Annotated in this window: 41 protein-coding genes and 1 tRNA gene (1 of these 42 running past the window's edge); 31 read left to right on the top strand and 11 right to left on the bottom strand. The window is 40.7% G+C overall.

Annotated features, from left to right (window positions below):
* The coding region (locus EKM81_RS11305; protein ID WP_225420144.1) for a hypothetical protein at nucleotides 1–212 on the bottom strand (212 nt) is incomplete at its 3' end.
* A gap of 348 nt (nucleotides 213–560) precedes the next feature.
* Between EKM81_RS11305 and EKM81_RS01850 the strand changes: the two genes are divergently transcribed.
* From EKM81_RS01850 to EKM81_RS01825, 6 genes are all read left to right on the top strand, one after another.
* Nucleotides 561–1,100 carry an HdeD family acid-resistance protein gene (locus EKM81_RS01850; RefSeq protein ID WP_125647575.1) on the top strand — a complete coding sequence of 180 codons (540 nt, stop codon included), beginning with the start codon at nucleotides 561–563 and terminating at the stop codon, nucleotides 1,098–1,100.
* A gap of 59 nt (nucleotides 1,101–1,159) precedes the next feature.
* On the top strand, nucleotides 1,160–2,053 hold the full coding sequence (rapZ, locus tag EKM81_RS01845; protein ID WP_125647572.1) for an RNase adapter RapZ: 894 nt from the start codon (nucleotides 1,160–1,162) through the stop codon (nucleotides 2,051–2,053).
* The gene (locus EKM81_RS01840; protein WP_125647569.1) at nucleotides 2,050–3,066 is read left to right on the top strand and encodes a gluconeogenesis factor YvcK family protein; all 1,017 of its coding nucleotides are present in this window, start codon (nucleotides 2,050–2,052) and stop codon (nucleotides 3,064–3,066) included. The genes rapZ and EKM81_RS01840 overlap by 4 nt, the downstream gene beginning before the upstream one ends.
* Before the next feature lie 20 nt (nucleotides 3,067–3,086).
* Entirely contained in the window at nucleotides 3,087–4,034 is a 948-nt protein-coding gene (gene whiA, locus EKM81_RS01835) for a DNA-binding protein WhiA (RefSeq protein WP_125647566.1), read from the top strand.
* A 12-nt stretch (nucleotides 4,035–4,046) separates the two neighbouring features.
* Complete coding sequence (locus EKM81_RS01830) at nucleotides 4,047–4,493, top strand: MarR family winged helix-turn-helix transcriptional regulator (RefSeq protein WP_125647563.1); 447 nt, start codon at nucleotides 4,047–4,049, stop codon at nucleotides 4,491–4,493.
* A gap of 68 nt (nucleotides 4,494–4,561) precedes the next feature.
* Nucleotides 4,562–4,633: transfer RNA gene (locus EKM81_RS01825), tRNA-Arg, on the top strand.
* A gap of 221 nt (nucleotides 4,634–4,854) precedes the next feature.
* Here the strand turns inward: EKM81_RS01825 and EKM81_RS01820 are convergent.
* Nucleotides 4,855–5,634, bottom strand: a complete 780-nt coding sequence (locus EKM81_RS01820) for a sulfite exporter TauE/SafE family protein (RefSeq protein ID WP_125647560.1) — start codon at nucleotides 5,632–5,634, stop codon at nucleotides 4,855–4,857.
* 163 nt (nucleotides 5,635–5,797) lie between these two features.
* On the opposite strand from EKM81_RS01820, the gene EKM81_RS01815 reads away from it, so the two are divergent.
* From EKM81_RS01815 to EKM81_RS01745, 15 genes are all read left to right on the top strand, one after another.
* Nucleotides 5,798–6,643, top strand: coding sequence for a glycosyltransferase family 8 protein (locus tag EKM81_RS01815; RefSeq protein WP_225420143.1), 846 nt, complete (start codon nucleotides 5,798–5,800; stop codon nucleotides 6,641–6,643).
* Nucleotides 6,644–6,770: 127 nt separating this feature from the next.
* Nucleotides 6,771–7,367, top strand: coding sequence for an ATP-dependent Clp endopeptidase proteolytic subunit ClpP (clpP, locus tag EKM81_RS01810; protein ID WP_125647557.1), 597 nt, complete (start codon nucleotides 6,771–6,773; stop codon nucleotides 7,365–7,367).
* Between the two features lie 804 nt (nucleotides 7,368–8,171).
* The gene (locus EKM81_RS01805; RefSeq protein WP_125647584.1) at nucleotides 8,172–9,209 is read left to right on the top strand and encodes a sugar-binding transcriptional regulator; all 1,038 of its coding nucleotides are present in this window, start codon (nucleotides 8,172–8,174) and stop codon (nucleotides 9,207–9,209) included.
* Between the two features lie 34 nt (nucleotides 9,210–9,243).
* Nucleotides 9,244–10,269, top strand: coding sequence for a type I glyceraldehyde-3-phosphate dehydrogenase (gene gap, locus EKM81_RS01800; RefSeq protein WP_125647554.1), 1,026 nt, complete (start codon nucleotides 9,244–9,246; stop codon nucleotides 10,267–10,269).
* 111 nt (nucleotides 10,270–10,380) lie between these two features.
* The gene (locus tag EKM81_RS01795; RefSeq protein WP_125647550.1) at nucleotides 10,381–11,592 is read left to right on the top strand and encodes a phosphoglycerate kinase; all 1,212 of its coding nucleotides are present in this window, start codon (nucleotides 10,381–10,383) and stop codon (nucleotides 11,590–11,592) included.
* Between the two features lie 17 nt (nucleotides 11,593–11,609).
* Nucleotides 11,610–12,365, top strand: a complete 756-nt coding sequence (gene tpiA / locus EKM81_RS01790; RefSeq protein WP_125647547.1) for a triose-phosphate isomerase — start codon at nucleotides 11,610–11,612, stop codon at nucleotides 12,363–12,365.
* An 89-nt stretch (nucleotides 12,366–12,454) separates the two neighbouring features.
* The gene (gene eno, locus EKM81_RS01785) at nucleotides 12,455–13,783 is read left to right on the top strand and encodes a phosphopyruvate hydratase (RefSeq protein ID WP_125647543.1); all 1,329 of its coding nucleotides are present in this window, start codon (nucleotides 12,455–12,457) and stop codon (nucleotides 13,781–13,783) included.
* 922 nt (nucleotides 13,784–14,705) lie between these two features.
* Nucleotides 14,706–14,942, top strand: coding sequence for a preprotein translocase subunit SecG (gene secG / locus EKM81_RS01780; protein ID WP_125647540.1), 237 nt, complete (start codon nucleotides 14,706–14,708; stop codon nucleotides 14,940–14,942).
* Between the two features lie 61 nt (nucleotides 14,943–15,003).
* The gene (locus EKM81_RS01775; protein WP_125647537.1) at nucleotides 15,004–15,753 is read left to right on the top strand and encodes an alpha/beta hydrolase; all 750 of its coding nucleotides are present in this window, start codon (nucleotides 15,004–15,006) and stop codon (nucleotides 15,751–15,753) included.
* An 8-nt stretch (nucleotides 15,754–15,761) separates the two neighbouring features.
* A complete protein-coding gene (gene rnr / locus EKM81_RS01770; RefSeq protein ID WP_125647534.1) occupies nucleotides 15,762–18,089 on the top strand; it encodes a ribonuclease R in 2,328 nt (775 codons plus the stop codon).
* A 24-nt stretch (nucleotides 18,090–18,113) separates the two neighbouring features.
* Nucleotides 18,114–18,584, top strand: a complete 471-nt coding sequence (smpB, locus tag EKM81_RS01765) for an SsrA-binding protein SmpB (protein ID WP_125647531.1) — start codon at nucleotides 18,114–18,116, stop codon at nucleotides 18,582–18,584.
* 265 nt (nucleotides 18,585–18,849) lie between these two features.
* Nucleotides 18,850–19,935: an LCP family glycopolymer transferase gene (locus EKM81_RS01760; protein WP_379880626.1), complete on the top strand. Its 1,086-nt coding sequence runs from the start codon at nucleotides 18,850–18,852 to the stop codon at nucleotides 19,933–19,935.
* A gap of 315 nt (nucleotides 19,936–20,250) precedes the next feature.
* Entirely contained in the window at nucleotides 20,251–20,703 is a 453-nt protein-coding gene (locus EKM81_RS01755) for a hypothetical protein (protein ID WP_125647525.1), read from the top strand.
* A gap of 101 nt (nucleotides 20,704–20,804) precedes the next feature.
* Nucleotides 20,805–21,590 (top strand): hypothetical protein, encoded by a 786-nt coding sequence (locus EKM81_RS01750; RefSeq protein ID WP_225420145.1) that lies wholly within the window; start codon nucleotides 20,805–20,807, stop codon nucleotides 21,588–21,590.
* An 85-nt stretch (nucleotides 21,591–21,675) separates the two neighbouring features.
* Complete coding sequence (locus EKM81_RS01745; RefSeq protein ID WP_164509160.1) at nucleotides 21,676–22,278, top strand: TetR/AcrR family transcriptional regulator; 603 nt, start codon at nucleotides 21,676–21,678, stop codon at nucleotides 22,276–22,278.
* Nucleotides 22,279–22,618: 340 nt separating this feature from the next.
* Here EKM81_RS01745 and EKM81_RS01740 read toward each other — a convergent pair whose 3' ends face one another.
* The 4 genes from EKM81_RS01740 to EKM81_RS11070 all read right to left on the bottom strand — a co-directional run bounded on the left by EKM81_RS01740 (nucleotide 22,619) and on the right by EKM81_RS11070 (nucleotide 26,388).
* Nucleotides 22,619–23,395: an ABC transporter permease gene (locus tag EKM81_RS01740; protein WP_125647516.1), complete on the bottom strand. Its 777-nt coding sequence runs from the start codon at nucleotides 23,393–23,395 to the stop codon at nucleotides 22,619–22,621.
* Entirely contained in the window at nucleotides 23,392–24,030 is a 639-nt protein-coding gene (locus EKM81_RS01735; RefSeq protein WP_125647513.1) for an ABC transporter ATP-binding protein, read from the bottom strand. Before EKM81_RS01735 ends, EKM81_RS01740 begins: the two co-directional genes overlap by 4 nt.
* A 152-nt stretch (nucleotides 24,031–24,182) precedes the next feature.
* Nucleotides 24,183–25,970 carry a glycerophosphodiester phosphodiesterase gene (locus EKM81_RS01730; protein WP_125647510.1) on the bottom strand — a complete coding sequence of 596 codons (1,788 nt, stop codon included), beginning with the start codon at nucleotides 25,968–25,970 and terminating at the stop codon, nucleotides 24,183–24,185.
* A gap of 133 nt (nucleotides 25,971–26,103) precedes the next feature.
* Entirely contained in the window at nucleotides 26,104–26,388 is a 285-nt protein-coding gene (locus EKM81_RS11070) for a hypothetical protein (protein WP_164509159.1), read from the bottom strand.
* A 273-nt stretch (nucleotides 26,389–26,661) separates the two neighbouring features.
* On the opposite strand from EKM81_RS11070, the gene EKM81_RS01725 reads away from it, so the two are divergent.
* The 3 genes from EKM81_RS01725 to EKM81_RS01715 all read left to right on the top strand — a co-directional run bounded on the left by EKM81_RS01725 (nucleotide 26,662) and on the right by EKM81_RS01715 (nucleotide 30,482).
* On the top strand, nucleotides 26,662–28,425 hold the full coding sequence (locus tag EKM81_RS01725; RefSeq protein WP_125647507.1) for an ABC transporter ATP-binding protein: 1,764 nt from the start codon (nucleotides 26,662–26,664) through the stop codon (nucleotides 28,423–28,425).
* On the top strand, nucleotides 28,412–30,139 hold the full coding sequence (locus EKM81_RS01720) for an ABC transporter ATP-binding protein (protein ID WP_125647504.1): 1,728 nt from the start codon (nucleotides 28,412–28,414) through the stop codon (nucleotides 30,137–30,139). Before EKM81_RS01725 ends, EKM81_RS01720 begins: the two co-directional genes overlap by 14 nt.
* 64 nt (nucleotides 30,140–30,203) lie before the next feature.
* Complete coding sequence (locus tag EKM81_RS01715; protein ID WP_164509158.1) at nucleotides 30,204–30,482, top strand: hypothetical protein; 279 nt, start codon at nucleotides 30,204–30,206, stop codon at nucleotides 30,480–30,482.
* Nucleotides 30,483–31,314: 832 nt separating this feature from the next.
* Here EKM81_RS01715 and EKM81_RS01710 read toward each other — a convergent pair.
* The 4 genes from EKM81_RS01710 to EKM81_RS01695 all read right to left on the bottom strand — a co-directional run bounded on the left by EKM81_RS01710 (nucleotide 31,315) and on the right by EKM81_RS01695 (nucleotide 36,633).
* Nucleotides 31,315–32,850 carry a multicopper oxidase family protein gene (locus EKM81_RS01710; RefSeq protein WP_125647498.1) on the bottom strand — a complete coding sequence of 512 codons (1,536 nt, stop codon included), beginning with the start codon at nucleotides 32,848–32,850 and terminating at the stop codon, nucleotides 31,315–31,317.
* Between the two features lie 401 nt (nucleotides 32,851–33,251).
* Entirely contained in the window at nucleotides 33,252–34,988 is a 1,737-nt protein-coding gene (spxB, locus tag EKM81_RS01705) for a pyruvate oxidase (RefSeq protein ID WP_125647495.1), read from the bottom strand.
* Between the two features lie 336 nt (nucleotides 34,989–35,324).
* A complete protein-coding gene (locus tag EKM81_RS01700) occupies nucleotides 35,325–35,858 on the bottom strand; it encodes a 3'-5' exonuclease (RefSeq protein WP_125647492.1) in 534 nt (177 codons plus the stop codon).
* Between the two features lies 1 nt (nucleotide 35,859).
* On the bottom strand, nucleotides 35,860–36,633 hold the full coding sequence (locus EKM81_RS01695; protein WP_125647488.1) for an exodeoxyribonuclease III: 774 nt from the start codon (nucleotides 36,631–36,633) through the stop codon (nucleotides 35,860–35,862).
* 273 nt (nucleotides 36,634–36,906) lie between these two features.
* Here EKM81_RS01695 and murB point away from each other — a divergent pair, with 273 nt between their 5' ends.
* Complete coding sequence (gene murB, locus EKM81_RS01690; protein WP_125647485.1) at nucleotides 36,907–37,812, top strand: UDP-N-acetylmuramate dehydrogenase; 906 nt, start codon at nucleotides 36,907–36,909, stop codon at nucleotides 37,810–37,812.
* Between the two features lie 167 nt (nucleotides 37,813–37,979).
* On the opposite strand, the gene EKM81_RS01685 is transcribed toward murB, so the two are convergent.
* The gene (locus EKM81_RS01685) at nucleotides 37,980–38,993 is read right to left on the bottom strand and encodes an acrylyl-CoA reductase family protein (RefSeq protein ID WP_125647482.1); all 1,014 of its coding nucleotides are present in this window, start codon (nucleotides 38,991–38,993) and stop codon (nucleotides 37,980–37,982) included.
* 296 nt (nucleotides 38,994–39,289) lie between these two features.
* Between EKM81_RS01685 and EKM81_RS01680 the strand changes: the two genes are divergently transcribed.
* The 6 genes from EKM81_RS01680 to cdaA form a co-directional block, all read left to right on the top strand.
* Complete coding sequence (locus tag EKM81_RS01680; protein WP_125647479.1) at nucleotides 39,290–39,832, top strand: helix-turn-helix domain-containing protein; 543 nt, start codon at nucleotides 39,290–39,292, stop codon at nucleotides 39,830–39,832.
* 18 nt (nucleotides 39,833–39,850) lie between these two features.
* A complete protein-coding gene (locus EKM81_RS01675; protein WP_125647476.1) occupies nucleotides 39,851–40,942 on the top strand; it encodes an ABC transporter ATP-binding protein in 1,092 nt (363 codons plus the stop codon).
* A 6-nt stretch (nucleotides 40,943–40,948) separates the two neighbouring features.
* On the top strand, nucleotides 40,949–41,776 hold the full coding sequence (locus EKM81_RS01670) for an ABC transporter permease (protein ID WP_125647472.1): 828 nt from the start codon (nucleotides 40,949–40,951) through the stop codon (nucleotides 41,774–41,776).
* On the top strand, nucleotides 41,763–42,587 hold the full coding sequence (locus tag EKM81_RS01665; RefSeq protein WP_164509157.1) for an ABC transporter permease: 825 nt from the start codon (nucleotides 41,763–41,765) through the stop codon (nucleotides 42,585–42,587). The genes EKM81_RS01670 and EKM81_RS01665 overlap by 14 nt, the downstream gene beginning before the upstream one ends.
* Complete coding sequence (locus tag EKM81_RS01660) at nucleotides 42,584–43,660, top strand: ABC transporter substrate-binding protein (RefSeq protein WP_125647467.1); 1,077 nt, start codon at nucleotides 42,584–42,586, stop codon at nucleotides 43,658–43,660. Before EKM81_RS01665 ends, EKM81_RS01660 begins: the two co-directional genes overlap by 4 nt.
* Before the next feature lie 480 nt (nucleotides 43,661–44,140).
* Nucleotides 44,141–44,683 carry the 5' portion of a diadenylate cyclase CdaA gene (cdaA, locus tag EKM81_RS01655; protein WP_125647464.1) on the top strand. The gene runs 300 nt beyond the window's last position, so 543 of the gene's 843 nt are visible here — the first part of the coding sequence; the start codon lies at nucleotides 44,141–44,143; its stop codon lies beyond the right edge, outside the window.

The following is a 44,683-nucleotide window of genomic DNA, read 5'->3' as shown; positions in this document are numbered from 1 at the left end:
TCCGGCCCATACAAAAACTCCTTCCTAGGAAGACAAGCTTTAATTATTTGCTTGTCTACCCAAGAAGGAGTATAGCCGACGCATACTAGCTTTTTTGTGTTACGAAAGTTGCCATAGCCGATTGCTTTACAATCAGCCAGAATCCAGTTAGGTTTTAAACAGTATAAAGTCAAAATTTGGTTGGCTATTAGTTCTTCTTTAGGTCTTAGCAATTTTTACTTGGAACTAGTTGGATTGTCTGAAACGTGTTCGGGGCAACAAATGGCTAGGCCTAATTTAATTATTTGCTCGGTCACTTGCAGTGCCCAATCAAATAATTGAAATTACGCTACGCCAAAAAACCGTCGCACCTCACACTCTGGTTGAAACGTGTTCGGGGCAACAAATGGCTAGGCCTAACTTGATTATTTGCCCGATCTGGTTGCACCAGCTCAATCAAATAATCGAAGTTAGGCTACGCCAAAAGTACGTTGCCCCTCACACTTTGTCAATAGTTGACATGTCAGTTCAAACTGATATTCTAAATCTAGTTAATTTATTTTTTTGAGGAGGAATTGTTCATGTTTTGGCGACAAAAATCTTGGGGGTTTGATTGGCCCTTATTCTTATCTGGTATTATTTTCTTGATTGCAGGTCTTTTTTTGGTGGCACAGCCATCGGCTTCTTTAGTTAGTATTGTTTTAATTTTCGGGATTATGGCGATTGTCCAAGGGATTTCTTGGTTAGGTAATTTCTTCCATTACCGAGATTATGTTAATGGCATTAGTTTTTTCGTCATTATTGCCGGTGTTTTGGATATTTTAATTGGGATTATTTTCATTACTAAAATTTATGTGGGTGCCATTGTGATTGCCTATGTATTTGCGACTTGGTTCTTAATTGATTCGATCATTGGTATTGTGGTTGCTAGCCATTTACGTAATTTTGGTAAGGGTTATTTCTGGGTTTCACTGATTTTAGATATTTTAGGGGTAGTGGTTGCGATTATGATGCTCTTTAATCCCTTGTCTTCGTTGCTGACAATGACGATGCTACTGTCAATTTATTTTATTATTTTTGGTGTTAATAATGTCATTATGGCGATTGCTCACCGCGGTTAAGCGAAAATAGCAAACAAGAAACGCCCGGTGTGTTATAATTCTTCAGAGGACGTGTTGAAATGGTGAAACCTGATACTTTAAATCTAGTCATTATTACCGGAATGAGTGGCGCCGGTAAAACTGTGGCAATTCAGTCGTTTGAAGACTTAGGCTACTTTTGTATTGATAATATGCCACCAAGTTTACTACCGAAATTCTGGGAGTTGGTTAAAGAGTCTGGCAAAATAACTAAAATTGCCTTAGTGATCGACTTAAGATCGCGGGCGTTTTATGATGAAATCATCTCAATGTTGTCAGGGTTAGACAATACCAACTTTGTCACTACCAAAATTTTGTTCTTGGATGCTTCTGACGAGGAGTTAGTTAGCCGCTATAAGGAAACTCGGCGCTCGCATCCTTTGGCCATGGAAGGCCGTTTGTTAGATGGTATTAAAAAAGAGCGAGAATTACTGGGCGAGATGCGAAATCGAGCGCAGTTGATCATTGATACGACTAATTTGTCGCCGCGTCAGCTGCGTGAAGAGATTTTTGATAACTTTAAGAGTTCTGATAATCCCGTCTTTCATATTGAAGTGATGTCCTTTGGCTTTAAGTATGGGTTACCAATTGATGCTGATATTGTCATGGACGTACGTTTTTTGCCTAATCCATACTATGTGCCAGCTTTCAAGAATAAAACTGGTTTGGATCAACCAGTGGCTGATTACGTTAATCAACAGCCAGCAACAGAACAGTTTTATCAACAATTCATGGCTTTGCTGAAGACAGCCTTGCCCGGCTACAAAAATGAAGGCAAGACAAGTTTGACTATTGCGATTGGTTGTACTGGTGGCCAGCATCGTTCGGTGGCTTTAGCTGAACGTGTAGGTCATGCTTTACAAGCGGAAAACTATCCGGTGGACATTACTCATCGAGATTTGACAAAACGCAAAGAAACGGTGAATCGCTCATGAGTCGCACAAATCGTATTGTTAGAGTAATCAAAGGCCGTCGTCCTAAAATTGTCGTAATTGGCGGTGGGACAGGCTTACCAGTTATTTTGAAAAGTTTGCATCAGCAAAATGCCGATATTACTGCAATTGTCACAGTTGCCGATGATGGTGGGTCGTCAGGTATCATCCGCGACTATATTAACGTGGTCCCGCCTGGTGATATTCGTAATGTCTTGGTGTCGTTGTCAGATATGTCACCTTCTTATTTGGATATTTTCCAATACCGCTTCGAAAGTAAAGACTCTTTCTTTGCCGGGCATGCTATTGGTAATTTAATCATTGCTGCATTGACGGAAATGGATAATAATATTTTTGATGCTGTCCAGACTTTGTCACAAATGATGGCCGTTGATGGTCATGTTTATCCAGTTGCTAATGAACCTTTAACGTTGAACGCAGAATTTGAAGATGGGACCACTGCTGCTGGTGAAACTGAAATTTCCGGCGCGCGCAAGCAAATTAAACGAGTTTGGGTTACTAATACCAATAATCCTAATGAACAACCAGTTGCAGTTGCACCGGTTATTCAGGCAATTATGGACGCTGATGTGATTGTGTTAGGACCTGGTAGTTTGTTTACCAGCATTTTGCCAAACTTAATGGTCAAGAATTTACAGGCGGCGTTACTTAAGAGTTCTGCTGAAGTAATTTATATTTGCAATATCATGACGCAGAAAGGTGAAACTGAACACTTCAGTGATGCCGATCACGTTAAAATCATTAATGATCATCTAGGCGCAAAACGAGTGGATACAATTCTTGTCAATGCTGAACACGTCCCAGACAATTATTTAGATTATCAAAAATATAACGAATATCTGACACCAGTTAGTCATGATTTTACCGCGTTGCAACAACAATGTACGCGGATTATTTCTAATGATTTCTTATCACTGCATGATCACGGCGTTTTCCATGACGGTACTAAAGTGGCTCGAGAGATTCTTAACCGCGCTTTTCAACCCAACCATTAATTAGAGTAGGAGGTGGGCCAATGGCATCTTATGCAAGTGAAGTCAAAAAAGAGTTGACCCAACTCGAAGTTCATCCTAAACACGCACGCGCAGAGTTAGCAGCTTTGTTGCGGATGAATGGTACTTTAGCAATTGCCCATCATCAATTTGTTTTAAATGTCCAAACAGAAAATCCAGCGACTGCTCGCCGAATTTATTCACTATTGAAACAAACTTATGCAATTGAAGCGGAATTATTAGTTCGCCGTAAAATGAAATTAAAAAAAAACAATCAGTATATTGTTCGCGTGGGCAATAATGCTCAGAAGATTCTTGCCGATTTAGATATTGTTGGTGCTGACCAATTAACGATTTTGACTCGGGTACCAGAATGGGTCTTGCATGATGAACAGTTAAGTCGATCATATTTACGTGGGGCTTTTCTAGCTGGTGGTAGTGTGAATAATCCAGAGACAAGTCGTTATCACTTGGAAATCTATTCCTTGTATGATGATCATAATCAGGATATTCTTGCGCTAATGAATCAATTTCAGCTTCATGCCAAAACTACAGAACGGCGGAGTGGCTACATCAGTTACCTGAAAGAGGCGGAACGGATTGCTGATTTCTTGCGGGTCATCGGTGCAACTAACGCGATGCTGAAATTTGAAGATATTCGGATTGTTCGCGATATGCGCAATTCTGTAAATCGCTTAGTCAATTGCGAAACAGCTAATTTGAATAAAACAATTGATGCGGCCACACGTCAAATCGAAAATATCAAATATTTACAACGAACTGTTGGTTTAGATTCGTTGCCAGATAAGCTTCAAGAAATTGCCGAATTACGTCTAACTTATCCTGAAACAACCTTAGGTGAGTTAGGTCAATTAGTGCCAAGTGGTGCTATTTCTAAGTCAGGCATCAATCATCGCCTTCGCAAATTAAATGAGTTGGCCGAGAAGATGCAGAACCGAATGGTCGGGTAAGGAGAAAGTACGATGACAGAACCAATTCTATTAGATGAACAGCTTTGCTTTGAAGTCTATCAGGCTCATAAGGCTTTTAATCATTTTTACGCGCAAGCCTTAGCGCCATTTCATCTAACCTATGCACAGTATATTGTTTTATTAGTGCTCTTTCAGGAAGAAAAGATTTCTGTGAAAGAGTTAGGCCAACACGTTGGTTTAGATTCTGGCACGTTAACGCCACTTTTAAAGCGTTTAGAGAAGGATGGCTGGATTAAGCGCGAGCGTAGCCAAGCTGATGAACGTCGCCTGGAAATAGGTTTAACAACGATGGCGCAACGCAAGAAGGAAAGTATCTTCGAGCACGTTCGCGGTTGTGTAAGTGTTTTGGAATTACCAGAAGAGAGCTATCGTCGCATGATGACTGATGTGGCTTTTCTAACCAATCAAATCGACCACGCAACTGAAAAACTATCTTAATATTAGAATATCTGTGGAAAGCTATTGCTATTTGTTTGAATTTTAGGTAAAATAGCTTTTGTTGCATTGGGTCCTTAGTGTAATGGATCGCACGTAAGATTCCGGTTCTTGAAATCTGGGTTCGACTCCCAGGGGACCCATAAAAGGGTATTTGCCAGTAATCATTGAGCGTTATAAACGCAGTGGTTACTGGCTTTTTTGTATCTTGGCTAAGTTTCATCAGTTGGTTGCCCTTATGTTAGTGCTTAATAAACGGAAGGAATTAAAAGAACTATTGAGAAAGTGTTACGGGATGAATCAATATTAGAAAAGAGTTTGATGAATAATAATTTATTTATTCAAATTGTATTTGCGATTAGTTTTATAAATAAGCCTTAACAAACAGGCTTCCCGCTAAAATAAAAGCACCAATTCCAATCACAATTTTAATCGTACGTTCAGAAATCAGGCGCACAATTTTTAGGCCAATGAAGCCGCCAATTAGAAAACCAATTGCTAAGGGAATAATAGCGGTCCATTGGATTGTGGTTTTAGTGGCGTAGACAATAGCTGAAACTAAATTTGCTAGACCTAACGTAATATTCTTCTCAGCGTTATATTGGGCAAACGGCAGAGGACTGATGACTGCCAATAGAGATAGCATCAAGACGCCACTTGCTGCGCCAAAGTAGCCACTATAAACACCAACTAGAAAAATTCCCAGCCAAGTGAGCAATTTAACCAATTTAGCAGGACTTGTTTCGCTTTGACCACTAATTGTCGCTATTGGGTCAGTTCGGCGGGGGAGTAGCACCACAATTGCGGCTAGGAAAATAAAAAAGGGGACGACCTTCTGGAATGTGCTAGCAGGGATGGCAAAAAGAATTAAAGCACCAGTCACACAGCCAATCAATGTTAGCGGTAGAATCACTAATAAGTCTTTACCATGACCTCGGAGTTCTTTTTGCGACGAGACTGTTGCGCCAACACCAGTGAAGAATAATGCGTAAGTGTTCGTGACATTGGCAGCTACTGGTGGTAAGCCAACTGCTAATAAAATAGGATATGATACTAGCGATGCTAAACCTGTAGCTGTACTAACAATGCCGGCAACAATTCCCGTGGGTAGTAAAATCAACCATAATTGCCAAATTCCTGTCATCTTCATCATCCCTCTGATTTTTGTTGACTTTAACTTGATCATAACTCTTTTAGGTACAATCGGATAAAATTTTTTGTAAAAGCACACTTTTCTAATTGGTAGCTTGTTATAATTAAATTAGCCAAATAAAAATTCGCTTGCAGGCGTAGATTGCGAGGTTCTTATGACACAAATGGTGGTACCAATTGATATTCTCGTGACTTTAAATCAACATTATCTTAAACCAGTCTCAGTTATGTTGGTTTCATTGTTCGAGCATAATCCACAACAACGCTTTCGAATTTGGTTGATTCATGAAGCTATCCCGAAGCCAGATCTGCAGCAGTTACAAGCGTTAATTGCTCATTACCAGCAAGAATTTACGGCCATCAAGGTTGATGGTGAACAGTGGCGCCAGGCGCCAACTGAGGGACGTTATCCAATAGAGATGTACTTCCGTTTACTCTGTGGAGAATTGTTACCGCAAAGTCTGTCACGAGTACTATATTTAGATCCAGATATTTTAGTGTTGAACTCAGTGTTACCCTTGTGGCAGTTAGATTTGGAAACGAGCACTTTTGCTGCAGCCACTCATACAGGCATGACGAATCTAGTGACCGATTTGAACAAACTTCGTCTGGGAACCGATCATGCCTATTTTAATTCTGGGGTAATGTTGATTGATTTAGCACGAGCGCGACAACTGGTTCATTTTGCAGATATTCAGCAGGTACTTGAAACCAAAAGTGACTATTTATTATTACCAGATCAAGATTTGTTGAATTATTTATACGGTCGTGAAATTAAAGAAATTCCTGAGGAAATCTGGAATTATGATGCTCGTAAATATGCGGTTTATTTTACTCGCAGTTTAGGTAAGAATGATTTACACTGGATTATAGGTCAAACAGTTTTCTTGCATTTTTGTGGTCAGCCCAAACCTTGGGACGAACGACATGATAATCGTTTCACGGCTTTATATGGCAACTATCAGCGTTTAACAGAGCGGTTATTAGCCCGACTTGCCTAATGTTGATTGAACAAAATTATTTTTAAATATTAAGCAAAAATGTTTGACCTATTTTGACTATTATGCTAAATTAGCAGAGTGATCATTTAAGTGCTAATTTCTTAGCACGATTTAAGGAGGCTACAATATGTTAGTGCCAACAGTTATTGAGCAGACTTCTCGTGGCGAACGGGCCTACGATATTTACTCACGTCTATTGAAAGACCGCATTATCATGTTGTCTGGTGAAATTAACGATCAAACGGCCAATTCAATTATTGCCCAGTTACTTTTCCTAGACGCACAAGATTCAACTAAAGATATTTCGATTTATATCAACTCACCTGGTGGTGTCATTACTTCTGGTTTGGCAATTATGGATACGATGAACTTTATTAAATCTGATGTCCAAACAATTGCCATTGGGATGGCGGCTTCCATGGCTAGTGTCCTGTTGGCAACTGGGACCAAGGGCAAGCGCTTTGCTTTGCCGAACTCAACTGTCTTGATTCATCAACCATTAGGTGGTGCTCAGGGTCAGGCTACTGAGATTGAAATTGCTGCTGAAGAAATCGTTAAGACTCGTAAAAAGATGAATAAGATTTTGTCTGATGCTACTGGTCAAGATATGGCAACAATTCAAAAGGATACTGAACGTGATAACTATATGACTGCCGAAGAAGCTAAGAACTATGGCTTGATCGACAAGATCATGGTTAACATGAACGAGAAGCCTAGCAAGTAATTACTCACGAATCTTTGATTGACGACAAATATTAATACTGTGTTGACAACTTTTTAATTAAAGTGTCAGCGCAGTATTTTTTTGTGGTATCAGATAGGCCGATGAATTTTACGCTTTAAAGTAATCAGACAATAAAATAGTGAGGGTTTGAAACAGAATTGGTTCTGACTCCATTGCGGGCTTGCTGGTTGTGGAACGCGGCCGGCATTGGTTGAAGCCAATTGAAAACCAAATTGTCTCCAACACGAGCCTTTGTCTAACTGCTAAAGCAGCAAGGCAAATTTGGCTGCTACTCGCAGGCTCGGGCGCAAATACAAACCATTGACTGACAACCACGCCCTCTTAATCGCCCGGCCACCACTAACCCCTAATTGGGGAAGTCTTGGCACAATTTTAGTTTATGACTGTCAAATCGCTGGGCCTCTGTCATCACCCCAGACTAGGGAGCAACTTAAAACAATTCTGCCAACTATTATAGAATCGGTAGTGTCTGCAACTTAATCGCCCAGAAGTCTGTTAGAATAGAAAGCGTTGGGCAACTTAGCAATCAGAGTCCAGTGCTTGCACAAACTATTTTTAGAATTGTCCAGTTATAAAGACTGGTTTAATGGGATTCCATAAGAAATATTTGTGATTTTGTGATTGAAGCGCTTGCAATTCTTGCATTCTGATTTAAGCGTTGTTATAATAAACTCGTGCTTGAGATAGGTGTTAGGTATTGATGAGCGCCTTATTTTTTGGCATAGATGGGTCGCTAAATGACACCGATGGACGATTACCGTCCCACTGAAAGGTCTGGCTATGATGCAAAATGACTTATCGTGGATAGAAACAATCGCCCCAGGCTTCTCAAATGCCATTCGGCAACGTTATTTGATCCTCCAACGGATTCAATGGATGGAGCCGGTTGGTCGGCGCACGTTGGCCCAGGAACTTGGTTTAAGTGAGCGTGTTTTACGAACGGAAACCGACATTTTGAAAGCCTCTGGATTGATATTATCCTCCAAATTAGGTATGGTATTAACAGAGAGTGGACATGATGTTCTCATCAAGCTTGACGATTTAATGTCAGATTTGTTAGGCTTTCCTCGTAAGGAACGGCGTTTGGCAGCATTGCTGGGAATCGATCACGTGTTGATTGTTTCGGGCGACAGCGACCAACAACCAAGAGTACTAGAAAATGTCGGTCAGCTTTTGAACAAGACTTTATCAGTCTTGTTGCTCAACGGACAAAACGTTATTGCGGCAATGGGTGGTTCAACGATGGCGGTTGTTGCCAAGGAGTTAACACCAGAATTAGCCCAACAACGGGAATTATTGTTTGTGCCGGCTCGTGGTGGGGTTGGTGAGCGAGTTGATATTCAAGCCAATGCGATTTGTTCGCAAATGGCACAGCGAACAGGTGGACGTCATCGTAGTCTATACGTTCCTGAAGATATTAGCGAGCAAACTTACGAACCACTTCTCAAGGAACCATCGATCAAATCAGTTTTGGATTTGATCTCTCATGCCAATGTGGTGTTACACAGTATTGGCGAGGCCATGACCATGGCTGAACGCCGTAATATGTCAACCAGTGTGATTAACCAGTTAAAAGCACGTCACGCTGTTGCTGAAGCGTTTGGTTATTTCTTCGACGATCAAGGTCAGGTCGTTTACAAGATACCACGAATTGGATTACAGATTCGGGATCTTACTGATATACCGTATGTATTTGCTGTTGCCGGTGGTGCTAAGAAAGCCGCCGCGATTCGCGCTTACATGCACAATGCACCTCAACAGACGTGGTTTCTCACGGATGAAGGTGCCGCTAACTCGCTTTTAAAAGGGGCAACCTTTTAAAGAAATTTTTATTTCCTGAAGGAGGAAATTTTGTATGACTGTAAAGATTGGTATTAACGGTTTCGGCCGTATTGGTCGTTTAGCATTCCGTCGTATTATGGAACTTGGTGCAAAATCAAGTGATATCGAAGTTGTTGCTATCAACGATTTGACTTCACCTGCTATGTTAGCTCACTTATTAAAGTATGATTCAACTCATGGTACTTTAGATGCTGAAGTTAGCGCAACTGAAGACTCAATCATTGTTAATGGTAAGTCATACCATGTATACGCTGAACCACAAGCACAAAATATTCCTTGGGTTAAAAATGATGGTGTTGACTTCGTACTTGAATGTACTGGTTTCTACACTTCTAAAGCTAAAGCACAAGCTCATTTGGATGCCGGTGCTAAGCGTGTCTTGATCTCTGCTCCTGCCGGCAGCGACCTTAAGACAATCGTTTACAGTGTAAACGAAGATACATTGACTGCTGACGACAAGATCGTTTCTGCAGGTTCATGTACTACAAACTCATTAGCTCCATTTGCACAAGCTTTGAACAATGAATTTGGTATCGAAGTTGGTACTATGACAACTATCCATGCTTATACTTCAACTCAAATGCTTCTTGACGGCCCAGAACGTAAAGGTAATGTTCGTGCTGCACGTGCTGCTGCTATTAACACTATCCCTCATTCAACTGGTGCTGCTAAGGCTATTGGTTTAGTATTACCTGAATTAAAGGGCAAGTTACAAGGCCATGCACAACGTGTTGGTGTGCCTGATGGTTCTGTTACTGAATTAGTATCAATCTTAAGCAAGCCAGTTAAAGATGCTGACGAAGTAAATGCTGCTGTTAAGAAATACACGATTGACAACCCTTCATTCGGTTACAACGAAGACAGCGTTGTTTCTAGCGATATCATTGGCACAACATTTGGTTCAATCTTTGACCCAACTCAAACTGAAGTTACAACTGCTGGCGACAAGCAATTAGTTAAGGCTGTTGCTTGGTACGACAACGAATACGGCTTCACTTGCCAAATGGTTCGTACTTTATTGAAGTTTGCAACTCTTTAATTAGAAATTTCAAACTAAATATTTAAACTTTGAACTGTTGATTTTTGAGGCGGAGGGAGGTCGACTCCTTTCGCCTTTTATTATGAAAAAAATTCTTGGAGGTTGTCCACAATGGCAAAATTAATTGTTTCTGACGTTGATGTTCAAGATAAGAAAGTCTTAATTCGTGTTGACTTCAATGTGCCTATTAAAAACGGCGTGATCGGCAATGATAACCGAATCGTTGCTGCTTTACCAACAATCAAATATGTAGTTGAACATAACGGCAAAGCTATCTTATTGTCACATCTTGGCCGGATCAAGAGTGACGCAGACAAGAAGGAATTGAGCTTACGCCCAGTTGCTGCTCGTTTATCTGAATTACTTGGCAAAGAAGTTAAATTTGTACCAACTAACGAAGGTGCTGACTTAGAATCAGCTATTAACGCTATGCAAGACGGCGACGTTATCTTAATGGAAAACACTCGTTTCCAAGATATTGACAACGACTTTGGCAAGCGCGAAAGCAAGAACGATCCTAAATTAGGCGAATATTGGGCATCATTAGGTGACGTTTATGTCAACGATGCTTTCGGTACTGCTCATCGTTCACACGCTTCTAACGTTGGTATTGCTACAGCTATGAAGGCTGCTGGCAAACCCGCTGCTGCTGGTTTCTTAATGGAAAAGGAAATCAAGTTCTTAGGAACTGCCGTTGACAAGCCAGTTCATCCATTCGTTACCATCCTTGGTGGTGCTAAGGTTTCTGACAAAATCGGTGTTATCGAAAACTTGATTCCTAAGTCTGACCATATCTTAATCGGTGGTGGGATGGCTTACACATTCTTGGCTGCTCAAGGCCACAAGATTGGTAAATCATTATTCGAAGCTGACAAACTTGATTTGGCTAAAGAATTATTAGCTAAAGCTGGTGACAAATTAGTCTTACCAGTTGACAACGTCGCTGCTGCTGAATTCTCAAATGATGCTAAGCATGAAGTCGTTGGCCAGGATATTCCTGATGGTGAAATGGGCTTAGATATCGGTCCTAAGACAATTGCTTTATTCAAAGACATCTTAAAAGATGCTAAAACAGTTGTTTGGAATGGCCCAATGGGTGCCTTTGAAATGAGCAATTATGCTGAAGGTACATTAGAAGTTGGTCGTGCATTAGGTGACTTAACTGATGCTACAACAATTATCGGTGGTGGTGACTCAGCTGCTGCTGCTATTCAATTAGGTATTGCTGACAAGATTACCCACATCTCTACTGGTGGTGGCGCTTCTCTTGAATATCTTGAAGGTAAGACTTTACCTGGTATCGCTGCAATTTCTGAAAAATAATTCTGAGGTGAAAAATATTGCGTAAACCAATTATCGCTGGTAACTGGAAAATGAATAAGAATCCTGAAGAAACTCAAGAATTTCTTGAAGCTATCAAAGGCAAGTTGCCTGCTGCTGATCAAGTTGAATCAGTTATTGCAGCTCCAGCCATTGACTTAAATGCTTTAGTTTGGTTCTCTAAGGATTCTGACTTAAAAGTTGCTGCTGAAAACTGCTACTTTGAAGACGAAGGTGCTTTTACTGGTGAAACTTCACCTAAGGCTTTGTCTGAAATGGGCGTTGACTATGTTGTTATTGGTCATTCAGAACGTCGTGGCTATTTCCACGAAACTGATGAAGATATCAACAAAAAAGCTAAGGCTATTTTCCGTAATAACATGTTACCAATCATTTGCTGTGGCGAAAGTTTGGAAACACGTGAAGCTGGCAAGCAAACTGACTGGGTTGTTGCTCAGATCAAGGCTGCTCTTGCTGGTTTGACTGCTGAAGAAGTTTCTAAATCAGTCATTGCCTACGAACCAATCTGGGCAATTGGTACTGGTAAAACTGCTTCTGCTGACCAAGCTCAAGAAATGTGCCATGCTATTCGTGAAGCCGTTAAAGGCTTGTACAACGAACAGACTGCAGAGAATGTTCGTATTCAATACGGTGGTTCTGTTAAACCTGCTAATGTTAAAGAATTAATGGCTAAGCCTGATATTGATGGTGGTTTGGTCGGTGGTGCCAGCATGGTACCTGATTCATTCTTAGCTTTGGTTAACTATCAAAATTAATCACGATTATTAGTTATTTTTCAATAAAAATTTGTTAAAATGGTGATATTAACCGAATTCATTCGGGAAAATCAAAAGGAGCGAACTCAATGTCTGTAATTACTGATGTTTTAAGCCGCGAAGTCTTAGACTCACGTGGTAATCCTACTGTTGAAGTTGAAGTTTATACTGAATTAGGTGGCTTTGGCCGCGCTATTGTTCCTTCAGGTGCCTCAACTGGTGAACACGAAGCTGTTGAATTACGTGATGGCGACAAGTCACGTTTTGGTGGCAAGGGTGTTTTAAAGGCTGTTGCTAACGTTAATGACACGATTTCTAAAACAGTTATCGGCATGGACGCTACTGACCAACGTGCATTAGACCAAGCTATGATTGATCTTGATGGCACACCAAACAAGGGTAAATTAGGTGCTAACGCTATCTTAGGTGTTTCTTTAGCTGCTGCACGTGCTGCTGCTGACGAATTAGGCATGCCTTTATACGAATACCTTGGCGGCCCTAACAGCTACGTATTACCAACACCAATGATGAATGTTATTAATGGTGGGGCTCACTCTGACAACAAAGTGGACTTCCAAGAATTCATGATCATGCCTATTGGTGCTAAGTCTGTCCGTGAAGCAGTTCGGATGGGTTCAGAAACTTTCCATACTTTGAAAGGTTTATTAGCTGCTGACGGCAAAGCTACTTCAGTTGGTGACGAAGGTGGTTTCGCACCTGATTTTGCTAACAACGAAGAACCTTTGCAATACTTAGTTGACGCTATTACTAAAGCTGGTTACAAGCCTGGTAAAGACGTTGCTATTGCAATCGACGTTGCTGCTTCCGAACTTTGGAATGACGAAGACAAGAAGTACAAGTTACGTTGGTCAACTGGTGAAGAATTCGACACACCATCATTCAGCAAGTATCTTGAAGGTTTAGCTGACAAGTACCCAATCGTTTCTATCGAAGATCCAATCGACGAAAACAACTGGGATGACTGGGCAGTAATCACTAAAGAACTTGGTAAGAAAGTACAAATTGTTGGTGATGACTTCTTTGTTACTAACACTGCTTACCTTGAAAAAGGTATCAAGATGGGTGCTGCTAACTCAATCTTAATCAAAGTTAACCAAATCGGTACTTTAACTGAAACTTTTGAAGCTATTGAAATGGCTAAAGAAGCTGGCTACTCAGCAATCGTTTCTCATCGTTCAGGTGAAACTGAAGATACGACAATTGCTGACTTGGTTGTGGCTACTAACGCCGGCCAAATCAAGACTGGTTCAATGAGCCGGACTGATCGGATTGCTAAATACAATCAATTAATGCGGATCGAAGACCAACTTGGCGATGCTGCTAAATACAACGGTATTAAGAGCTTCTACAATGTTGAGTTTGACAAGAATGGTTTCGCTGCAAAGTGGGACAAATAATTAACTAAGTTAGATAAGAATGCCACTGTGGAAATCCACAGCGGTATTTTTTTGTACTTTAAATTGTACCAAGTCTTTCTCAAATTGGGAGGGTGGTTGCTGAGCGATTTGACTCAGAATTAGTTTTAGGCAGAGTGGCGGACAACTCCGTTGCGGCCGACGGGTTGTGGAACGGTGTGGGCATCGATTGAAGCTTATCCTAAGCGATAAATCGCCAAGGATAATTTCACGCCTGACAACCCGGCGACCTCCACTGTGTTTTGAGCTGGTTTAGTCCATTTTAGATTTGGTTGATATCAAGGCAATACCAGTGAACTTAGGAGCCAATCGCCCAGCAACCACCTGTATAAACTAACAGAACTAAGCACCACTATTTAGAAAAACAAATTGAGTAAACTAACAAAGTCTGTTTGATAATCCTTCTGGAATTAACCCAGAAACTGTCAAACTGTCTTTTTAGGTGCTACCGTTCAATTGTGATAACAATTTGAATCGAGTTGATCTATCCCACTACAATTGGTTTAAGCACTAACGAAGCTGAAGTGGACTAACTCAACTTCAGATGGAATGTAGGGTGTGGTTGTCCGCCAATGGTTTGTATTTGCGCCCGAGTCTGCGAGTAGCAGCCAAATTTGTCTTATTGCTTTAGTAATTAGACAAAGGTTCGTATTTGAAATAATTTGGGCTTTAATTGGTTCAAATCGATGCCGGCCGCGTTCCACAACCAGCAATCCCGCAATGAAGTCAGACACCATTCTGTTTCAAACACTTCACCAAGGTTTTGCATTTTTACTCTGCACTTTTAATTCACTGAGTAAACAGGTTACTGCACAAGTTATTTGTCGTTGACTAGCAATCAAGTCAAGATTATGGTAAAATTTCATAAGTAAGAAACTCAGGTTATAGTTCGGAGGCAAGCTTCATGTACAATGTCATTCAGACGTTATTAATTATTGTGTCAATTGCCATCGTGATTGCAGTCATGATGCAACCATCAAAACAACAAGATGCCTTAAATGCCCTTTCAGGTGGTGGCGGTGAGTTGTTTGGACAAACAAAGAAACGTGGATTTGAAGCGGTTATGGAACGTGTTACTGCTGTTTTAGGTGCTCTCTTTTTTGTCCTTGCATTGGTATTAGTTTATCTGTCTTCGCATTAGAATGATTATCTAAAACTCCTGCGATTGCGGGAGTTTTTTTGTTAAGAATAAGGGGCGTTTCATGGATCGTCAATGGCCACAACCGTTCTTTTTAGCAGGCTCACAGAAAATAGCTATTTTATTATTGCATGCTTATACTGGTAATTCGACGGATATGCGTTTGTTAGCGCAGGCTTTAAACCGTCAAGGCTACGCAGTTTTGGTGCCACAGTTTCGGGGACATGCAACTGGTGAGCCGCTTGATATTTTAATGGCTGGTAGTCCTGCTGCTTGGTGGCAGGATACTTTACGAGCAATTGCTGATTTACAGTCTCAAGGATATCAGCAAATTGCTTGTTTTGGGTTGTCATTGGGTGGTTTGTTCGCAGCTAAGGCAATACTGACGCAACCAACTGTAATTGGTGGTGGCACCCTTAGCGCACCAATTTTTACTGACGATTTTTCCCGCATACCGAATCAATTTATTCATTATGCGCAAAAAATCGGGCAGTTAGTTGGACGCGATACCTATAGTCAACACCGAGAATTGCAATTGATTCAACAATTACTTCCTCGGCAATTAGCTGATATTCAAACTTTGGCGCACCAATTGCGACCACAGATTGCAACGATTCGCAAACCTTTTCTAGTTGCACAAGGTGGGCAGGATCAATTGATTGATCCCCAAGCAGGCCAACGCTTAGCTGATCAAATCTCAACAAATTGGCTGACCTTTTGCTGGTATGCTCAGGCAGGACATGTTTTGACTGTTAATCAAGCACATCAACAATTGGCGCAAGATATAATAAATTTTATCGATAAATTGAAATGAGGGTTTAGATGAAAAATGATGATTATTTAACAGCGGAAGTGCTCGAAGTTTTTCGAGCTAATCCTAATCGGAAGTACGCTGTTCAAGATATTAATGATATTTTAAAATTAAATGGTGCTAATTCTTTTAAGCGGGTTGTCCGGATTTTGGCAACTTTAGAAGGTGAAAACGCGATTAGTGTTAACGAAGGCGGACGTTTTAAATTAACGCCAACTTCAGAGGAAGTAACTGGTCGTTTTGCAGCAAATGATAAGGGATTTGGGTTTGTTCGAATTGAAGCCGATCCTGATAGTAAGGAAGAAATTCCTGATGTTTTTGTGCCTAAACAGAAGACAGCCCATGCTTTACAAGGCGATACCGTTAAAGTGAAGCTTGTCAAAGCGGCGAACCCTTGGAATGGTCGCGGTCCTGAGGGTGAAGTGGAAGAAATCGTTGAACACGGCTTAACACAATTAGTTGGTGAATTCGTGCCTTATAGTGATCAACAAATTAAGAAGACTAATTTGCTAGGTAGTGTGCGTAGTCACGACAAGAAGTTTGCCGCTTATCCTGTTTATATCCGTGATACAGGGATTCATCCCCAAGCTGGTGATATGGTCCAGGTAGAAATCACTGAATATCCAAGTGATGCATTTCCAACACGGATGTTAGGGATTGCGATGGCAACCTTGGGTAACAAGAATGATCCTGGTGTTGATATTATGACCATCGTTTATCAACATGGCATTCGGACCGAGTTTCCTGAGGATGTTTTGGCGCAATCAGAGCAAATTCCAGATGAATTGTTACCTCAAGATTGGGCTAATCGCCGTGATATTACGGATCAGCAAGTTGTTACAATCGATGGCGACGATTCCAAAGACTTTGATGATGCCGTGACTGTTTGGCAATTGCCTAATGGCCATTATCATCTTGGTGTTCATATTGCTGATGTTAGTCATTATGTAACCGAAGATTCGCCATTAGACAAGGAAGCATATGCTCGTGGGACCAGTACTTATTTAACTGACCGAGTTTTACCAATGCTGCCATTCCGGTTATCAAATGGTATTTGTTCACTGAATCCAAATGAAAACCGGTTGGCTTTAACTTGTGATATGGAAATCGATGATCAAGGTCAGGTTGTTAAACATGAAATTTATCCAAGTGTGATTCGTTCCAAAGCACGGTTAACATATAATAACGTTAATAAGATTTTAACAGATCATGATCCCCAATTAACTGCTGAGTACGAGCATTTGGTACCAATGTTGACGCAAATGGCGGCCCTACACAAAATCTTATTTGATAAACGTCATCGTCGTGGCGCAATTGATTTTGAAGAAACTGAGGCGCAAATCAAGGTCGATGAAAAAGGCTGGCCAATTGATATTGTTTTACGGGACCGGGGCTTGTCTGAACGCATGATTGAATCGTTCATGTTGGCAGCTAATGAAACTGTTGCTGAACACTTTAGTCGTGAACACGTGCCATTCTTGTATCGGGTTCATGAAACGCCCGATGCAGAAAAAGTGAAATCTTTCTTCGAATTTGTGTCAGCCTTTGGCATTGTCGGACACGGTAAAGCTGATAACATTAAACCAATTGAGTTACAGCAGGCTTTAGCTAAAGTCGCCGGAACGCCGGAAGAAATGGTTGTGACCACAATGTTGTTACGGAGTATGAAGCAGGCTCATTATTCAACCGAACAACTAGGTCATTTCGGGATTGGTGCAGATTATTATACTCACTTTACGTCGCCAATTCGTCGTTACCCTGACTTAATTGTCCATCGTTTGATCCATAGTTATGCAACTGTTGGTAAGACTGAAGCCAACCAGGAAAAATGGACTGAAAAATTACCTGACATTGCGACTTACACTTCTGAACAAGAACGGCGCTCAATTGATACTGAACGCGACGTTGATGATCTCAAGAAGGCCCAATACATGATGTCTAAGGTTGGGCAAGAGTTTAATGGTGTAATTGCCTCTGTACTGAAATTTGGCATGTTCGTGTCACTCGATAATACTGTTGAAGGATTAATTCACATCTCCAATCTACGTGATGATTATTATGATTATGATGAGAAGCAAATGACTTTAACTGGTGCCAAAACGCATACCATCTTTAAGATTGGTCAAGAAATCAAGATTAAAGTTTTGCGTGCAGATCCTGATCAGGGGCAAATTGACTTTATTATTGCTGGTCAAGATACCCCAGCTGATTTTACAGATCAAAAGTCAAGTACAGCTCCTAAGAAAACAAATAGTCAGCCACGGCACAATAATAAATACGAACGCCATAACAATAATGGCAATAGTAATGGTCGGCGGCCTCAAAAGAATCGCCGCTAGTCAATTGAACAGGTGGTGTTTGCTTTGGCAAAAAGAAAAGAAAAACCCCGCAATCAAGTGGCAACCAATCGGAAAGCCCAACACGACTATACCATCACTGAAACTTACGAAGCGGGCGTTGCGCTAACTGGCACTGAAATCAAATCAGTTCGCGCTGGCAAAATTAATTTGAAGGATGGTTTTGCTCAGTTTCATCGGGGTGAATTATGGTTGGAAAACGTCCATATTAGCCCTTATGATGCTGGTAATCGTTTCAATCATGATCCCTTACGTAATCGTAAATTGCTGTTGCATAAGCGAGAACTGGCCAAAATTAGTGGTGTGATCAAGACTGCTGGGATGACCATTGTGCCCCTGAAAGTTTATTTAAAACATGGTTACGCTAAAGTTTTACTTGGCGTTGCCCAAGGGAAGCATGAATACGATAAACGTGAAACCATCAAGCGACGGGAACAGGATCGTGAATTACGTCGTGTTTTAAAAAATAATTTTTAAAGATTTGTACTTAATTGATTTTTAATAAAAAAGTCCACAAATAGTCATTGCTTATCAGGAGATACTAATTTATGATAGGCTTTGGACTATTTTTTTATTTTCAATCATTATTTAAAATCCAGTGCCTTCAAAGAATGTTTCAATTGATCTAATGGTAAAAAGTTTTATTGACTGCAAAAGTAATCTTGATTCAGCAATAGGTTATTTACTTTGAACACACTGAGAATTAGGTGGACAAATGGCAAAGCATGCACGTTCTGAACGTTTGAAACAAGCAGCAAGTGAAAGTGATCAGGTAACTCCGAAGAAATCACACCGTGTTTTAAAAATTATTTTAATCAGTTTAGCTGTGGTGTTGGTAGCGGCTGGCGCTTATGGGATTCATTTATATGCCCAAGCAAAGTCGGCTTTAGACAAAACTTACTCATCAGTTGATAAGGCGGCTGAAGCCAAAACGGCAAAAGTTGTCGCTGCAACTGAACCTTTCTCAGTATTATTGTTAGGAACTGATACTGGGGATGAGGGGCGGACTGAGGTCAATGGGAATTCTGATACCATTATTGTTGCCACCGTTAATCCTAAGAAGAATCAAACAACTTTAGTAAGTATTCCCCGGGATACAATGGCTGAGATTATTGGCACTTCAACTTTTGATTTTGAAAAGGTGAACGCTGCTAATAATGTGGGTGGCGCTAAAATGGCCCTAAATACCGTTTCTAAGCTGATTAATGTTCCCCTGACTAATTATGTCTCAATTAATATGGGTGGCCTTAAAAAGATAGTTGAAGCTGTTGGTGGCGTCGAAGTTGAGGTGCCATTCTCCTTCAGTTCTAATGGGTCGACTTTTACTAAAGGTAAGATGAAGTTAGATGGCAAACAGGCCCTTGATTATGCACGAATGCGTTATGAAGATCCAGAGGGTGATTATGGTCGTCAGAAGCGACAACGGCAAATAATCACGGCTATTTTAAAATCAGCGGCTAGCACGGGAACTTTGGCTAATTTTACGAAGTTAATGGATGCTATTTCTGATAATTTAACGACTAACTTTACAACTGAGCAGATGATTACAATTTTTAAGAATTATCGTTCCTCAGCAACTAATGTGACGAGTGATCATTTGCAAGGGATTAGTGCTTACGCCGGTGATGCGGCGGTTCAAGTACCTGCGACAACAGAGTTACAACGGGTTTCTGATATTGTTCGGACTGAGTTGGGACTGGAAAAGGAAACAATTAGTAATAGTACGACTAAAGAAAATGACTATAATGAGCAACAAAACGGCTTTATCTTTGATAATCCCACTGAAGTGCAGAATTATTATGTTTATCCGTTGAATAGTAGTAATTAATATTGTTAAGGGCACGGCCACAGCCGATTAGTTGGTGAGCATTAACGTAAAAAGACGAACAATTCGTAGAATTGCTCGTTTTTTTGGCGCTAAGCGGAACTAGCTGCCTTTTGAGAACATGCTGGAGTTGTTAAAGGGTTTGTTCTCACACTCTTGCCAAAATTAATTTTATCGTACGCTGCCTGTTAACAGTGGCAGCGGTTTTTCGAAAGTTATTAGTGAGCGTGGTTTCACTTGCAGAAAGTTGGTTAAATTGCGTAAAATAAGCATTATTAATGCAGTCTATTTTATTAGCTATTGATTGGAGTTAAGTTGATGAAACAATTTGAATTGGCCTCATACTTACAACAAGTTCGGCGCTTGATTCCCGCAGTTTTATTCTGGTGGATTTTTACGCACTTACAACAAACTAGCGGTTTAGATTTAAATTGGCAATGGACGGATGTTTATTTATTGATTAGCTTTGTTGGAAGTAGTCCCTTTTTTTGGCTAGTTTGGCAGCAAAGGCAAACTCGGCGGGCAACTCAACAGCGGGAAAAGCAGGCGGTTGATACCACACAATCCTCAGCAAAACCAGCGCAACAACAGAAGAACAGCAAGACAGCAATTGACCAGCAGGTCCGGCAATATCAAGGCCAGCATCGTCGGGGACGTTATCTAGATCAGTTCTTTGTCTTTGGTGGGCGTTTGGCAATTAATTTGGTGGTCTTAGTAGTTAGTCCATTTTTTGCAATTTACTGGTTGCTGGTTTCGGCATTGCATCAGTAATTAACTGCCAAGTTGGTGTTACTGCTAATTTTAGCTTAGGGTAAACATATTAATAGTTTATTGACAATCTTATTAACAAATTCTTAGGAGTGAGTCAGTTGATGAATTTTACAGGTAGTCTGGCAGCAAATCAGTTAGTCATTGATTTTGGTGCCGATCAAGGACAAGCAAGCTTAATAACGAAGGGCAGCTTACCAGCAAGCACGACAGCAGTCTCAACAACGGTTAATTTGCTTTGGCAGGCTGACCACGTGGTGGCAATTAGCCAGCAGAAAATGGCTGTGGCAGCTGGTGAAACTGGCCTGATTTTAACATTACCTTGGGCAATAACAGCTGATTATTTGTTACCTTTTTTGAAGCAGACATTAATGGGCACGGTGGCGGTACCCCCGATCCCAGCTAACCTTCAAACGGAGTTAGTTCATTATTGGCAACCATTTCAGCAATTGCTTGGTTTCTTAAATCAAACCGCCTTGCTGGTTGCCCAACCTGATGCACCGGCTAAAGCAAAGGAGACGGTGGCTAAAGCAAGTCATCGTTGGCGCTCTGAGGTGAGCAAAATTGATTTTCAAATTAACTATCGCGGTAGTCAGGCAACGGTGCGTTGGGCTAGCCGTAATCAAATGATCATTGCTGCTGGGGCAACTTTGCTGGCTGAGGCGCCGCTCAACAAAGATGGTAGTTTAGGTTTTAGCGCTAGATTTGCTTCGCAATTACGGCAAGAGCATCAAGCAGCAATTAGCCATTTCACCACTACCGCGCCAATCACCTTAAAAAGTGTGAATGAAGTAGGGCTGTTTTTATACTTTGGTGGAACTAATAGTTGGCTGGTCTTGCAAGATCAACAAGGTAAAACAATCGATGCTTGGACTGTCGTTAAAAAATAAATAAAAAAAGTAGTGACACTTTGTCACTGGCCTGCTATAATATGCCTGTGTGAGTAACAAAGTGTCACTAGAGAGGAGCTGGATCGTGCCAAAAACAACTTTCCTGAATCTATCTGATGCGCGCCGTCGTGAAATTGATCAATTATTAGTCGAGACTTTCTATGATACCCCTGCTAGTCAAGTCAAAGTCGCAACTATTGTGGCTAAGATGGGGATGTCACGGGGTGCTTTTTATAAGTATTTCGAGAATATTGATGATGCTTTTCATTATACGCTTGGTCAAAATGCTAAAGTGATTCGCCATGATATTCTTTACAGTATTGATGATAGTGACGATAATTTCTTTGATGGTATTGAAAACTATTTACGTTGGTGTACACGATTATCACGTAACAGCTATTATTGGCAGCGCTTGTCGCTGTTGACACGTTCGACAGCTGAATTAGCTTATCGTGAAGTCCAGGCAATTGACGTCAGCTCGGACTTCGTTAAGCAAGTGATTGCAGTGATTCGCAAAAATCAACTTAACATTGATTCTGATGATGAGATGATCAGTTTCTTATATTTCATGTTAGAAATGATTATTTCGTCGCTTAATGATTATATTGTTAATCATTGGACGACAGAACAATTGTTACGTGATTTTGGTTATCGACGGAAATGGTTGATTACTAACTTGGAGAATTAGTCGCATGATGATAATTGATATGTTTGATTCAATTAATGATCGGTAAGCAACAGGAGATTATCTGATAACATCTATTCGGGGGAAGGGTGTTATTAGTTAACAGCTAAGTTGTGGGCGTGATAACCTCGCTTAGTGCAACTGCTTAATTGTTGATCACCAGTAGTTGACAACTTTTTGTTACATCGTTTCAATTCACAATAAAAAGACGCAATTAATTGATTTTGTCCGAAGTCATTCGCGGCTGATCAAGAAATTGAGTCTTTTTTGCTATTAAAAGGCAAGTTTTGAGATTATTATTATGACCATTAGGGTTCTATGTCAATGTCCGTCAAGGCGCCACTTAATCTGATTCAGTTAATTGTTGCTGACTGTTGAAATAATGACGGTAAGCTTGATACCCAGCAATAATTGCGCCCAGACTAGTAGTCGAGAGGAGCATGAAGGTAATTAGAATTTGATAACGAATTGCGCGGACTGGATCAACGCCCGCAAAAATCAAGCCTGACATCATCCCCGGTAGATTAACGAGACCAACTGTCTTGGCTTGATCGATGGTTGGTTGCATGGCAGTTTTAATGCTTTCACGAAGAATCGGTAACGAAGCGGTTTTGATTTCAGCACCAAGGGCAAGTTTTTCCAGAATTTGTTGCCGCTGATCGCGAAATTGACTATTTAAGGCACGGTAACAAAGACCAACTGCGACCATCGAATTGCCAGCAATCATCCCCGTAATCGGAATAATTTGGGAAGGAATCAGTTTTAAAGAGCCACTAAGAATAATCAAGCCTAAAGTGACGAAAGTACTGATGAATAATGCTAAAAATGTTTCTAAATACTCGCGAAAGTGGTGATGAGCATTGGGATTGCGTTTGTATGCATTCCAAGAAGCATTAACGACAATCAATAAGCACATTAGAATGGTCAGCCAAGCATTATTCAATTGGAAAATATATTTTAAAACATAACCAATAATGGTTAACTGGATGACTGCCCGGATGATGCTATAGATAATGTCTTTGGCCAAGTGTAATTTCTCTTTGGTACTAATGATCATGGCGACTAAAACTAGCATAAAGGCCAAAGCCAGCGAGGCGTTATTAACGACTAATTGTTTCATTTGATAATTCCTCCAGCCTGCATTTGCAATAAATTTTCGGCGATTCGTAATTCGTCTGAATCGTGAGTGACTTGAATTAAAGTCAGCTTATTCTTCGACAATTGTCGAATCAAATCTTGGACTATTTCTTTGCTACGCCGATCTAAGCCAGCCGTTACTTCATCAAGCAGTAAAATTGTTGGTGGAAAAATCAAATTACGAATTAAAGCGACGCGCTGGCGTTCACCACCTGATAAATCCGTGATCTTTTTATCGAGGAAGGCAACTGGCAAGTCAACTAATTCCAAGTAATTTGTCACGCGGCCCTGGTCAAAGGTTTGATTGCGAATTTGAAACGGAAACTGCAGATTATCGCGGACGGTTTGACCAAAAAGTGTTGGTTGCTGGAAACAGTAGGAAACTTGTTGGCGATATTTTGGTAAGTTGTAATCGCGTTGGTTTTTCCCGGCAAAAATTATTTCACCACTGCTAGGTGTTGCTAATGAAGCTATCAGCTTCAATAAGGTACTTTTACCACTGCCTGATGGGCCAGTAATCGTTAAAAAATCATTGGCAGCCACTGTTAAATTCAAGTCTGGAATGATTAGTTGTTGGTTAGCTAAATAACTGACATGAGTTAACGTGAGAATCGCCATAAAAATCTCCCCCTAATTACTAAAATTGTTCTAAAAATGGTAACAAAAAAGCGCTCACAATCAATATAGCATGGATTTACGCGACTGAACATCCTAAGAGATTGAAAACGCTCTTTATTTTGGTAATGAACAAGGTGCAGGCATTGCTGGCACTAATCTGCCCAAACTGAACCGGCAATATCAGTGAAACTGTTGATTAAAGCAGCATAGTGAGGTTGATCTTTTTGTTGGGCAAGAATCTGCTTCATCGCACTATAACGATCGGTAATAATGCCGTCAACACCATAAAGCTGCATTTTATTTAAAGTTGCTTGGTCATTAACGTCCCAGCTGTAGACCAGTTGCTGTTGTTGGTGGGCCTTATCCACGAAGTAGCTATTTAAAGTGGTCACTTCCATGGCGTAACCGTTTAAGTTTGTCTCTGGGAAGGCAAAATTATAGGGCATAATGTAATCAACAAATAAATCAGGCGCCAATTTTTTAGCTTGAGCGACAGTCTGATAATCCAATGATTGGATTTGACTATCATTTTGTTTCAGTGCTTGATAATAACGGCGAATAAAATTTTTAGTGAAGTTAGGGCTATCATGAGTCGTTACTTTTAGTTCAACAAGCAAGGGTTGATGGGCCTTGTTAGCACTCGCAAGATAATCATCAAAGCTAGGTATTTTGGCCTGATAACCATGCTCGCGAACGGTGATCTTTTGTAGTTGGGCTAAGGTCAATTGTTGCGGTGTCTCTGAACGACCGGCTAGCTGACGTAGTGTGGGATCATGGAAACAAATAAATTGGCCATCTTTGGTTTCTTGAACATCCATTTCAATAAATGCGGGTTTTTTGCGGGCAGTTTTCTCTAAGGCGGGAATAGTATTTTGGACGCCATTGCCAGCGTCCACACCACGATGTGAAATTAAAATCGGATTACTAGTCAATAATCCTTTCAAGTAGCCGAAATTGAAAGCAAGCAATAATGCCACAGTCGCACTGAGAAAGGTCCAAGTTAGAATACGCCAGAAACGACGATGTTTGGCAGTATCAGCAATTTGAGGCTGGGCCAAGGCAACTGGTGGTTGCATCAATAACAGCAACATAATTGTTGAGTAGCTGGCTAATAGCAGTGAAGCTATCTCTAAGCCAAGCATGGTGATCATCGCACCTGGCAAGGCGAAGCGCGTTTGATCAAGGCCAACTTGTAAGAAATAAAGTAGGCCATTGATCACGGCAAAAATCAGGCCGCCTAATAGCGTGGCTAATAATCCGCGCTTAAAATTGGCCCAATTACGATGACGAGTCAATTGCCAGCTTTGACGCCGTGCTTGCTGGACTGACAGCCGATTTAAGGTCAATAGGGGCAATACATATAAATAGCGGAGACCAAGCCATAAACCTCCTAAATAAAAGAGAAAGAGCAGAATAGCATACAAGGTGTGTTCATCAATAAAAGTTAAGATAAAATTGGGAATGACGACTTTACTTAACAATTGTGTTGAGAAAAATAAACTGACTGCTGGCAAGGCTAAAATGAAAAATAAAATTAAGAATAGGAAAGTTTTACCGTTTAACTGGCGAAAACGTTGCGCAGATTGCCGCATTAATTGACGAAAATGTGGCTGATGATCATGTTGTAATTCATTAACAAATAGCATAAAAATTGTGAATTGCCAGTAAACAAGTAGCAAAACTAGTAATAATAGCACCACAAGTAGGACGACCATCAAGGGATGGTCTAGCACAATTTCACCAATGTTTGTGTAAGACAAATAAGCCACATTGAATTCGACCATCAGCTTCGCAGTTAACCAGCGCAAGCCAATAATGACACCTTCAAGTAGAATATTCATTAGTACAGAGAAAACTAAAATCTGCGGCCAAAAACGCCAGAATAAATGATTGGCGCCTAACCAAAATCGTAAACTTGGTAATCGTTTCTTTTTAGACAATTCTAAGACCCTCTATCCCAATTGATTGCTATCAATAGTCTGAGACATAACCGATTGTTAGTCAAGATAAACTGACAAAAGTCACTAAATTTGTTAGTGTCGATCTTGACGGGAATCTTTCTGAATTAGAGACTTAGAAGAAAGTTGCAGCACTGGCGAGCAGGCCAATTGAAGCGCTGATCACCAATTGCAGGGTGGTGCTGCCATCAAACCCCAATAGGGCAATGATAATGGTGGCGATGAAACTAAGTAGCGGACAAATCAAACTAATTTTTCGCCAGGACGGTTGGTGACGCACCCAGGGATAGCTTAGTAGCGAAATAAAGCTAACTAATAGCACTAGGCTAAGTAATGGCCATGCAGGTAGATGAAATTGTACGATTTCACCAGTCTCATTAGTGAAGTATCCGCGAATCAAGGCTATCGTGATACTTAGGAGGGCAAGTCCAACAATTGATAATGAGAAATAATTCTTTTTAAAGATGTTCGACGCCCCCTCTATTAATTAATATAATATTATTATGACAAAAAAGTTTGGCGAGTGATATCCGTCGTAAGTACGAGTTAAGTGAATTGTTGTCAATAGCCTGAGGACACAATTTTCTTAAAAAAGCACTATGACTGAAAACACGTGCTGTTTTTTCAGCAAATATCGGGGTAAGATAAGACTAATACGTTAGGGGGAATTGCCATGTGGAAATTACGCACTTATTTAGCGCCCTATCGCTGGCAGGCAATCTTCGGAGCTTTCTTTAAGTTCATTGAAGTCATCTGTGAATTGAGTTTGCCAAGCTTTATGGCACTAATTGTTGATCGCGGGGTGAAGCATCACGATCAAGCTTTTGTTTGGCATTACGGGTTGATCATGATGGGAATGGCACTATTAGGTCTAGCATCGGCTTCCGTATGTCAGTACTTAGCAGCCCGCTCTGCTCAAGGGTATGGCACTGATTTGCGCCGCGCTTTATTTAAGAAAATTACGAAAATGTCTTATCAACAACAAGATCAATTCGGAACGGCGACTTTGACGACTCGTTTAACTAATGATGTTAATCAGTTGCAGTTATGGATTGCAATGTTGATTCGTCAGGTTTCACGAGCACCTTTTATTATTATTGGCGCGTTAATTATGGCCTTTACCTTAGATTGGCACTTGGCGTTGATATTATTAGTTGCAACACCAATTTTAGCATTCGTCGTTTATTGGCTGACTAAAAAAATGGCGCCGTTGTATCGTCACTATCAGCGTCAATTGGATCGGCTATCCAGCTTGGTCAAAGAAAATCTGGGCGGGGTCAGAGTTATTCGCGCTTTTGCCAAAACTAAAGCTGAGAAAACTAAGTTTACCAATGAAAATGATGACATCACGCAGACCGGGTTAAGAATTGGCCTATTATCAGCACTTTACAATCCCTTAACTGCCACTGTCGTCAATTTAATGATTGTGGTGATTCTCTGGAATAGTGGTGCGCGAGTTAATGCCGGGACTTTAGCACAAGGAACAGTTTTAGCATTTATTAATTATGTCAATATGATTTTGGCGGCAATTTTAATGTTATCTAATTTGGTTATTTTAATGACCAAAGCAATGGCTTCTGGCGAGCGCGTGCAACAAATTCTAGCGACCGAAATTGCTGATGATGCCACTGCTGTTGCGCAAATGACAGTTGATTTAGATAGTCCCCAAACAGTTCAAATGACAGATGTCGATTTTTATTTTCCTGATGAAACTGGTCAGCGGGGCGAGCCAGTTTTGCGCCGTCTAAACTTTGCAATCAATCGTGATGAGTCAATTGGGATCATTGGTGGAACTGGTTCTGGTAAATCAACCCTATTGAATTTATTACCTCGTTTTTATAATGCGACTAATGGCAAAATTATGATTTTTGGAAAAGAACAGCAGCAATATTCGCTGTGGCAATTGCGTCAATTATTTGCGGAAGTTCCTCAAGATACGACCTTATTTACCGGGACAGTTGCCAGTAATCTACGCTGGAGTAATCCCCAAGCAACAGATGAACAATTATGGCAAGCCTTGACAACAGCTCAAGTAGCAGATTTTATTCGCCAACAGCCAGCTTTATTACAGGCGCCAGTTGAACGTGGTGGTCGTAATTTTTCTGGTGGACAGCGGCAACGATTAACGATTGCCCGAGCCTTAGTTAAGCAAGCACCACTACTGCTACTTGACGATGCCACCAGTGCGTTGGATTATTTGACTGAGGCGCATTTCTTAAAGGCGGTTAAACAAGCATCATGGCAGAAAAATATTTTCTTAGTGACGCAACGAATTGGCACGGTCGCTCATTGTGATCGCGTATTAGTTTTGAAAAATGGTGAGATTGTCGGATTTGATACGCACGACCAACTATTAAAGACGAATCAATTCTATCAAGAATTAGTTGCTAGCCAGTTGGATCAAGATAAGGTAGGTGAATCAAATGGCAGTCTTTAAGCGTTTAGCACACTATTTTGCTGAGAAGAAGTATTTATTTATCATGGCCACGATTTTAGCGTTTGTCGCCGTTTTAGGAACCTTGATTGCGCCTGTCTTGGTCGGCACGACGATTGACCAATTGGTTGGCCGCCATCAAGTTGATTTTACGAAACTCAATCAAGATATTTTAATTTTATTAGTTCTTTATTTTGGAAGTAATCTCTGCTTATGGGTGGCTACTTGGCTGTCAAATAACGTTGCCTATGATGGTGTTAATCGGTTGCGGCAACAATTATTTAGTAAATTGGACCGCTTGCCACTGAGCTTCTTTGATACGAATCCTCATGGGGATATTACCAGCCGCTTTGTGAACGACGTGGAAACAATTTCTGATGGTGCCTTACAAGGTCTGCTAACTACTTTGCAAGCTGTCTTTACAATTGTTGGTTCGATTGTTATCATGATGCGACTTGATTTAGTTATGGCATTGCTAGTGTTAATAACGGCGCCATTGTCATTTTTGACAACACGCTTGATTACTAAAAAGTCACAACATTATTTTAAAATGCAGGCGGATGATTTGGGCGCTTTAAATGGCTATGCTGAAGAAGCGATTGCTGGTTTGAAAGTAGAACAAGCTTTTCAACATGAAACTGCTAGTCAAGCAGATTTTGAACAGTTAAATCAGCAACTTTATCAAACTGGGTTTAAATCACAATTTATTGCCTCATTTGCTAACCCAACTGCCCGAGCAATTAATAATATTATGTATGCTGTGATCGGTCTAGTAGGGTGTTTACGAGTAATTACTGGACAAATTTCAGTCGGCGAAATTTCGACATTTTTAATTTTCGCGACTATTTTTGGGAAGCCCTTTAGTGACTTTACTAGTTTAATGACGCAATTTCAGTCGGCCTTTGCTTCGGCACGGCGGATTTTCCGAATTATTGATTTGCCAGAAGAAATTCCTGATCCTAAGCCAGCAGCAAAAATTGATCAGGTCCGCGGTGAAATCGCCTTTGACCAAGTTGATTTCAGCTATGAGCCGCAACAACATTTGATCCATGATTTGAATTTGCATGTTAAACCTGGCCAACAGGTCGCAATCGTCGGTCAAACCGGGGCTGGTAAAACAACTTTAGTCAACTTACTCATGCGGTTTTATGATGTGACGGCTGGGAAAATTACTTTAGATGGTATTGATATTCGGCAGCTCACCCGGCAAAATTTACGCCAACAATTTGGACTGGTCTTACAAGACACTTGGCTATTTGCTGGTTCGTTGCGTGATAATATTGCTTTCGGTAAAGATGACGCGACGATGGCGGAAATTCGCCAAGTTGCCCAAGAAAGTGGTGTTGATGAATTTATTGAGAAGCTGCCGCGTGGCTATGAAACTGAATTACAGTCAGCTACCGATAGTTTATCAGTCGGCCAGCGCCAACTCTTAACGATTGCTCGGGTGATGTTAGCCAATCCGCCAATGCTGATTTTGGATGAAGCAACTAGTAATATTGATACTTATACCGAAGTTAAAATTCAAGCCGCCTTCAATAAACTGACTCAGGGTCGCACAAGTTTTGTAATTGCCCATCGGTTATCAACGATTCGTGAAGCTGATTTAATTTTGGTGATGGATCATGGTCAAGTGATTGAACAAGGCACTCATCAAGAACTATTAGCGGCTAAAGGTTATTATGCCCAACTTTACGAGAGTCAATTTGCAAAATAAGGTTGATTAGCTCGATAACTTGCAAAAAGTTAGGAAAACTAACGAATAATAATTGAGTTTCTCGGTGAAACATGTTATAACTTTAAACGACTTAACTTGTGATTTCTTAAAGGAAGTTGGTGTTAATTTGGCAGAAGTTTCAGATTTGGCAGTTGGCCAAAAAATTAGTGTTCGTAAAAGTCAGGATGTTCCTTTGAGTTTTCACGGCACCATTACTAAGATTTACGAAAATTCCGCACTTGTTTCAATTGATAGTTATGAAGATCAATATGCAGAAGTTGTTGCGGATTTACAGAACAAGACCGTAGTTGGTTTTAAGCATATTCGTGTCGTTACTAAATAATTATCATAATAAAAAGCCATCATTTTTGGATGATGGCTTTTTTGTTGCACTTCACAGTGTTCTCCAATGCAAAAGCTTGAAACTGTATTATTAGGTTTAAAACAGAATGGCGTCTGACTCTGTTCCGGGCTGCTTGGCGTGGAACGCGGCCGACGCTGATTGAAGCATTTGCTTTGCAAAGTCTCCAATACAGGTCTTATTGTAAGTGCTAAAGCACCAACAATAATTTGGCGGCTGACGCCAAGATCCCTCCACGCCGTCGGGAATTAATTTGGCACACTTTATCCTTGGCAGTTTTTAAGACAGTGATTGTAAGATTGTGCCAACCATCTGACTTTATGTCACATCTTGAATGACACAACTGACGCGAATCACTGTTGCTCTGCTTGAATTAATCAACATAATTAAGAACCTTTGCTTAGAAAAAGCAGATTGCGGTGACTAACAAAGCCTGTTTGGCATATTTTTTGTGGATGAAACCAGAAACTGTCAAACAGACTTATTTGTGTACTATTTAGTAGTTATTAAAGCTCAAATCAAGTTGATTAGTCTCACTACAATTGCCTTAAAATCTAACAATGATGCAATGCACCACTTCAACTTCAGACGGAATGGAGGGCGTGGTTGTCAGCCGCCAAATTATTCTAAGTGGCTCTGCCACTTAGAATAAGGCTTGTATCTAAGACAATTTGGTTTGTAATTGGCTTAGGTCAATGCCGGCCGCGTTCCACAACCAGCAAGCCCGTAATGGAGTCAAAACCAGTTCTGTTTTAACACCAAAACTAGTTTTTAACGTTTTTTTTTTACTCAGCAATCAATTAAGAAGTGAACATTACATATGCATACCCATCTTCTTATATGATTCCATACCGCCAAGCCAAAGTTGGTCCATTGGCACATTGCGTTCTTTAGCAAAGGTCATCATCTGAGTTTCATGATCAATTAAATGATACTTTGCATCAGGATCTTTGGGATCAACGACTTGTAACTGCGCCATCATACCACCATCTTCGTGCTCGAGAATGTGGCAGTGGTACATAAAGACACCAGCAACGTGAAACCAAACTTTGATCTGAACATGCTCGCCAGGATTAACGCTGACTGTGTCTTTTAAACCAAGTTCGTTGGGATAAGGTGCTTGGCCGTTACGAGAAATAACTTTAAATCCAGTGCCATGCATATGGAAAGGATGAATCATGCCACCCATTTCATCATTAGTATTAGTAATGTCCCAAATCTGGCACTTATTCATTGGCATCTTATAATCAATACGGTTCATGACGAATTTCTTACCGTCAATCATTACTGCCTCATCCATGCCTGACATTACTACTTTTTTAATCGGCAAATCTGGTGCTGGTTCTGGATCAGGAATAGCCGCAATTAGATTCTCCGGAATAACTTGATTATCTGGCTTAAATTCATGAATTCGGAAAGTCATCAAGGCAACATCATCGGAATACAAGGTAACAGTGTCGCCGGCATGATAACGGCCGAAATCGACAATGATTTCCTGCCGCTCAGCACAGGTCAACATAATATGATCAAATTTAACTGGATGGGGTAGCAAACTCTTGTCACCAGCAATTTGGGTAAAGGGGAGGTCATCACTGAAGTGCAACCGCCATTCTCGCCGGTTAGCACCGTCTAACAGACGAAGACGTAATTTTTGGGTGGTGACATCAAAATAAGGATTGATGGTCCCATTGATCATTGCTGTGGGGCCTTGAATACCGTCAGGATCATAATCGGCCCGATAATTCCACTGGTTATTCTCATGGAAATGTCGATCTTGTAGCACTAACGGAATGTCATCAACACCATAGGTATGCGGAATTGGGAGAGCCGCTTCATGATCATCTTGAACATAAGCAAATGCTGCTAAGCCATGCCAAACTTGAGCGGCAGTTTCTGGACAAGGGTGGGCATGTAACCAATTCGTTGAAGCAAGTTGATTGATTTTAAAAGTGACATCACGACTACCATCAGGATATACCGGTGCATGACAACCGCCATCTTCAATTGGACCAGGAATATCTAGACCATGCCAATGAAAAGTTGTGACTTCTGGTAAATGGTTTACCAAATGAAGATGAATCGTTTGGCCGTTTTTAAAAATTGCCGTTTCACCCAGCAAACTAGTATTGTAACCCCAAGTCTTCGTCTTTGCGCCTGGCAAAAGTTGTGTTTCGCCAGTTTGGGCGGTAATGGTGTAGTAAACATCCTGACCGTCAACACGATCAGGCTGCATAACTGGTGGAACTCGTAATTTCATTTCTGGCACATCAGGTCGCACTAACGGCACGTAGCCACCGTCATGGATATTATAAGCAGCTTCATCGAAAAAATAATCATGATAAATTGACATTTCTAATACTCCCTTCAGTAATAATTGCACCTTTATCTTACCCCTGAAATATCAGAATTACCACTAACCTGTGTTTAGTGCCAATCAGGAGAACGGCTAGTAATGAATGTAAAATGAGTCTGGGACATATCATTCTTATTCTCTAAAATGATACGAACTTTCGTTGCTGAAACGTGTTCTCAAAAGGCAAATGGTGCCGCTTAATGTAAAAAATGCCGAGCAATTCTAACGAATTGCTCGGCATTTTTCGTTAATGCTCACCGGCTGACCGCCTTTTTGTCACACGCTCATTTGGGCATTAAGCGGTGCCGGCTGTCCTTTGAAAACCTGTTCAGTAGCGTTAAAGTTTGAATTGTTTTTGATAAACGAATTTCAGCCTCGTACTAAATCGATGGGACAAATTAGTTTTCAAATTCTTTTAAATATTGACTGAAAGGAACTAGTGCTTGGGATTGATAGGTGTCATTAAACTTATCAATTGCAGCCTGATCAAATTTCTCAGGGTCAAGTTGTAACTGCTCAACTGGTAGTGGTCGCTCGTCGGCAATTTTAACATCAATTACCACTGGTTCGGTGGCCGTCTTAGCATAATTAAAAGCAAACATTAATTCTTGATAGTTTTTAACAGTAAAGCCTTTAACACCATAACCTTCAGCAACCTTGCCAAAGTCAACGTCAGCAATGTCAACGCCGTAATGGCTCTGCTTGGTGTCGTCTTGTTCCGCCTTAATGAAACCAAAGGATTGGTTACTTAAAACCACATTGATCACTGGCAAATGATACTTAGCTTGAGTGACTAAATCTTGAGCAACCATGGCAAAACCACCATCACCACTAATTGAGAAGACTTGGCGGTCTGGATAGCTTAATTGTGCCGCAATACTTGCGGGTAGCCCATAGCCCATGGTCGCAAACCAGCCAGAAGTAGTGAACCGTTGTTTTGGATTCATTTTTAAGAAACGTAAGCTGTCAATGGTAACATTACCAACGTCAATATTAAAAATAGCATCTTTTTTCGCAATTCGATTAATTTGGGCGAAGACAGGCTCAGGACGCAGTGGCGTTTGAGTGTCCTTGCTCATTGCCTCGATCCAATCATGCCAGTTTTGATTATTGGCAATATTAGCTTTATACCAGCCAGTTTCTGGTTGTTCTGTCCCAGCGGCAATCAAGGCTTGTAAGGTTGCTTTGACGTCTGCCAGAATTGGTAGGTCAGTGCGATGGCGTTTGCCAAATTTTGTATTATCAATATCAACTTGAATAAGGGTGGCTTGTGGATCAAAGAAGTACTTGGCAAAAGGAAAATCGCTACCCATGAATAAAATCAAATCGGCATGTTGTAAGGCTTCAACAGAAGGTTTAGTTGCAACTCGACCAGCAGAGGCCAAGTAGGCGGGGTTATCGTCAGGAATAATGCCCTTAGCTAGTGCAGATGAGGCAATTGGTAATTTATACATTTTGGCAAAAGTTTCAACTTCTTCAGTTGCGCCTTTAGCACCTAAGCCAATGTACATGATTGGCCGTTTCGCTTCACCAATTAACCGTAAAGTTTCAGCGACATCTTTGGCCGCTGGTTGTGGATAATTAACGCGATAACTGGCAGCAGTTGACTCAAAAGTATCAGGAATATCTTCCCAACCTAAACTAACTGGAATAGTGACAACAGCCACACCTTGTTCCTTATAGGCATGTTTAATGGCCTGATCAATCACGTGAGGTAATGATTCTGACGTCATTACGGTTCGATTATAGACGGCAACGTCAGCAAACATGGGGTTCTCATTCATTTCTTGGAAGTAGTCTGTATTCATGGTATCAGTGCCAACTTGGCCGATTAAAGCCAACACTGGGACATGATCCATTTTGGCATTATACAGGCCGTTAAAGAGGTGGGTTGCGCCAGGACCGGCGGAACCAAAGGCGACACCAATTTTACCGGTGATTTTAGCATCGGCGGTAGCAGCGATAGCCCCAACTTCTTCATGACGAACTTGAATATATTTAATATGATCTCGTTCATTAAAGAAAGCATCCATACTAGAGTTAAATGAACCTCCGGGGATGCCATAAATATGATCGACTCCCCAGTCCTCAAGAACCTTGACCATGGCAATTCCAGATTTAATTGTTTTTGACATAAAAAAGCCTCCCAATTCACTTATTTAAAGTCAGTATAACTCTTTCTAAAAGAAAAGCGAGTATTCATACTCGCTCGTGAGTTAACTTATTCTAAATGTAGCATAGTTCTTGAGAAACATGGTAAAGAAGAGTCTGGGACATCAGTCTATTCTCTAAAAATAATACGAACTTTGGTCGTTGAAATGTGTTCTCAAAAGGCAGCTAGTTCCGCTTAACGCCAAAAGACGAGCAATTCTATGAATTGTTCGTCTTTTTGGCGTTAATGCTGACCAGCCAACCGCGTTTTGTCACACGCTCAGTCTCGGTTATTCAAATTGTAAAAATAGTTTGGTAAGTTAAGCAATTAAAACCATTTTTTTCAGCGCACTAGTGCCAAATTGTTCCGTTTCGTTAATTAAAATTTCGGCGCAAGCATAACTATCAGCCAAAGCATGATGGTGTTGAGTAAGTTTGATTTGTAAATAATCAGAAACAGTGTTTAGGCGATAATTAGGCAGGTCCGGATAAAACTTGCGGGTAGTTTTGACGGTATCTAACGTTAAAAAGTGTGGTGGTTCGATTTTGTATTTGCGTAGACTCTCTTGGAGTACTTTAGTGTCAAAGCGGGCATTATGTGCGACCATTAATTGCTCCATTGAAAATAGTGGGGCAATATGTGGCCAAACTTCTGCAAAATTTGGAGCGCCAGCGACTGATTTACTAGTTAAACCATTAACTTTCGTGTTCCAATAATCGAATTTTGCTTCGGGATCAATTAGGGTATAGAAATGGTTGACAATTTTGTTATCACGGACAACTACCAAAGCTAATGAACAAGCACTGTTAGGTTGGCGATTGGCCGTTTCAAAGTCTAAGGCAATAAAATTCATTTTAATCCACTTTCTTCATCAAATCAGCAGTATCAAGTTCAATTGGACAATGATCAGAGCCAACAATATCAGTTAGAATTTTGGCATCAGTTAATTGGTCATTTAAATCAGGTGTGGTCATGAAATAATCAATGCGCCAACCGGCATTACGATCGCGAGCATGGAAACGATAGCTCCACCAAGAGTAAACGTCAGTTTGGTCGGGATAAAAATAACGGAAGGTATCCACAAAGCCAGCGGCCATCAATTGACTAAATGATTGGCGTTCTTCGTCAGAAAAACCGGCATTGTGATGGTTATTTTGCGGATTCTTTAAGTCGATTGCTTCGTGCGCAACATTTAAATCTCCACAGAAAATAACACTTTTCTGCTGCGCTAATTCGCTAACGTAGTGGCGAAAAGCTTGATCCCACTCTAAACGGTAAGGTAGGCGTTTTAATTCGGCCTGAGAATTGGGCGTATAACAAGTCAGCAAATAGAAGTTGGGATATTCTAGCGTGATCACTCGACCTTCTTGATCATGTTCAGGCAGACCGAGTCCATAAGTCACTTTTAACGGCTTAGTTCGGGCAAAAATAGCAGTTCCAGAATAACCCTTACGTTCTGCATAGTTAAAGTATTGTTGATAGCCAGGTAAATCGAGCTCAACTTGGCCTGCTTGCATTTTAGTTTCTTGCAAGCAAACAAAATCCGCATCAAAATTTTCGAAAGTAGTTAAGAAGTCTTTTTTTAAGACGGCTCGTAGGCCATTGACGTTCCAAGAAATAAATTTCATCAGGCACTCCTTTAAAAAACAATTATGATCAACTTCATTCTAACAAAAAGCCAGCTAAGATTATAGCGCCAATTAGCTTTGCTGCACCAGTGATTTGTAAATATCTACTGACTGGTCGTTCTGTAAGTCAGGCAAGTTAGACTTTTGGACAACTGTTGCTATTGCCAGTTGGCCCAATTGGCAATTTATGGGCGTGAACTGGGCTAGTGTTATTTTAATTAATATTTGGTAAAATGAGGCATAGATGAAATTATGAATTGAAGGTTTAAATAAATGATGGCGAATTTTTCAGATTTAAAAATTCCAATTTTAGAAAACTGGCCAATGTCAGATTATACGTTTACTAAAACAGGGGGACCAGCTGATTACTTAGCTTTTCCAGAAACAACGGCTCAAGTTGGGCAATTAATTAAACGTGCTTATCAACAACAGGTACCGGTTACTGTTGTAGGTAATGCCAGTAATTTAATTATCCGTGATGGCGGGATTGCAGGTTTAGTTATTTTGTTAACCCGAATTGAAGAAATTCAACATCAGGATCAACAACTGATCGTCACGGCGGGGACGCCATTAATGACCGTTTCCGAAGCAGCTTATCGTGCTGGTTTAACTGGGTTAGAATTTGCTGCTGGTATTCCCGGGAGTGTTGGCGGTGCGGTCTTTATGAATGCCGGTGCTTACGATGGTGAAGTTAGTGATGTGATTACAGAAATCACGGTTATTAATGCCAGCGGTGAATTTGCAACCCTTCGCGGGCCAGAGATTCATTTTAATTATCGACACAGTATTTTGCAAGAGCAGCCATTGACAGTTGTCAGTGCCACGTTTAGCTTGAAGCCTGGCGATCCAGCTAAAATTCGCCAGACTATGGATAAATTTAATCAGCGCCGTGCTGAAAAGCAACCCTTAGATTTACCATCCTGTGGTAGTGTCTTTAAACGGCCACCGCACCATTACGTTGGTCCCTTGATTCAAAAGGCTGGGTTACAAGGTCAAATTGTTGGTGGTGCGCAAGTTTCCATGAAGCATGCTGGTTTTATTGTCAACATTGATCATGCCACTGCCACTGACTATTTGAATTTAATTAAATTGATTCAAAAGACAATTTGGGATAAATTCCAAGTGAAATTAGTACCAGAGGTCCGAATTATTGGTCGAGAAGTGACTCAGCCAAAATAAAATCACAAAAAAGTTTTCCGCGTGTGATCAAAAGGTGGTCAGCCGATGCGTTAAGCGGAACCGGTTGCCTTTTGAGAACACGTTTCAGCAGTTAAAGTTCGTTTTATTTTTGATAAAAGCGCTAATGTGATTGCTTCGGCACTTTTGTTAGGTCCGAGATTAAATGATTAGAAACGAGGCCGGCGACTGCGGAATTTAACCAAAGTTCGACCAAAATGAGCTTCCTTAGTGAAGGCGGCCAAGTTTGGCAATAATTCAGCAAAAGTAATTTCTTGATAGCTAGGTAAACGCTCAACTGTCGGCCAAAAGGCAGTTTCAAATAATTGCCAAATTTCTTCGCGGTCGCGTTGGGGATAGTCGACAGAATCAACACCATGCAAAGTAATCCCTCGTAAGATAAAGGGTAAAATCGTCGTATTTAATTTAAAGCCACCAGCATTACCACTGACCACTAAATGACCGTTAGCACTAACTTGAGGAATCAGGTTGGTCAGTAAGTCACCACCGACATTATCAAAAACGACTTGATAAGCTTGTTTAGCCAATGGCTTTGGGGTTGGTAATAATAATTCTGTTGGCAGACAAACGCGTTGCGCACCACGCTGTAATAATTGTGGCTTCAAGTCAGTTTGCCGGGTAACTACTGTCAAATTCGTATAACCTAACTGTGCTAGCAGCGCTAATTGCCAACCACCAACACCACCAGTCACGCCGCTAATTAAAATAGCGGCATTTTTATCAGCCATACTTTCAGTATCGAGGACCTTAGTCAGACCAATTGCGGCGGTCAAACCGGCTGTGCCAATTAAGGCGGCGTCTTGTAAAGTACGTTGGCCATTTAATAAATGGAGAAATTCGCCAGGCACATCAACAATTTCTTGATAGCCACCATCAATTTGAATTCCGATTTGTTGGCCAATACCAACGACCTGATCACCGATTTGAAAGTCACTATCGTGGGAGGCGGTTACCCAACCAGCAAAATCAATCCCTGGTACTCGAGGATAATCACGAATAACCCCACTATGAGCTTTGAGTGTGAGGGCATCTTTGTAATTAATATCGCTGTAGGCAACTTGTACCCGCACCCAATCTGGTTTTAGACTTGGCAACTCAATTTTTTCAATTTGGGCTTGTGGTTGTTCATCGATTAAATTGACGACTAAAGCTTTTTTTTGCATAGTTACTCCTTGTTAGTCAGCCGACTCTTCTTCATGAGATCTGCTGGAAAATAGTCCCTAATACTTATTAATGTTCATTATAACGCCGCTAAATAAGCTTGGCTAGTTTTAGTCGATCCGCGAGGTTATTAACCGATTAGTTTTAGAACTTTTTTTGATACATAAACGTAACTTAATCTTGGTTGCAAACTGTTGGCAGTGACTGTTATTTAAGTTATACTTAGGGTCGTTTTAGTAAACTTTTTGTTAGATAACATTTTGTTTAGTGAAGAATGTGAATCGAAAAGAGGCAACTTATGGTATTTGGTCAGAAATTACGCGCCCTACGAATTTTAAAAAATCTTACGCAAGAAGAATTAGGTGAGCGGACGGATTTAACTAAGGGGTACATTTCCCAACTTGAAAATGATCAGGCCTCACCAACTGTAGAAACGTTACAGGATATTTTAACTGTGCTCGGGGTTTCGTTAGCCGAGTTTTTTCAAGAAGGTACTGCGACGACGCCAGTGCTTTTTAATGGTGCGCAACAGGTGACGCATGAAGATGAGGCGTTAGGGTATCAATTAACTTGGCTGATCACTGATTCCAACGAGCGCGAAATGGAACCGGTTTTGTTAACCATTGCGCCAGGTGGTCGTTTCAAACCATTCGATCCTTCACCAGCAGAAACCTTTGCTTATGTGGTTCGTGGTAAAGTTCGGTTGGCTTTTGGAGAGGAATTAGTGACTGCTAGCGTTCATGAATCGCTTTATTTCTCCGCTAAAAGTCCCCATCAATTGCTGAATCCGTTTCAAAAACCAGTTACCTTATTGCTGGTTGCGACTGAATCATATCTTTAATCTCAGGAGGGAATTACAATGGCAGCACCAATTATTGAATTACGGGGTATTACGAAAACTTATGACGATGGCTTTACTGCCTTGTCAAATATTAATATGACGATTGAACCTGGTAAATTCTATTCTCTCTTAGGTCCTTCTGGTTCAGGCAAAACGACGATTTTAAGATTGATTGCTGGTTTTACTAATGCGACGACTGGTTCAATTCTTTTTGAGGGTCAAAAAATCAATGACTTACCAGCCAATCAACGAAAAGTAAATACGGTTTTCCAAAATTATGCCTTATTCCCACACTTAGATGTATTTGACAATGTGGCTTTTGGGCTGAATTTACAAAAGCGTCCCAAAGCAGAAATCAAAAAAAGAGTGCTCGACGCTTTGAAGTTAGTGCAATTGCCAGGCTATGCTAATCGAGAAATCAGTGAAATATCTGGTGGTCAACAACAGCGAGTAGCGATTGCTCGGGCAATTGTTAACGAGCCCAAAGTGTTATTGCTGGATGAACCGTTGTCAGCTTTAGATATGAAATTACGGCAAGACATGCAATATGAACTTCGAGAATTACAGCAACGGTTGAAAATCACGTTTATTTTCGTGACCCACGATCAAGAGGAAGCCTTAGCCATGAGTGATGAAATTTTTGTCGTCAATGATGGGAAGATTTTGCAAAGTGGCACACCCGTTGATATTTATGATGAGCCGATCAATCATTTTGTGGCTAACTTTATTGGTGAAAGTAATATTTTGCCTGGTAAAATGCAAGCTGACTATCAAGTTGAATTTGTTGGCAAAACATTTGAATGTGCTGACGCAGGGATGAAGCCTAATGAGAAAGTTGAAGTTGTTTTGCGTCCTGAAGATTTAGATGTGACAACGGCGGAACAAGGTAAATTAGTTGTGACCGTTGATACGCAGTTATTCCGTGGTGATCATTTTGAAATAATTGGGATCGATGATGATGGAAATGAATGGTTGATTCATTCGACTAATCCAGTTCGTGGCGGTAAGCATATCGGTTTGACTTTCGAGCCAGAGGATATTCATGTTATGCGTTTCGGTGAGAAAGAAGCCGACTTTGATGCACGCTTGGAACAATATGAGGAGGACTAAAGCAGCATGAAACAAACAAAACGCTTTTTTATGATTCCTTATTTTATTTGGATTGGTCTGTTTGTTGTCGCGCCGTTATTGCTGATTTTATATCAATCCTTAACCAATAATCAGCATCAGTTTACTTTCCAAAATTATGTGACCTATGGTACCTCAAGTACTTATCTACATATGTCACTTAATTCGCTATGGTATGCCTTTTTGATCACCGTGATTACCTTGCTGATCAGTTATCCGGCAGCTTATTTTTTAAGTAAGTTGAAGCATCAGCAATTATGGCTATTGCTAATCATTTTACCAACTTGGATTAACTTATTGCTGAAGGCGTATGCGTTTATCGGCTTGTTAAGTCGAACTGGTTCAGTGAACAGTTTCTTAACTTTTGTTGGCATTGGTCCACAGCAACTGCTATTTTCTGATGGTAGTTTTCTGTTGGTGGCCACGTATATTGAAATTCCGTTCATGATTTTGCCAATCTATAATGCCATTGTGGAGTTAAATCCAGCCTTGATCAATGCAAGCCGTGATTTAGGAGCAACGAATTGGCAGACGTTTCGGCGGGTTATTTTTCCATTGACAATTAGTGGGGTCAAAGCTGGTGTTCAAGCGGTCTTTATTCCATCATTATCACTCTTTATGTTGACGCGACTGATTGGTGGTAATCGGGTCATTACTTTAGGGACCGCGATTGAAGAACACTTTATGACAACGATGAACTGGGGAATGGGTTCGACAATTGGGGTTGTTCTAATTGTGATGATGTTTATTATTATGGCCTTAACCAATGATCGCCGAAAGAAAAGACGGGAGCTGAATGACGATGAAGAAAATTAAATTTAGTTCGGTTTATTTAGTGTTAGTGTTCATTATTTTATACATTCCCATTTTTTACTTGATTTTCTATTCCTTTAATCAAGGTGGCAATATGAATCACTTCACTGGTTTTACTTGGGCTCACTATCAGGAGTTGTTTTCAGATAAGCGGATGTTAGTGATTGTCTTAGACACTTTCTTGATTGCCATTTTGTCATCGTTATTTGCGACTATGATTGGGACTTTTGGTGCCTTAGGAATTGCTGGTCGCAAAAGCCAGCGGACTAAGTCGGCCTTGTTGACATTGAATAATGTTTTAATGGTTTCACCTGATGTGATTATCGGGGCTAGTTTTTTGATTTTATTCTCGGCTTTAGGCATTGGCTTGGGTTTTGGCTCAGTGCTATTAAGCCACATTGCTTTTTCAATTCCGATTGTGGTGTTGTTGGTGCTGCCTAAAGTGAATGAGTTAGATCCAGCCTTATTGAACGCTGCCCAGGATTTAGGGGCAACGAATTGGCAAACTTTCTCGCGGGTAATTGTGCCTTATATTACGCCGGGTATTTTCTCCGGCTTTTTTATGGCTTTTACCTATTCATTAGATGATTTCGCCGTCACTTTTTTTGTAACTGGCAATGGCTTTACGACTTTATCAGTAGAAATTTATTCCCGGGCGCGTCAAGGTATCAGCCTAGAAATCAATGCGCTATCAGCAGTCATGTTCTTATTCTCGTTACTGTTAGTTGTGGGTTACTACTTCGTGAATCAGTATTCTCATTCGCGCCGTCAAAAGCAACGTCGTCATGCTAAGAACGAGGTGACCTTACTATGAAAAAAATGTCTGTCTTAATTGCGGCGATTTTAGCCTTTTGTGGGTTACTTTTCTTGGGGAGTCAACAACTGTCGCGCCAGTCAGGCGTAACTAGTGCTGCTAACACTTTGAGTTTGTATAATTGGGGCGATTACATTGACCCCGCGCTAATTAAAAAATTTGAACAGGAAACTGGGTACCACGTACAGTATGAAACTTTTGACAGCAATGAGGCCATGTTTACTAAAATTAAACAAGGTGGTACCGCCTACGATTTAACGATTCCTAGTGATTATATGATTGAAAAGATGAAAAAAACACATTTATTATTGCCAATTGATCATCGGCAACTGACAAATTATCACTATTTAGATCAGCATTTTCTTAATCAAAGTTTTGATCGTGGCAATCGTTATTCTGTGCCTTACTTCTGGGGAACCTTAGGCATTATCTATAATGATAAGTTTGTTAAGGCTGATGAGATGCAACATTGGTCAGACTTATGGCAACCTAAATGGCGTAATCAATTGATGTTGGTTGATTCAGCGCGAGATATTATGGGCATGGCATTGGTCGAACAAGGCCAATCAATGAATACAACTAATAGTCAAACGCTGATTGCCGCACAGCAACAACTAAATCAACTTAGTGGGAATGTCAAAGCAATTGTTGCTGATGAAATTAAAACTTATATGATTCAGGAAGAGGCCCCATTAGCGGTAACTTGGTCTGGTGAAGCCAGTGAGATGTTGGCCCAGAATAGTCATTTACATTATGTGGTGCCTAGTGAAGGTAGTAATGCTTGGTATGATAATATGGTCATTCCCAAAACTGCTAAGCATAAAAAGGCAGCCTATGCTTTTATCAACTTCATGTTGGATCCGCATAATGCGGCGCAAAATGCTGAATATGTTGGCTATGCGACACCTAACAAGCAAGCACTCGCATACTTGCCAGCAAAAGTACGGCAGGATCGGCAATTCTATCCACCGTTAAGTACGATTAAGCATTTACAAGTCTATCAAGATTTAGGCGCCCGTAAAGTCGAAGAATATAACGATTTGTTCTTGAAGTTCAAGATGTATCGCCAGTAAAAGTGTCAGCACTTTTCCGAATTGAAAAGGTGAATTTGATAATGATTAAGTTGTTCCTTAGTCAAAAATCGCTGGTCTCTCGCCTGGATTAAACAAATAAAATTGCTCACCACTATTTAGCTAGACCAGATTGTGATGACACAGCAACGGTGTGATAATCTCTCTTGAGAATAGAGATGTCACACTGTTTTTTTGCTACTGTTTAACTATTATTACTGATTGAATTGCGTTAACCAATCCCACTATCACTGCCTTAAACACTAACAAGAGTAAGATGTACTATCTCAACTCCAGACGGCATGGCGGGCGTGGTTGTCAGTGTTCTGCAACCAGAAAGCCTGTAATGCAGTCAGAACCAATTCTGTTTTACAATCATTTTCACTATTTTTGGAACGACACACTATTCTGGATTTTAGCAACTTTTTATCAATCAGAAGTAGCTATGGTATAATGAATTATCTTAATGTAAGGAGGCTGATCATGAGTATAGATTGGAGTCAGATTTTTACGTGGCAGAATTTGATGAATCTGATCGATATCCTTGCGGTTTGGTTTTTTATTTATAAAATGATTATGCTGCTCAAGGGTACCAAAGCGGTGCAGCTTTTTAATGGGATTATCATTATTGTCGCAATTAAGGCAGTTAGTTATTATCTAAATTTGCATACCGTATCTTATATCATGGATCAGGTGATCAATTGGGCGGTTGTCGTCTTGGTTATTATTTTCCAGCCCGAGATTCGGCGCGCCTTGGAACGCTTAGGGCGTAATGATATTTTCGGTGGTAGTCATAAGACGAAGGAAGATACGAATCACTTAATTGATGGCCTAGATAAAGCCATTCAATATATGTCCAAGCGCCGGATTGGGGCTTTGATCACGATTCAAATGCAGACTGGCTTGGAAGATTATATTGAAACCGGGATTCCGTTAGATGCAGATGTATCTGGGGAATTGTTGATCAATATTTTTATTCCCAATACGCCGTTACATGATGGGGCCGTGATTATTCGCGACAATAAA

Origin of the sequence: Lapidilactobacillus gannanensis, assembly GCF_003946675.1 — a bacterium.
Classification (GTDB): domain Bacteria; phylum Bacillota; class Bacilli; order Lactobacillales; family Lactobacillaceae; genus Lapidilactobacillus; species Lapidilactobacillus gannanensis.
This window is presented reverse-complemented; position numbering and strand designations above follow the sequence as displayed.

Excerpts from the sequence above, each read along its gene's own strand:
- spxB (WP_125647495.1), bottom strand. The coding sequence starts at position 34,988 with ATGTCAAAAACAATTAAATCTGGAATTGCCATGGTCAAGGTTCTTGAG.
- EKM81_RS01680 (WP_125647479.1), top strand. The coding sequence starts at position 39,290 with ATGGTATTTGGTCAGAAATTACGCGCCCTACGAATTTTAAAAAATCTT.
- EKM81_RS01740 (WP_125647516.1), bottom strand. The coding sequence starts at position 23,395 with ATGAAACAATTAGTCGTTAATAACGCCTCGCTGGCTTTGGCCTTTATG.
- rnr (WP_125647534.1), top strand. The coding sequence starts at position 15,762 with ATGAAAAATGATGATTATTTAACAGCGGAAGTGCTCGAAGTTTTTCGA.
- EKM81_RS01735 (WP_125647513.1), bottom strand. The coding sequence starts at position 24,030 with ATGGCGATTCTCACGTTAACTCATGTCAGTTATTTAGCTAACCAACAA.
- EKM81_RS01685 (WP_125647482.1), bottom strand. The coding sequence starts at position 38,993 with ATGCAAAAAAAAGCTTTAGTCGTCAATTTAATCGATGAACAACCACAA.
- murB (WP_125647485.1), top strand. The coding sequence starts at position 36,907 with ATGATGGCGAATTTTTCAGATTTAAAAATTCCAATTTTAGAAAACTGG.
- EKM81_RS01755 (WP_125647525.1), top strand. The coding sequence starts at position 20,251 with ATGAAACAATTTGAATTGGCCTCATACTTACAACAAGTTCGGCGCTTG.
- EKM81_RS01805 (WP_125647584.1), top strand. The coding sequence starts at position 8,172 with ATGCAAAATGACTTATCGTGGATAGAAACAATCGCCCCAGGCTTCTCA.
- EKM81_RS01710 (WP_125647498.1), bottom strand. The coding sequence starts at position 32,850 with ATGTCAATTTATCATGATTATTTTTTCGATGAAGCTGCTTATAATATC.
- EKM81_RS01830 (WP_125647563.1), top strand. The coding sequence starts at position 4,047 with ATGACAGAACCAATTCTATTAGATGAACAGCTTTGCTTTGAAGTCTAT.
- EKM81_RS01675 (WP_125647476.1), top strand. The coding sequence starts at position 39,851 with ATGGCAGCACCAATTATTGAATTACGGGGTATTACGAAAACTTATGAC.
- EKM81_RS01695 (WP_125647488.1), bottom strand. The coding sequence starts at position 36,633 with ATGAAATTTATTTCTTGGAACGTCAATGGCCTACGAGCCGTCTTAAAA.
- EKM81_RS01700 (WP_125647492.1), bottom strand. The coding sequence starts at position 35,858 with ATGAATTTTATTGCCTTAGACTTTGAAACGGCCAATCGCCAACCTAAC.
- EKM81_RS01840 (WP_125647569.1), top strand. The coding sequence starts at position 2,050 with ATGAGTCGCACAAATCGTATTGTTAGAGTAATCAAAGGCCGTCGTCCT.
- EKM81_RS01725 (WP_125647507.1), top strand. The coding sequence starts at position 26,662 with ATGTGGAAATTACGCACTTATTTAGCGCCCTATCGCTGGCAGGCAATC.
- EKM81_RS01720 (WP_125647504.1), top strand. The coding sequence starts at position 28,412 with ATGGCAGTCTTTAAGCGTTTAGCACACTATTTTGCTGAGAAGAAGTAT.
- rapZ (WP_125647572.1), top strand. The coding sequence starts at position 1,160 with ATGGTGAAACCTGATACTTTAAATCTAGTCATTATTACCGGAATGAGT.
- clpP (WP_125647557.1), top strand. The coding sequence starts at position 6,771 with ATGTTAGTGCCAACAGTTATTGAGCAGACTTCTCGTGGCGAACGGGCC.
- eno (WP_125647543.1), top strand. The coding sequence starts at position 12,455 with ATGTCTGTAATTACTGATGTTTTAAGCCGCGAAGTCTTAGACTCACGT.
- gap (WP_125647554.1), top strand. The coding sequence starts at position 9,244 with ATGACTGTAAAGATTGGTATTAACGGTTTCGGCCGTATTGGTCGTTTA.
- whiA (WP_125647566.1), top strand. The coding sequence starts at position 3,087 with ATGGCATCTTATGCAAGTGAAGTCAAAAAAGAGTTGACCCAACTCGAA.
- EKM81_RS01750 (WP_225420145.1), top strand. The coding sequence starts at position 20,805 with ATGAATTTTACAGGTAGTCTGGCAGCAAATCAGTTAGTCATTGATTTT.
- EKM81_RS01820 (WP_125647560.1), bottom strand. The coding sequence starts at position 5,634 with ATGACAGGAATTTGGCAATTATGGTTGATTTTACTACCCACGGGAATT.
- EKM81_RS01815 (WP_225420143.1), top strand. The coding sequence starts at position 5,798 with ATGACACAAATGGTGGTACCAATTGATATTCTCGTGACTTTAAATCAA.
- EKM81_RS01665 (WP_164509157.1), top strand. The coding sequence starts at position 41,763 with ATGAAGAAAATTAAATTTAGTTCGGTTTATTTAGTGTTAGTGTTCATT.
- EKM81_RS01775 (WP_125647537.1), top strand. The coding sequence starts at position 15,004 with ATGGATCGTCAATGGCCACAACCGTTCTTTTTAGCAGGCTCACAGAAA.
- EKM81_RS01660 (WP_125647467.1), top strand. The coding sequence starts at position 42,584 with ATGAAAAAAATGTCTGTCTTAATTGCGGCGATTTTAGCCTTTTGTGGG.
- EKM81_RS01850 (WP_125647575.1), top strand. The coding sequence starts at position 561 with ATGTTTTGGCGACAAAAATCTTGGGGGTTTGATTGGCCCTTATTCTTA.
- EKM81_RS01670 (WP_125647472.1), top strand. The coding sequence starts at position 40,949 with ATGAAACAAACAAAACGCTTTTTTATGATTCCTTATTTTATTTGGATT.
- EKM81_RS01795 (WP_125647550.1), top strand. The coding sequence starts at position 10,381 with ATGGCAAAATTAATTGTTTCTGACGTTGATGTTCAAGATAAGAAAGTC.
- secG (WP_125647540.1), top strand. The coding sequence starts at position 14,706 with ATGTACAATGTCATTCAGACGTTATTAATTATTGTGTCAATTGCCATC.